We start from the raw sequence: 56,724 nt of genomic DNA, 5'->3' as shown, positions 1-56,724 counted from the left end.
GTAGCCGGGGTGCGCGGCCTGGGCGGTCACCGGGAGGTCGGCGGCGCGGAGCCGGCGCTCGAGCTCGTGGATGAACATCAGGTCGGCGAGCTTGGACTCGCCGTAGCTGCCCCACTTGGAGTAGCGGCGGGTCTGGGTGCGGGGGTCGTCGAGCGGGACCCGGCGGGCGATCCGGTGGGCGTGCGAGCCGACCGAGACGATCCTGCCGTTGCCGGACGCGACCACCTGCGGGAGCAGCAGCCCGGTCAGCAGGAACGGGCCCAGGTGGTTGGTGCCGAGCTGCATCTCGAAGCCGTCGACCGTGCGGGCGTACGGCAGCGCCATCACGCCGGCGTTGTTGATCAGCAGGTCCAGCGGGCCCAGCTCGGCCGCCTCGGCGGCTCCGCGTCGTACCGAGGTCAGGTCGGCGAGGTCGACCCGGACGCTGTGCAGCACGGCGTCGGGGAGCTCGTCCTGGAGGTCGCGGGCCGTCCTGGCGAGCTTCTCGGGGGAGCGGGCGACCAGCACGACCTCCGCGCCGGCGCGGGCGAGCTCGAGCGCGGTGGAGGTGCCGAGCCCGGCGGTGACGCCGGTGACCAGCGCCCGCTTGCCGGACAGGTCCGGCAGGTCGGCCAGGGTCCAGGGGGTGGACGACCTCACGGGGTCACGCTGAAGTTCGCGAGCACGGCCCGCCCGAGCTCGGCGTCGCCGTCGTACGCCGGCGCGGTGGCCTCGACCGGACGGCGGCCGCCCGCGAGCACGACGAAGTCCTCGGCGGAGACGGTGATCCGGACGGTGGCGTCGTCCAGCGGGTCGACCGGCTGGGCACGGCCGTCGTCGCCGACCCGAGCGGACCACGTCGTCCCGGCCTCGGGGACGTCGAGGCGCACGCTGGTGCCGGCCGGGGCGCCGACGCGCTTGCCGAGCACCATCGGCAGGGCGCCGCCGAACCGGGAGATCGCGTGCTGCGCCGGCACGGTGCCGTAGCCGCCGGGCACGCCGACCGCGCGACGGATGTCCTGCTCGTGCATCCACACGTCCAGCGGCCGGTTGCTCAGCAGCGTGTTGTTGTCCCAGGGGATGCCGCCGGGAGTCCGCGGCGGCGCTCCGGCGCCGTCGGTCGGGGGATCGGCGAGCAGCTCGGCGTGCCGGGTAGCGGCCGCCTGCTCGATCTCGTCCGCGAGCTCGGTCATCGTCCGGTCGCGCCGGGCCAGCACGCCCTGCTCGGTGTAGAAGCCGGTGAGGCTCTTGATGTGCGGCGCCTCGGCGACTTCGATCGTCTCCTCGGCTGCGCCGGCGAGGACGCCCTCGAGGTGCGCGGTGTGCGCCACGTTGTCCTTGACGTCCCAGCCGTCGAGGTCGGTCGGCAGGTTCCACTGGTCCTCGGGGACGTCACGGACCAGGGTCAGGAACTCGGCGATCGCGGCGCGCCAGGTCTCGACGAGCTCGGCCAGACGGGGTGCATCGTTCATGGCAGCAGCCTAGGGGGTGCCCGGAGGGGGTCGTCCGCGAAACCGGATGCGCATCCTTGCGGACCTGGCTACGTTCGTGGCATGGCCCCGCAGTACCGACGTTTCGTCGCCCTGGGCGACTCGCAGACCGAGGGCTGCAACGACCCCGACCCGGCCGGCGGGTGGCGCGGCTGGGCGGACCGATTCGCGGAGCGGCTGGCGGCCACGACCAGCCCGGAGCTGACCTACGCCAACCTCGCCGTCGGCGGCTGCCGGTCCCGGCACGTGCGCCAGATCCAGCTCCCGGCGGCGCTGGCGCTGGAACCCGACCTGGCCTCGGTGGTGGTCGGGATGAACGACCTGCTCCGCCACGACTACGACCTGGAAGCGACGGTCGCCGAGGTCGAGGAGACCTTCGCGGCGTTGCGGGCGACCGGGTGCCGGGTACTCACGATGACCTTCCCGGACGTCGCCCTGATGCTGCCGGTGATGCGCTGGTTGCGCCCGCGGGAGGAGCAGCTGAACGGGCGGCTCGTCGAGGCGGCTGCCCGGCACGGGGTCGAGGTGCTCGACCTGTTCAGCCTGCGACTCAGCGCCGACCCGGCGATGTGGAGCCACGACCGGATCCACGGCAGTTCCGTCGGGCACGCCCGGATCGCGGCCGGGATGTGCGAGCTGCTCGGGCTGCCGGACAGCGACCACGCCTGGGCGGTGCCGGCCTCTGCGCCGATGACCGGCCTGACGGTGGCGCGGCGCGATGCCTGGTGGGTGGCGACCTTCGTGGCCCCGTTCCTGGCCCGTCAGGTGCGCGGCGCCGGGAGCGACAAGGGTGCCAAGCGGCCGCAGCTGCTGCCGGTGCGGTCACCCGAAAACGACGAGGGGTCTCGACAGGCTCGACCCGCGGAGGTCGAGCCTGTCGAGACCCGGTGACTGCTCCCGCGGAGGTCGAGCCTGTCGAGACCCGGTGACCTAGCTCAGAAGCTGGCCTCGTCGAGCTCCATCAGCGACAGGTCGGTCGCCTCGGCGATGGCCACCTCGGCGGTGAGCTTCGGCAGGTTGGTGCGGGCGAAGAACTGCGCCGCCGCGACCTTGCCCTCGTAGAACGCCTTGTCGGCCTCCGACACGTCGCCGGCCAGCTTCTCCAGGGCGACCTCGGCCCCGCGGAGCAGGAGCCAGGCGCAGACGACGTCACCGATGACCATCAGCAGGCGGCTGGTGTTGAGGCCGACCTTGTAGATGTTCTTGATGTTGCCGCCCTCGGCGGACTCGTCGGCACTCATCAGCGTGTTGATCAGGATGCCGGTGAGGGCACCGGCGTCCTCGAGCGCCTTGGCGAGCAGCTCGCGCTCCACCTTGAGGCGACCGTTGCCGGCCTCGCTCTTGATGAAGGCGTCGATCTCGTTGTTGATGTGCGTCAGCGCCTTGGCCTGGTCCTTGACGATCTTCCGGAAGAAGAAGTCCTGGCCCTGGATCGCGGTGGTGCCTTCGTACAGGGTGTCGATCTTGGCGTCGCGGACGTACTGCTCGATCGGGTACTCCTGCAGGAAGCCGGAGCCGCCGAGGGTCTGCAGCGACTCGGTGCCGAGCAGCACCCAGGAGCGCTCCGAGCCGTAGCCCTTGACGATCGGGAGCAGCAGGTCGTTGACCTTCTCGGCGAGCTCGTCGCGCTCGCCGTTGTGCTCGGCGATCTGGATCTTGTCCTGGTACGACGCGGTGTAGAGCACCAGCGCGCGCATCGCCTCGGAGAACGACTTCTGGGTCATCAGCGAGCGGCGGACGTCGGGGTGGTGGGTGATGGTGACCCGCGGGGCGTCCTTGGCCTGGTTGGTCAGGTCGCCGCCCTGGACGCGCTCCTTGGCGTACTCCAGCGCGTTCAGGTAGCCGGTCGACAGGGTGGCGATCGCCTTGGTGCCGACCATCATCCGGGCGTTCTCGATGACCTGGAACATCTGCGCGATGCCGTTGTGCACCTCGCCGACGAGCCAGCCCTGGGCAGCCTCGCCGCCGCCGACCTGCGGGTCGCCGAAGGTGACCTCGCAGGTGTTGGAGACCTTGATGCCCATCTTGTGCTCGACGTTGGTGACGTAGGCGCCGTTGCGCTCACCGGTCAGCTCGCCGGTCTCGTGGTCGAAGTGGTGCTCCGGCACGATGAAGAGGCTCAGGCCCTTGGTGCCCGGGCCGCCGATGCCTTCGATGCCCTGCGGGCGGGCGAGCACGAGGTGGATCACGTTCTCGGTCATGTCGTTGGTGGCCGAGGTGATGAAGCGCTTGACGCCGGTGATGTTCCAGGAGCCGTCGTCGTTCAGGGTCGCCTTGGAGCGGCCGGCGCCGACGTCGGAGCCCGCGTCGGCCTCGGTGAGGACCATGGTGGCGCCCCACTGCTTCTCGACCATCAGGCGGGCGATCTGCTTGTCGCGCTCGGTGCCGTTGCGGTGCACGACGCCAGCGAAGCTCGGGCCGGCGGCGTACATCCAGATCGGGGCGTTGGAGCCCAGGATCAGCTCGCCCATGGCCCAGTTGATCGAGGACGGGGCGGGGGTGCCGCCGAGGTCCTCGTTGATCTGGAGGCGCCAGAACTCCGAGTCCATGTACGCCTGGTAGCTCTTCTTGAACGACTCGGGCAGCGGCGCCGAGTTGGTCTTCGGGTCGAAGACCGGCGGGTTGCGGTCGCTGTCCTCGTACGACGCGGCGAGGTCCTCGCGGGCCATCCGGTCGATCTCGGCCAGGATCGAACGAGCGGTGTCGCTGTCGACCGCCTCGAACGGGCCGGTCCCGAGGATCTCGTCCCGGTTCAGAACCTCGAAGAGGTTGAACTCGATGTCCCGCATGTTGCTCTTGTAGTGGCTCACAACCCACCCTTTTCATTCATCAGATGTGCTGACCGCAGGTTTGCTACCGGCCAGTAACAACAAGTATGCGTCGCGTTGCACGCTCGTGCAAGCGGAACCACGACTCGTGTGATGAAGGCCAAATCCGCATCCCTGCGGGGGATCTGGGTCCCGAGGGCGGGTTCCGGCACTGCCCGGGCGCGGATCGTGCCCGAAGTCCGGCGACGTGCTCGGCGCGGTCTGCGGGCGGAGCGGGCCGGGGGAGCGCTCAGCCGAGACCGGCGAGGAACTCTTGGACGCAGGCGTTGATCCGGGCCGGGTCCTCGAGCGTGCTGACGTGGCCGACGCCGGCGAGGATGTCGAGCCGGGATCCGCTGATCGCGGCGGCGATCGCCTCGGCCTTGGCCACCGGGGTCGCGACGTCCTCGGAGCCGACGATGACCAGGGTGGGCGCGGTGATCCCGCGGATCTCATCCCCGAGCGCGGCCCGGTCGGTGACGCCCCGGATCGCCTTCTTCACGCCCTTGCGCTGCTGGGTGGCGAGCTCGGCGGTCCAGGTGTCCACGGTGGCCTTGCCGGCGTCGGTGTCCATGAACGCCGGGGTGAACATGATCGGCGCGACCTGCCCGAGCAGCGGCTTCATCCCGAGCACGCCGTAGATGGTGGCGAGCAGCCGGTACTTCGAGACCTTCTCCGGATCCTCCGGCCCGGCGCTGGTGTCGATCAGGGTGAGCGAGCGGATCAGGTCCGGGCGGCGGGCACCGAGCCGGAGCCCGACGAACCCGCCCATCGAGAGCCCCAGGTAGTGCACCGGGCCGACGTCGAGGTGCTCGATCAGCGCGGCCGCGTCGTCGTACAGGGTGTCCATGTCGTAGCCGGACTCGGTCGGCGGCGTCGCACCCTGCCCCCGCCAGTCGATCGCCACGCACCGGTACGACGACCGCAGCGCCTCGATCTGGTGCCGCCACATCGTGGTGCTGAACAGCAGACCGTGTCCCATCACCAGCGTCGGCGCGTCCGGCCGCCCCGCCGGCGCCCCGCTGTCGGTGATGTTCAGCCGGATCCCGTTCACGTCCACGAGGGTCATGCCCGGAACCTAACACTGTTGAATCGGCCCTTGTTGTCGGTCGAATGGGCCCAATAGTCGGTCGAGTGGGCCCCTCTAGTCGCCGAGACGCTCGCTGACCCAGTCGACGAGCGACCGGGCAGCGGTCCAGTCCTTCCGTACGGCGTCCAGCAGGTCGGCGGTGTGGATGATCGGCGCGAAGCCGTAGTCCTTGCCGACCGTGAGCGACCGGTGCCGGAGCAGCTCGATGCGCGGGTGATCGGCGTCGTACCCGCGCGGCGAGGTCTTCAACCGGTCGCCGCCGACGGTGAAGCCGGCCTTCGTGAGCTTGGCCAGGATCCGTTCGAGCTGCTTGCCGGTGGCCTCGTTGTCGATCGAGGTCCGGATCCGGGCCAGGTCGGAGGAGCTGGCGTCGTAGAACCCCGCCCCGGTGCGGACCCCGCGCGCCGCGATCTCGACGTACCAGCCGCACGCCGGTCCGGCGCCGACGAACGCCCCCTGGTTGGTCTTGTACGGCGTCTTGTCCTTGGCGAACCGGACGTCGCGGAAGGGGCGGAAGACCTTGGCGGCTCCGAACTCGGGCGCCAACGCATCAGTGAGCGCGGTCATCGGTGCCTTGACCGAGTCAAGGTACGTCGGCTTGTGGGCTTCCCAGAAGGACTTGGTGTTGTCGATCTCGAGGTCGTCGTAGAAGTCGAGCGCCGCCTCGGGGAAGCCGGTGAAGTCGGTCATGGCACTGAGCCTAGGTCCGGTACGACGTCTGCCACGATGGCGAGGTGACCAACTACCACCGCATGTACCGACTGGGGTTCACTCCTTGGGAGCGTTACAGGGCTGCGGCGGCCGAGAGCATCAGTGACCTGCTGGACCGTGAGGAACGCTCGCGCACTCGTCCTTGGGGCCGGGCGCTCGACCTAGGCTGCGGGCGCGGTCAGTACACCCCGGAGCTGGCTCGGCGAGGCTGGCAGGCCGTGGGCGTCGACTACGTGCCGGACGCGATCGCCGCTGCTCAGCGGCAGGCGCCGGAAGGCGTGACCTACGTGGTCGGAGACGTCACCGATCTGTCCGCCTCGAATCTCGGAACGTTCGACTTCTTCCTCGATGTCGGGTGCTTCCAAGGCTTCGACGCGGCGCAGCGCCTTGCCGAAGGGCGAGGAGTCTCCGCTCTGGCCAACCCGGGGGCGACGCTTCTCATGCTCGAGTTCGGGCCGACGAGAATGCGTCGGCTGGTCGGTGGGGTCTCGCAGGCCGAGGTTCAGGATGCGTTCCCTGGCTGGGAGCTTGTTGACGTCACGCCGGCGGAGACCGCCGGGCTCGGATGGCCGATGAACCGGACCGCGCCGCAGTGGTTCAGGTTGCGGAAAGTCTGAGCCGGTGTCGCGGACCCCAATCGCCTTGACAGCGAGCGGCCCGAGGCCGGACGGTTCCGGTGTGCTCATCCGACCCGAACGCCCCGAGGACATCGAAGCCATCAGTGCGGTGATCGCTGCCGCGTTCCGGGAGGCCGAGCACAGTGCGCCTCCGCTGGAGCCGGGTGGCGATCCCGGTGAGGTGCCGCTGGTGGCGTGGCTGCGCGAGGACGCCGGCTGGATCCCCGAGCTGTCGCTGGTGGCGGTCGACGGCGACGCCGTGATCGGTCACGTGCTCGCCACGCGGGCGTTCGTGGGAGAGGTCCCGGTGCTGGGTCTCGGTCCGTTGAGCGTCCTCCCGGCACGGCAGTCGGGTGGCGTCGGCGCCTCGCTGATGAACGCGGTGCTGGGGGTGGCGGAGGAGATGTCCGAGCCGCTGGTGGGCCTGCTCGGCGACCCTGCGTACTACGGACGTTTCGGTTTCCTGCCCGCGTCGGCTGCCGGGGTCGAGGCACCGGACCCGGACTGGGGCGACTACTTCCAGATCAAGACCCTGTCGAGCTATCGCGGGTCGCGCGGACTGTTCCGGTACGCCGAGCCGTTCAGCAGGTTGTGACCGGTCAGTCGGGGGAGTTGGTCAGGTAGACGAGAGTGGTCGTCGTACCGTCCGGGTAGTCGGTCCAGACGGCGAACAGGTCGAACTGCGGCGGGAGCGGTCGCTGGCCCTGGTAGAGGCTGAGGTAGCAGTTCTTCAGGTACGGCTTCTCCTCCGGCGTGGCGAGCTCCGGGTCGTACGGTTCGCACTCGAGGTCCTGGCGGAGCTTCAGCTCGCTCTTGCCGAACTCGGCGAACTCGCTCTCCGTGACCCCGCGGTAGGAGCCGGCGAAGTCGGTGGTGTCCCGCTTCGTGTCGTTGCCGAAGTCGTCGATGATGTCCCCGTAGGTCACCGACTGGTCGACACGGTCCCAGGTCGCGGGGATGTGGGAGTCGGCCCAGGCCGTCATGGTCTTCGCGCCGCCCACCCAGCGTCCGTCGCTGTCGACCTCCGTGGAGGAGCAGGCGGACAGGGCCAGGGCGCCGGCGAGTGCGAGCGCGGCGAACGTGCGGTTCGAGGTCATGCCTCCACCGTCCCGTGATCCCGGCGCCGGGGCATCAGTACCCGTACTCAACTCGTGGGGCCGCTCGTGCCAGGTGCACAGCCTCGTCGACCGGAGCGACCGTCCACAGAGCCGGATCGGTCGCGCGCGCCGGGGCTGGCGGACGCAGCAGCATCACGGCTTCCTGTTCCTCGACGAAAGCCGATCCATGTTGCCGCCACGAGCACGCCCAGCACGCCTGTCCCTGATCGCCCTCCTGCTCGCGCTGATCGGCCTCGCCTGGGGCCTCCCGAGCATGTCCGCGGACGCGGCCCGAGCAGGTGCAGTGCCTCGTTCGCTCTGCGCCAAGTACGACCGCGGCGTCCAGGACGGCTTCTGCCTGCGGGACGGCCGCGGCGGGCTGTACTGGCTCGGGACGCTGCGCGGGTACGACGGCGTCGAGATGTACTGCATCGACTACCTGTTCGCGACCAACTGGGGAGTCGCGCACAAGCGGATCACCCTGTCCGGCACCCTGCCGACGAGCCTGGGTGGCAGCGTCGCCGCCGCGACCACCGCTGCCCTGACCTACGTCGTCACCCGCAACCCGGCGTCGGCCGTCAACGACACCACCGCGGCCGCGATCGGGCTCATCATCCGGCAGGTGATGGGCGACGTCCGCAAGACCGGCGGTCCGGGCATCCCCGGCGGGCTCACCGTGAGCCGGGACGTGCGCGGGGTGTCGTTCGTGAATCCCGCCATCGTCAGTCGGGCCCGAGCTCTCTGGGCCGAGGCCCGGGTGCGTCGAGGTCCCTGGTCGGTGCAGGTGAAGGTCGCGGCCGGACCGGACGGCCGGTTCCTGCCGGGCGAACAGGTCCGGGCGACGGTGCGCGGCACCAACGGTTCGCGCCGGCCCCAGGACATGACCGCTGCGCTGTCGTACGCCGGCTTCACCGGCCCCGGCTCGGTCCGGCTCGGCTCCGACGGCGTCGCCACGGTGACGCTGAAGGCACCGTCGACGCCCCGGGCGGCGAGCGTCACGGCGCGGGTGGCGAACGCCCCGAGCACGCTCCCGGTGCTGATCCGGCCGAACCGCTGGCACCCGAACCCGCGCCCGGGCAACCCGAGCTCGATCAGCCAGCGCGGGCTCGTCGGCCGGCAGAGCGCGGTCGTCGCCGCCGACCGGGCCGTGGTCGAGGTGCACTACGGGCCCTCCGTGATCACCCAGACCTCGGCGGCGGTGGCCTCCCCGGGGACGGTCCTGACCGACCTGGTCACCCTGAAGGGCGCGGACCCGGCGTACGTCGGCCCGGTGACCGCCGTGCTCTACGGCCCGTTCCCGACCCGTCCCACCGCGACCTCCTGCACCGGAGCACCCGTCGCCGGCACGGTGACGATGCCGGTGCGCGGCGACGGTTCCTACCGCACGCCCGGGATCAAGGTGGGCGCCGTCGGCTACTACACCTGGGTCGAGACCCTTCCTGCCATCCGGAGCCAGGACGCGCTGCGGACCCCCTGCGGGGTCGCCTCCGAGACGACGGTCGTCCGGACGACGCCCCAGGTCTCCACCCAGACCTCACGGTCGACGGTGGAGGTGGGAGCCGAGATCGCGGACCGGGTGCGTATCCGCGGGACCGCTCCGGGCTACGCCGCAACGGTGACCGCCCGGCTCTACGGCCCGTACGCCAGTCGGGAGGCGATGACGTGCACCGGGGCGCCGTACCGGGAGGTGACGTTCGCGGTCCGGGGCGACGGCGACTACCTGACGCCCTCGGTCCGGCTCGGCGCCGCCGGGTACTTCACCTGGGTCGAGTCGCTGCCCGGCTCCGGCCTGACCAACGCCATGACGACCAGGTGCGGTGAGGTCACCGAGACGACCCTGGCCCGCCGGACCCCGCCAGTGCCGAAGCAGCCGTACGTCCCGGCCGGGGGCTCGCGGCGGGGCGACCTCCGATGAGGTGGCCGGCGCTGGTCGCGGTGCTCGCCCTGCTGGCCGGCTGCGGGGCCGGGCCGACGCAGGAGCCCGCGACTACGGCTGCGGACCCGGCCCGTCCGGTGGCGGCCGGTGCGACCCCGCGGTGGACCTCGCCCGGGCCGCCTTCCGGGTCGCCTTCCCGGCCGCTCTCCGGAACGGTCGGCGATCCGCAGCCGATCGCCCGCATCGTCCCGCGGGCGGGGGACCGGATGACGATCGGCTCGCTCGGGGTCCGAGCTCGGATCAGGTCGGTGCGATTCGTCGGCGCCCGCCTGCAGATCCCGCCCTCGGTCGCCGAGGTCGGGTTGTGGCGCGACGGAGCCGGCCTGACCGACGCGGTCGGGACGACGGTCCTGGTGGGCCACGTGTCCGACGACCGGGACCGGCCGGGCGTGCTGGCGCGACTCGGCAGGATCCGGACCGGAGCGGAGATCCGGATCCGGTTCCGAGGACGGGAGCACCGGTTCCAGGTGCAGCGGGTGCGGAACTACCCGAAGTCGGGACTGCCGCGGAGCGTGTTCCGCCAGACCGGCCGGCACCGCCTGGTGCTGATCACCTGCTCGCGCAGGGTCGTGCGCCCGGGAGGCGGCTTCCACTACACGGAGAACCTGGTGGTGACGGCGAGCCCCGGCTGAGGCGGGCTGGCCCGAGAGCGGGATTCGTGGAGCGGATGACGAGATTCGAACTCGCGACATCGACCTTGGGAAGGTCGCGCTCTACCAGCTGAGCTACATCCGCACGTCGACGGCGAACCGGCGACGAAGAGAGATCGTAGCCGACGCGGGTACGGGAATCACCGGGCAGTCCCGGGGTTCCTGTGAACGCACTTGGGTTCTCTTGGCAGACTGTCCCGGACTCCACCGCGAGTCGTCCGCCGTACTTCCTTGGGAAACGAGTCACTCTGATGTTCCGTTCACGTACTTCTCGCCGCCTTCTTCCGGTCGCGGCGCTGGCCCTGGCCCTGGCCCTGGTCCTCGCCGGCTGCGGCAGCGACTCGAAAGACAGCTCGGACAAGGCTGAGGTCAAGCAGCCGACCGACCTGGTGCTGAAGGTCATCAAGGAGGGTGACGGCGCGACGGTCGGCACCGGCGACTCGGTCACCGTCGACTACCAGGGCACGAACTGGGACACCGGCAAGGTCTTCGACGAGAGCTACGGCAAGCAGCCGGCCACCTTCTCGACCGACCAGGTCGTCCCCGGCTTCGGTGCGGCGCTCGTCGGCCAGAAGGTCGGCTCGCAGGTGATGGTCAGCATTCCGCCGAAGTACGGGTACGGCGAGACCGGCAACGCCCAGGCCGGGATCAAGGGCACCGACTCGCTGCTCTTCATCGTCGAGATCAAGAGCACCAAGGCCGCGACGCTGACCAACGACTGCAACTTCAAGTCCGGCTCGTCCAGCGACGCGATCAAGGCGGCCGGCGCCTTCGGCAAGGTCCCGAACGCGACGTTCAAGAAGCCGTTGAACGCGCCCGGCACGCAGCGGACGATCATGACCGCCGGCAAGGGTGCCGTGACCAAGGCCGGTGACAGCCTCGACGTGGTGCTCAGCATCTACAACGGTCGTACCGGCAAGCAGATCGACAGCCAGCAGGTCACCCTGAAGGTCGGCGACGCGGCGCTCCCGAAGCAGTACCAGGCCGGGATCTCGTGCGTGAAGATCGGCTCGCGGGTCGCGACGGCGTTCCCCGCCAAGGCGCTGTTCGGCAAGACCGGCAACGCGCAGGCGGGCATCAAGGCGAAGGACTCGCTGGTCCTGGTCACCGACGTCCTCAACATCGCCAAGCCGCTCACCCCGGGTGAGTGGAAGGACGCTCCGAGCGTGAAGTTCGACGGCTCCAACCCGCCGAAGGTCGAGCTGAACAAGTAGCCCTCCCGGCACGCTGTCCACGTCCCGCCGTACACCGAACTGAGGCCCTGATGGTGCGCACCCCGACCTCGCGACGGATGGTTCCGATCGCATCGCTCGTCGTCCTGGCCCTCTCGGTGGCCGGGTGCGGCGGTGACGACAAGAAGGACGGTCCGGCCGCGACGGGCGATCCGGTCAGCAACGGCTGCGGCTACAAGTCCGGAGCCGCCAGCGACGCGGTCGAGGTCAAGGGCGACTTCGGCAAGGAGGTCACCGCGACCTTCTCCAGGCCGCTCAAGGCCTCGTCGCTGCAGCGCTCGGTGGTCACCAAGGGTGACGGCGCGACGCCGCCGAAGAACGCCGTCCTGAACGTCTCGCTGAGCATGTTCAGCGGGAAGGACGGCAAGTCGGTCGTCGCCGGCACCCAGAAGTTCACGGTCGGCGACGCCGAGATCTCCAAGAGCCTCCAGGCGTCGTTCGAGTGCGTCCCGATCGGCTCACGGGTGGTCACGGCGGTGCAGGCGAAGGACATCTTCGGCGACGCCGGGAACCCGCAGGCCGACCTCGCCGGTTCCGACACCGTGGTGATCGTGACCGACGTGGTCGAGAAGTACACGCCGCCGAAGCCGACCGAGTGGACGGACGCGCCGGACGTCACCTTCGACGGGCGCAAGTCGCCGGTCGTGACGCTGCCCGGTGGGGAGCCGCCCGCGGACCTGCAGGTGCAGGTGATCAAGAAGGGCACCGGCGCCAAGGTCGCGGCGGGCGACACCGTCACGCTGAACTACAAGGGCATGAACTGGGAGACCGGCAAGGTCTTCGACGAGTCCTACGGCAAGGGCAAGGTGCCGATCAGCTTCCCGGCGAACCAGTTCGTCCCCGGGTTCACCGCCGCCATCGTCGGCCAGCGCGCCGGGGCGCGCCTGATCGTCAGCATCCCGCCCAAGCTCGGGTACGGCGAGACCGGCGACAACCCGCTCGCCGGTCAGACGATGGTCTTCGTGATCGAGATCCAGGCGACCAAGACCGTCGGCTAGGCCCTGAGGCCGGGCCTCAGCTCTCGGACGGGGTGATCGGCGCCAGCGTCGGCCGCTTCACCGAGACCGAGTCGCCGGAGGAACGGCCGGTGAGCCGGCGGTGGATCCACGGTCCGAGGAAGTCCCGGGTCCAGGCGGCGTTCGACTCCAGACGCTCGCGCCGCGACAGCGACGGCAGCGTCGGCCGGGGGAGCTGTGCGACGTCGTGGGCGACGCCGAGCGCCTCGAGCACCGCGAACGCGATGTACTGGTGGCCGTAGGCGTTCAGGTGCATCCGGTCGGTGTCGAAGACCTCGGCGTGGTCCCCGTCGCGCATCCGCCACATGTCGACCAGGGTCGTCCCGTGCCGGTCGCTGATCTCCCGGACGTGCTCGTTGAAGATCGCCATCCGGCCGCGCAGCGCCGCGTAGATCCCGCTGCTGCCGGGGTCGAAGATCGTGAACAGCACCACCCGGGCGCCGGTCCCGGCCAGGCGCGAGACCCCGTCGTCGTACGTCGCTGCCAGCGCGTCCAGGTCGACGCGGGGCCGGAGCACGTCATTGGCTCCGGCGTGGATCGACACCAGGTCGGGCGCGAGCGCGATCGCCGGCTCGATCTGGTCGGCGATGATCGGCTCGAGCTTGCGGCCCCGGATCGCCAGGTTGGCGTACCCGAATCCCTCCGCGCCGGGCTGCGTCGCCAATACCTCGGCGACCCGGTCGGCCCACCCGCGGAGACCGTTGGGACGCCCGGGTGCGGGATCGCCGACACCCTCGGTGAACGAGTCGCCCAGAGCGACGTAACGATGGAACGGCATGGAGTCACCCTACGAGGCGCGGTAGCGTGCTCGCGTGCTGCTCTCAGACCGCGACATCCTCGCCGAAATCGAATCCCGACGGATCCAGGTGGAACCGTACGACGAGGCGATGATCCAGCCCTCCAGCATCGACTTCCGGCTGGACCGCTTCTTCCGGGTGTTCGAGAACCACCGCTACCCGCACATCGATCCGGCGGCGGACCAGTCCGACCTGACCCGCGAGGTCGAGCCCGACGGGGACGAGCCGTTCATCCTGCACCCGGGCGAGTTCGTGCTGGGGTCGACGTACGAGGTGGTCAGCCTGCCGGACGACATCGCCGCCCGGGTCGAGGGGAAGTCCTCGCTGGGCCGGCTGGGCCTGCTGACCCACGCCACCGCCGGCTTCGTCGACCCCGGCTTCAGCGGTCACGTGACCCTCGAGCTGGCCAACGTCGCGACGCTGCCGATCAAGCTCTACCCGGGCATGAAGATCGGTCAGCTCTGCTTCTTCCGGCTGTCCTCGCCGGCGGCGCACCCGTACGGCTCGGAGAAGTACGGCTCCCGGTACCAGGGTCAGCGAGGACCGACACCGTCGAAGTCCTACGCGAACTTCCACCGAACCAAGATCTGATCAAGGACGCGGCAGCGGCCTTGATCAGACGGTCATCGAGCGGCGAGCACCGAAGCGAGGGTCGAGCTCGGCGACCCGCGTAGTCGAGAGGTGGTGCGGTGCGCGCAGTCCGGTCCGCCAACGACCGTGAAACGGGCGTATCACCGGCGCTGCTCCGGGATCCTCGGGGTGGTGCGCCGGACCCGGGCGGTGATCACCACGTTGGCCGGCTCGTCCTTCTCGGTGCTGGTCCACATGTCGCCTCCCCTCAGACCTGCTGCAGGTGGACGTCGCCGCTGACGGTGCTGGCCCGCAGCTCGACGTAGTCCTGGCCCTCAGCGGGCTTGCCGACGCTGTCGAGGCGGTTCGCGACCGAACCGGTGACGGTGCTGATGTCGGTCCAGACCGGGGTGCCGCTCGAGATCCCGACCCGGACGTCGCCGGAGACGTTCTTCGCGGTCACCTTGCCGCGCAGGGCGTGACCGACGGTGACGTCGCCGGAGGCGGTGGTCAGCGAGAGGTCCGCCTCGGCGCGGTTGACCTGGAGGTCGCCCGAGCCGGTCTTCATCACCACGGTGTCGTGGACCAGGTCGAGGACCACGTCGCCGGAGCCGGTGGAGATGCCGGTGGTGCCGTGCACGTCACCGAGCTGGACGTCGCCGGACCCGCTCTTGATCCGGACCGCGCCGGCGAGCTCACCCGCCTTGACGTCACCCGAGCCGGTCTCGATCACCACCGGCCCGTCGGCGCGCTCGACCTCGACGTCGCCGGAGCCGGTCTTGATCTTGACCGAGCCGAGGGTGCCGGAGGAGGTGGTGTCCGCCGAACCCGTCTTGGTGACGAGCGCGCTGCCGTTCGGGACCGTGATCCGGACCCGGTGCGCGTCCCCGTGGCCGAAGAACCGGCCGCGCGGTGCGACGACCGCGAGCTGCTTGCCGTTCTGCTCGACGACGAACTCCTCGGCGCGGGATCCGTCGATCTCGACGACCGCCTCGGTGACGTCGGCGCAGATCGTGGCCAGCTGCCCGGACCCGAGTTCGACGTACAGGTTCACCGGCTCGGGGGTGGTGAAGGTCTTCCTCATGACTCCTCCTCGTGGTGTCGGCACCGGCTCAGACCCAGCCGGTCATGCGCTTGCTCCCGCGGCCCTTGCCGCCCGGGCCGAAGCCGTCGAGCGGGAAGCTGGAGAGGTCGATGTCGATGTTGATGCCGCTCTCGCGGGTGGCGGTGCGCAGCACGTTGACGATCCAGGTGTTCAGGGAGCTGCCGTGCTTGGCCGCCAGCTCCTCGGCCCGGGACTTGACGCCCTCGGGGAGACGCAACGTGATCCGGGCGGTGGCGGCGTCGCTCTCGTCGTCCTCGGCCGCGCTCGGTGCGATCGGCTCCTCGGCCGGCGCGGGGTGGGCGACGACGAACTCGAGCTCGCGGCCCGAGAGCCGTACGTCGACCGAGCCGGCGCGCATCTCGGTGGTGATCTCGGCGGCGGCCTGGGAGAGCGCCTCCATCAGGGCCAGGCGCATGCTGGGGTCGAGGGCCAGGGCGAGCCGTTCGGCGGCGGCCTGGATGTGCTCGTCGCCGGCAGCAGCGGACTGGGCGAGGTGTTCGCGCAGCCGGTCGACGTACGGGGTGATGTCCATGTGCACCACAGTGACATCACTGTGGTGTCATGTCAACATCTTTCTGATGTCACGCCTGGCGGTGGACTACTTCACCACCGGGATCGTCAGCATCGACGGGTACTGGGCCGAGTTGTGGATCTTGATCACCGTGAGGGTGCTCAGCAGGTCCGGGAGGATCGGCGACAGGTGCGGTACGTCGAACGCCTGGACGGCGATCCGCAGCCGGTGGCCGGGCAGGATCTTGCCGCCGGTCGGGAAGATCTCGACGTCGACCGGGGCGATCGCGCCCCTGGCCAGCTTCGCCTTCGCCGCCTTGGTGAACGGGTGGTACGGCTGGATCAGCTGCCCGTCCAGGTAGCGCGACCTGCTCTTGTCCAGGGCCCGGTGCGAGATCACCTGCCAGCCGCCGGTGTACCGGGAGACCGTCCCGTCGGGTGCCTCGTCCTCGACGGCGACCGACAGCATCCCGTCGCCGCTGTTGCTCGAGACGTACAGCCGCGCGTTGATCGGACCCTGCAGCGCGACGGCCTTGGTGACCGGGGCGGTCCGGAAGACGACGCCGGACTTGTCGTTGAGCTTGTTGTTGGTGAAGCAGGGGTTCTTGCCCGGGAAGCTGCCGAGCAGGCCTGCCGTCCACTGGTCGGTGGAGCGGGTGCAGAGGCCGGAGACCGGAACCGGGTAGACCGACGAGGTGCCCGCGGTGACGGCGCCGGTGGTCAGCGCGCCGGCGGTCGAGGCCGTCCGGGAGGTGCCGGAGAGCCGGTAGCTGACCGCCTTCCGGTTGCCCAGCCACGACGACGCCGACCTCCATGCGCCGGTGCCCTGCTCGTAGTACGTGATCGGCGGGATGTCGCGATCCAGCGACGGGTCCGCGACCCCCTTCACGTAGTGGTCGAACCAGCGCAGCTTGAGCTCGTCGAGCGAGCCCAGCCCGGCCTTGCCGACCTCGCCACCGCCGGAGGCCTGCAGGTGGTTCCAAGGCCCGATGATCATCTTGGCCGGGACGCCGCGCTTGGCCAGGTTCTCGAAGAGCAACGGCGTGCCGCGCTGGAACAGGTCGTACTCGCCGGAGACGAAGAACGTCGGCACCTGGATCCTGCTGGCCACGTTGATCGGCGAGCGCTGCTTGTAGAAGTCGCCGTCGAACGCCGCCTCGCCGCCGGTGAACGCCTTGAGGATCAGCGGGACGGTGAAGTTGCCCGCGCCGGCGAGGTGCTGGACCAGTGTGCTCAGCGGGCTCAGGTCCGTGGGCGGAGTGGTCGGCGGGATCAGCCCGGTGCCGGTGACCAGGCCCAGCCAGAGCGGGATGAAGCCGACGTCGAGCTGGCCGCCGGAAGCGACGACGTCGCGGTACACGTCGGCGGCGGGGACCTGCGGGAAGATCGCCTTCAAGCCCGCCGGGCGACCGGCCGCGGCGAACATCTGCGCGATGCCCATGTACGACGGCCCGGCCATCGCGGTGCTGCCGTTGCTCCACGGCTGCTGGTGCGCCCACTCCATGACCAGGGCGCCGTCGCGGTTCTCCCGGGTGCAGAACGCGCACCACTGGCCGTCGGAGGTGCCGGTGCCGCGGGCGTCGACGGTGAGCTGCGCGTACCCGCGCTGGACCAGGTACTCCGGGGCGCCGCCGGCCAGGCCGCCGGCGTACTGCTGGACGCCCTTGTTGTACGCCGTGATGGTCACGATGACCGGGAACTTCTTCGCGATCGCCTTGCCGGCGGCGTCGGCGGGGAGGATCAGGTCGCCGCGGAGAAGGACGCCGTCGTCCATCTTGATCGGCAGGTTCGGGATGGTCACCGTCTTCGGGTACTGCACCCCGCGTGCCTTCCAGGCGCCCGTCCTCGCGGCCGCCTTCCCGGGCCGGGAGGTCGAGCCCTTCGCCGCGCCGCGGCGTGCCTTCGCGTCCGCCGCGGTCCTGTCGGTCTTGGCGGGAGTCCTCGTCTCGGTCGTCGCCCGGGGCGCACCCGCGCTCGCGGGCGAGTCGCTCCCGCCGTGCTTGGCCACGGCGACGGCGGCGATCGAGCCGCCGGTCAGCGCCAGGGTGGCGACGGCTGCGGTCGTCAGCTTGGTGAGCGCGTGCATCTGAGGGTTTCCTCCCGTTGTGTCGGGAGTTCAACGAGTTCTCCCGGCCGCAAGTTACGGCACGGTAACAACTGCCGGGGGTGCCGGACGGGAGTCTCAAAACCCGAAGGGCCGCCCCTGCCGGGTGGCAGGAACGGCCCTCGTGGTGTTCGGTCGATCAGAGGTCGAACAGCGATCCGCCCTCGGGGATCTTGGTGTCGGTCTTCGGCTGGTGCGCCTCGCCCGAGCTGGCCGGGGGCGCCGGCTTCTCCTCGGGCTCGGGCTCCGCCTCGGGCTCCTCTGCTTCCGCAGCCGGCTCGGCGACGGGGGTCGTGGCCGGCTCGGCGGGGGCGATGTCGAAGAGCGACCCGGAACCGAGGTCGGCCTGGGGTGCAGCCGCTGCCTTGGGTGCGGGCGTCTCGACAGGCTCGACGTTCGGTGCGGCCTCGGTGGGGGCTACGTCGAAGAGTGATCCGCCCGAGCCGAGGTCGGCCTTGGGTGCGGTCTCTGCCTTGGGTGCGGGCGTCTCGACAGGCTCGACGTCCGGAGCGGCCGGGGCCGGAGTGTCGAAGAGCGATCCGCCGGCGGCCGGAGCGGCTGGGGCCGGAGTGTCGAACAACGATCCGCCCGAGGCCGGAGCGGCAGGCTCCGCCGGGGTGTCGAAGAGCGATCCGCCGGCAGCCGGAGCGGCGGGTGCGGCCGGGGCCGAGTCGAAGAGCGATCCACCGGCGGCCGGAGCAGCCGCGGGAGCCTCAGCCGGCTCGGCAGGCGCAGCCGGAGCGGCGGGAGCCTTCTTCGCGGCCGGGGCCTTCTCCTTCTTGCCCTCGCCCTTGACCGACGCGAGCAGCAGCTGGGCGACGTCGAGGACCTCGACGTTCTCACCGGCGCGGCCGGCGTCCTGCTCGCTGGTGAGGCCGTCCTCGAGCATCGTGCGGCAGAACGGGCAGCCGACGGCGATCTGGTCGGCGCCGGTCTCGACGGCCTCGGCGGTGCGGTTCACGTTGATCCGCTCGCCGATGGTCTCCTCCATCCACATCCGGGCGCCACCGGCGCCGCAGCAGAAGGAGCGCTCGGCGCTGCGCGGCATCTCGACGACCTCGGAGCCCGGGATCACCTGGAGCAGCTCGCGCGGCGGCGAGTAGACCTGGTTGTGACGGCCCAGGAAGCAGGGGTCGTGGTAGGTGATCTTGCGGGTCGGGCCGGGGGCCGCGACCGGGGTCAGCTTCTTCTCGCGCACCAGACGGTTGAGCAGCTGGGTGTGGTGCACGACCTCGAGCTCGATGCCGAACTGCTTGTACTCGTTCTTCAACGTGTTGAAGCAGTGCGCGCAGGTCGAGACGACCTTCTTGACCTTGTGCTCGTTGAACGTCTCGATGTTCTGCTGCGCGAGCGCCTGGAAGACGAACTCGTTGCCGGCCCGGCGAGCGGAGTCACCGGTGCAGGTCTCGCCGTTGCCCAGGACGGCGAAGGAGACGCCCGCCATGTCGAGCAGCTCGGCCACCGCGCGGGTGGTCTTCTTGGCCCGGTCCTCGTAGGCGCCGGCGCAGCCGACCCAGAACAGCCAGTCGACCTCGGTCAGGTCCTGGACGTCCTCGCCGACGACCTTCACGTCGAAGTCGAGTCCCTGCGCCCACTCCATCCGGGCGTTCGGGTTCATGTTCCAGGGGTTGCCCTTGTTCTCCAGGCCCTTGAAAAGTCCGTTGAGCTCGGCCGGGAAGTTCGCCTCGACCAGCACCTGGTAGCGGCGCATGTCGATGATGTGGTCGACGTGCTCGATGTCGACCGGGCACTGGTTCACGCAGGCGCCGCAGTTGGTGCAGGACCAGAGCACGTCGTTGTCGATGATCGCGCCGCCCTCGGGGTGCCACGCGTACTCACCCTCGGAGACGCCGACCAGCGGGCGCTCGGCCTCGGCCAGGACCTCGGCGGGCAGCTCGCTGCGCTTGTCCTCGGGCGTCATCAGGAACGGCGCCTTGGCGAACGCGTGGTCGCGCGCGTTCATGATCAGCATCTTCGGCGAGAGCGGCTTCTCGGTGTTCCAGGCCGGGCACTGGGACTGGCAGCGGCCGCACTCGGTGCAGCTGGCCATGTCGAGCAGGCCCTTCCACGAGAAGTCCTCGATCGAGCCGATGCCCAGGACGGTTTCCTCGTCGAGGTCCTCGACGTCGTCGAGGGTGATCGCCTTGCCGTCGGAGATCATCTCCTTGACCGCGCCGAGCGCGACCGGGCCGTCGGGGCGCTTGAACATGATGTTGATCGGCGCCACGAAGATGTGCAGGTGCTTGGAGTTCAGCACGATGATCAGGAAGACCAGCATGATCCCGATGTGCAGCAGCAGGCCGACGCCCTCGAGGATCTCCAGGCCGTTGTCGCCGTGGTGCAGGCCCATCGAGTTGATCACGTTGCCGATGGCGTGCGAGAAGAACGCCGAGCTGCTGCTGTAGGGCAGGTTGTCCGCCGCGGCGGCCGCGCCGCGGAACAGGAACATCGTCCAGATGACGTTGAAGATCATGATCAGGACGACCCAGGCGCCGCCGGTGTGCGACCCCTTGAACCGGGACTTGCGGCCGAGCTTCGCCGGCTGGTTCTTGTAGCGGATGATCGCGAAGGTCAGCAGGCCGACCAGGCAGAGCACGCCGATCAGGTCCTGGGCGAAGCCGAGGATCCACCAGTCGCCGACGAGCGGGATCTTCCAGTGCGCGTTGGTCGACAGCAGGATGCCGTACGCCTCGACGTACACGGTGCCGAGGATCAGGAACGCGTACATCACGAAGGAGTGCGCGATGCCGGGGATCGACCACTTGAGCAGCTTCTTCTGACCGAGGACCTCGACCAGCTGGTTCTTCAGCGCCTTGCTCACCCGGGAGGTGACACCGACGATGCGGTCCGGGGCCGGCTTGCCCCCCGTGATCAGCCGCACCAGGAAGATCACCCGCTTCAGGGCGAGCGGCAGGATCACGATGTTCAGGATCAGGCCCAGGATGAGCGTGAGCTTGGTGTCCAAGGGGAGTCACTCCAACCTTCCGGCGCTCGGCCGGTCACAACATTGAGGAAGCGTGCGTGTAGTCGGGCACAGACTATTGCCCCGCACGGATGCACCGCACCCGCAGGTCGTGTGAGAAACGCTACTCTCGGGTAACTTCGCCGTCTCGGAAATGCTCCGGGCCGGCGGTCAGCCCTTGATCGCGGAGACCCGGCCGCTCTTGGTGAACGTGATCGTGAGCGCGCCCTTGGTGGTGCAGTAGGTGAACTTCTGGGCGAGGCGGCGGTGCGGCTGGCCGACCGTCGAGACCACCTTCCACCAGCCGGCGCCACGGCGCACGTGGCTCTTGATCCACCGCTTGGAGCGCTTCACCGACGGGTTGGTGCAGGCGTCGGGCTTCACGCCGTACGCGCGCTCCCAGGTCTGCAGGTAGGCCTCCGGGCCGCGGTACATGTCCTTGACGATGTTGGGTCCGGCGATCTTCCGGAGGTCCTCGATCCAGTCGGCGTATAGGCCGTAGTGCGCGACGCCGTCCTTGTTGATGTCGTAGACGCGCTGGCCGCTGACCTGCTGGTAGACCTTCACGCCGCCGAGCGCGGTGAACGGGTACTTCACCGGGTTCTTGGAGGCGCCCGGGCGCGGGTCGCCCTGCGCGCCGAGGCCGTTGATGTCGGCGCCGAAGCCGAAGCCCCAGTAGGTCCGCGGGTTCGCCCAGGTCAGGTGCCGCTTCCACTTGGCCACGAAGCCGGTGCTGTCGCCGGCGTACGGCGTGATGAAGCCCTTCTCCTGGTAGATCCGCGGGTACGCGTCCGGGGTGGACCAGGAGTGGCTGGAGACGACGCCCGGGTAGTTGATCTTGTCGATCAGGTTCAGCGACTGCTTCCGTGCCTTGACGCTCATGTGGTCCGGGTCGAAGAGCATGTGCCGCTTCGCCATCGACTTGATCGTGTAGGCACCGAGCCCGCTCAGTCCCAGGGTGTTGCAGTGGTGCTTGGCCGGGTAGATCGGGACGGCCGGCAGGGTGTCCGCGATCTTCTTGGGGAGCACCTTGAGGATCGCTCCGAAGAGGCCGTCCTGCGCCGGGATCGGGATCGAGTTGGACTGGTCGTTGTCGTGGACCTCGGGGTCGTTCGGGGCGCAGGTGGTCATCCGCCACGGCGACCCGGTCTCCAGGATGTTGGCCGCGTTGACCAGGTAGCCCGTCGTCCCGGAGTCGCCGGCGACGCCGGCCAGCGCGTTGTCGAACTTGTTGACGAGCTCCATCTGGGTGACGCCCATCTTGCGGACCGCGGTGAGCTGCTTGTCGATCGACGCCTCGGTGCAGGTCGCGCGGCCCAGGCGGGTGTGGCAGCCGAAGAGGACCGAGGTCTCGATCCCCATCACGACCGCGAGCTTGCCCTGGTTCATCACCTGGCGGGCCTGGACCGGGGTGGTGACGATCCGGTACCAGCCCTTGCCGGGGCCGCCGTGCTGGGCGTCGATGTAGGCCTCCATCAACCGCATGTCCTTGGCCTGCAGCCGCAGCGAGGCCATGTCGTCGCAGGAGTTGCGCTTGATCGGGTAGAGCATGCAGAGCTGGTTGTTCTCGACGAGCAGGTTGACCAGCAGTCGCTGCCCGGCGAGCCAGGAGCGCTCCATCCACTTGTAGTACGTGCCCTCGTGGGCGAGTGCGTCCGGGGCCGGCCAGCTCTTGAACGTCGGCCAGCCGACCGGGTCGGCGTTGACCTCGCCGGAGAGGAACGACTCGACGACGCCGCTGCCGACCGAGTTCACGTTCTCGCAGCCCTTGAGCGCCACGGTCACGCCCCACGGCGACCACGGCCGTCCGCAGTGCAGCTCGCCGCCGAGGAACTCGAACGCCATCCCGTGGGTGTGCGCGTCGACGGTGCCGCGGGTCTCCTGGAAGCTGGTGACACCGGCAGCCGGGTTGCCGACGACGTTGGTACTGATCTCGGGGAACGCCGTGCACCCGCCACGCTTGTACGGCGTGAGGTCGGAGCTGGCGTTGGGGCTGGTGAGGAAGACGGCGCGGCCGTTCGGGCCGGCGGAGAGGTAGCCGTTGTCGGCCAGGAACAGCCGGAACCGCTGCGCGCCGACCTGGGTGACGGTCCAGTCGACGGCCGGCCCGGGCTTGGTGCCGAAGGTCGCCCGGGACTTGTTGCCGCCGAGGTAGGTGCCGGACTTGGTGTACAGCAGGTAGCGGCCGAGCGCGGTCGGCTTGAAGTAGAAGGGCGCGGCCGCGTTCACGTCGGCACCGGTGAAGGTCGGGCCGAAGCCGGTGAGCCACCGGCCGCTGCTCGCGGACTTCAGGCCGTAGCAGGCGTTGAAGAGGTTGTACCGGTTGCTCGGGATCGTCGGCTGGGGCGGGTTGATCGCCACGTTCCGCAGCGGCACCGCCTTCTCGTTGCGCTGCTGGGCGGCGGAGCCGGCGTGCCGGGCCGCCTGCAGCGGCGTGGTCGGGTCGGCGGTGTCGGCGTCGGTCGTCGGAGCCGAGCGGGAGACCGAGTTCTTGGTCTTCGGGTCGTTGTCGTCGTGCGGCGGCGCGCCCGGGTCGTGCGAGTGGGTGCCGTCGGCGTTCATCACGGTGTCGGACTTCTTCGCGGCCGTGTTGGCCGTCGTGGCGGCGTACGACTTCTTCAGCTCGTCGGCCTGGCTCGGTCCGCTGTCGTTGCCGGCACGGTTGTAGACCAAGGTGGCCGCGAGGACGGCGATGGAGACGCACACCACGAGGGCGAGCCGGAAGTTTCCGCGCATGAAGACCTATCCCTTTACTGCCCCCGGTGAGTACTGCTGTGATGCCCAACGACGACGCGACGGTCCGAGTCACGGCCCGAGTCGAGGGAACTTACCGCTCAGTAGGTTAGGGCGGATCGATCGGCTGCGGAAGGTTTTCGGCGCGTCGGTCAGTGGCCGCTGACGCGCCGGCTCAAGGTCTGCGCGGTGGCCCGGACGGCGGCGGCGATCGCGGCGACGTCGGCGCTGCCGTCGACCGGGTAGGTCACGGCGAGGCCGGCCAGCGGCAGGCCGTTGTGATCGAGCACCGGTACGGCGATCGACGCCAGCCCGGGGGACACCTCGCCGTCCTCGACGGCGTACCCGCGCTGCCGGGTCTCGACCAGGATCGTCCGCAGGGCTGCCGGGGTCGTCGGGCCGACGCCGGTCCGGGCGACGAACGCGTCCTTGCCCGGGTAGAGCGCACGGACCTGGGCGGCGGGCAGCTCGGCCAGGATCGCGCGGCCGCTGGCGGTGAGGTGGGCGGGCAGCCGGACGCCGACGTCGGTGATCAGCGGCGGCCGGCCGGGAGCGCGCTCCTCGATCACGTAGAGAACGTCGCGGCCGTGCGGGACCGCCAGGTGGGCGGACTCGCCGACCCGGTCGGCCAGGGTCGCCAGCGGGCGCCGGGCGAGGCGTTGCAGCGGAGCCTGGCGGGCGTAGCCGCTGCCGACCTCGAAGGCGGCGACCCCGAGGCCGTACCGCCGCTCGTCGGCGAGATGGGTGACGAAGCCTTCCTCGGCCATCGCGGTCATCAGGTGGTAGGCCGTGGAACGCGGCAGCTCGCAGGCCCGCATCACCCGCTCGAGCGGGACCGGGTCGGGTTGGCTGGCGAGGAACTTCAGGACGCGCATCGCCTTCGTCGCGGCCGGCACCTGGCTCATGGGCCGAGCCTACGGCCTCGGATCCGAGACCCGGGTGATGTCGGAGCGAGGTGCGACGCTGGTGCGATGGAAGCGGAGTCGTACGAATTCGAGGCTGAGCTCTGGCAGTGGCAGAGCGACAGCGCGCCGGCGTCCTGGTACTTCGTGACCATGCCGGAGGACGCGTCGGCGGACCTGCGGATGGAGGCCGGGCCGCCGCGGGGTTTCGGCAGCGTCCGGGTCGAGGCGAGAATCGGTGCGACGGCCTGGCGCACCTCCGTGTTTCCGCAGAAGGAGTCCGGCTGCTTCGTGCTCCCGGTGAAGAAGGCCGTCCGTCTCGCCGAGGGGCTCGAGGACGGCGAGCCCTGCCTGGTGACGTTGCGAACGAGCGCGGAGTAGCGGCTCAGTCCTCGACGCGGATCCCCATCCCGGTGGCCATCGCCGGCGCGAGCGCCATCAGCTGGTCGGTGGAGATGGTCGCGCCGCGCAGATGGTCGAGACCGACGATCTCGGTCAGGTCGGCTCCGCGCAGGTCGACGTTGGTGAGGGTGGAACCGGTCAGGTGCAGGGCCCCGATCCGCGAGCCGCTCAGCGCGACCCGGTCCGCGACGGCCTCCATCAGGTCGAGGTCCTCGATGGTGCAGTCGACGAACGCGACGTTGGTCAGCTCGGTTGCACGCAGATTGACGTAGCCCAGCTTGCAGCGGGTGAACCGGACGCTGTTCAGCTTCGACCCGAAGAGCTCGGCGGCCCCGAACCTGCTGTCTCGAACCTCGACGTCGCGCATCCGGGCTCGGCCGCCGGAGGTGGTGGTGAAGTCGCCGCGCTCCACGATCGTCTCGGCGACCTTGGCGCCGCGGATCTCCCAGCGATCGGCGACGACCCCGCGGAACAGCGAGGACTCCAGGCCGGTGCGGGCATCGACCCGCCACTCGTCCACGGTGATCTCGTCGAACTGGAGGCCGTCGATGACGGTGCCGTCGGAGAGCTCGCTGGCGTCTGCAGGTCGGAGGTCGCCCAGGATGATCTGGTCGAAGGCGGGGGCGATCGTCGTACGGCGTGCGGGTCGGGGCATGAGACGTCCTGGAGATCTGGTCGGTCGGGGCGGGACGTTTCTACCGCAAGGGCCCGTCACAACTCGACGGACGACAAGGGCCCACTGGCCGGACAACAAGGGCCCACTCGACGGACGACAAGGGCCCACTCGACGGGGTCGGCTAGGTGTCGAGGTCCGCTTCGTCGCGGGGGACCAGGGGGGCGGCGAGGAGGGGGAAGAGGCCGGTCAGTCCGAAGGCGACGCCGTACCCCCAGAGCGGGATCAGGAGGCCGATCAGCGGGGGGACCGCGGTGGCGGTCAGGTACTGGCCGGTGTTCTGCAGGCCGAGCGCGCGACCCGACCAGAACGGGCCGGCACGCTCGGCGACCGCGGTGAAGGCGAGGCCGTTGTCGGCGACGGTGATCATGGTGGCGAGCATGATCAGCGGGACGGCGACCGACCAGTCCAGCCGGATGGTGACGCCGACGGCGAGCATGGTGAGCCCGGCGGCGACTGCCACCCAGCGCAGCGGCCGGGTGCGGGAGCCGACGACGTCGGAGAGGTGTCCGGCGCCGATCCGGCCGACGGCGCCGAGGACCTGGGCCGCCGCGACCAGCGCTCCGGCCGCTCCGGGGCTCCAGTCCCGTCCGACCTGCAGCCAGACCAGCATGAAGGTCCAGACCGTGAACTGCGGGATGACCAGCAGGATCGAGACCGCGTGGATCCGGGTCAGGTAGGTGCTGTTGCGGTACGGGTTCTCCGCGGCGACGTCCGCCGGGCGCGGTGGTCGCGCCGGGTCGAGCACCCAGGCCCAGCAGGCCAGCGCGGTGACCGCGGCGAAGGCGGCCGGTACGGCGAGCGCGGCGCCGATACCGTGCAGGTCGGCCATGACCGGGATCGCGATCGCCGCCAGCCCGACACCGATCGGTTGTGCCATCTGCCGGATGCCCATCGCGGTGCCGCGGCGTCGCGGCGGGAACCAGCCGACCACGACCCGCCCGCTGGCCGACGAGGTCCCCGCGGAGGCCGCTCCGGCCAGGAACAGGAACACCCCCAGCAGGACGGTGCTCTCGTGGAACCAGGCGGCCGCCGCCAGGGCGAGGGCCGAGGACGCCAGGCTGCTGACCAGGACGAACCGCTCGCCGCTCGCATCGACCACCGCGCCCCAGAGCACCAGGGTGCAGGTGCTGCCGGCGATGGCGGCGGCGGCGATCAGTCCTGCCGTGGCCAGGCTGAGCCCGCCATGGTGCAGCGCCGGGATCAGGAAGGCCGGCCCGTTGACCGCGGCCGAGCTGGCGGACTGCCCGAGCGTGGACAGCCCGAGCATCAGCCAGGGGCGCGGGCGCTGGGGAGTCACCCTCGGAACGCTAGGCGTGCCGAGACCGGCGAGAGCCGAAATCTTGGCCCGTGGCCGGTGAGATGCGTCTCCCGACGCGTCTCGGATGTGAGACGGGTCCGGGCGTTCGGGTGGTTCTCGATCCGGCTGCGCCGACCTTGAATGGAGGCATGACTTCCGCTGCTCCCGCCGTCCAGGTCGGCGTCGGCCCGATCTCCTTCGAGGACCTGATCAAGGTCGCTCGCGACGGTGCACCCGTGGCCCTGACCGAGGACGCCCGGCTGGCGATCGAGCGCGCCCGCGAGGTGGTCGACCGGCTCGCCGGGGGTGAGACGCCGACGTACGGGATCTCGACGGGGTTCGGCGCCCTGGCCACCCGGCACATCCCGACCGAGATGCGCGCGCAGCTGCAGAAGTCGCTGGTCCGTTCGCACGCCGCCGGCTCGGGTCCCGAGGTCGAGCGCGAGGTGGTCCGGGCGCTGATGCTGCTCCGGCTCTCCACGCTGGCGACCGGGCGCACCGGGGTCCGGGTCGGGACGGCCGAGCTGATCGCGGCGCTGCTGTCGGCCGGGATCACCCCGGTCGTGCACGAGTACGGCTCGCTCGGCTGCTCCGGAGACCTGGCGCCGCTCGCGCACTGCGCGCTGGCCCTGATGGGCGAGGGGATGGTGCGGGATGCGGCCGGGGCGCTGGTGCCGGCCGCCGACGCGCTGGCCGCCGCCGGGCTCGCACCGGTCGAGCTGGTCGCCAAGGAAGGCCTGGCCCTGATCAACGGCACCGACGGGATGCTCGGGATGCTGGTGATGGCGCTGACCGACCTCGACCTGCTGCTCCGGACCGCCGACATCGCGGCGGCGATGTCGGTCGAGGGCCAGCTCGGCACCGACCGGGTCTTCGCGCCGGAGCTGCAGGCGATCCGGCCGCATCCCGGTCAGGCCGCCTCGGCGGCGAACCTGGTCGCGCTGCTGCGCGACTCCGGCGTCGTCGCCTCGCACCGAGGGCCCCAAGAGGATGGGACCCAGTGCAACCGGGTCCAGGACGCCTACTCGCTGCGCTGCTCGCCGCAGGTGCACGGCGCCGCCCGCGACACCCTCGACCACGCCCGCGTCGTCGCCGGTCGCGAGCTCGCCTCGGCCGTCGACAACCCGGTCGTGCTCGCCGAGGAGGGTCGGGTCGAGTCGAACGGCAACTTCCACGGAGCGCCGGTCGCCTACGTGCTCGACTTCGCCGCGATCGTGGCCGCCGACGTCGCGTCGATCAGCGAGCGTCGTACCGACCGGTTCCTGGACAAGGCCCGCAGCCACGGGCTGCCACCGTTCCTGGCCGACGACCCGGGCGTCGACAGCGGCCACATGATCGCCCAGTACACCCAGGCCGCGATCGTCTCGGAGCTCAAGCGGCTGGCCGCTCCGGCGTCGGTCGACTCGATCCCGTCGAGCGCGATGCAGGAGGACCACGTCTCGATGGGGTGGTCCGCCGCGCGCAAGCTGCGCCGGTCGGTCGACGGGCTCACCCGGGTGCTCGCGATCGAGGTGCTCACCGCCGCGCGCGCCCTCGACCTGCGGGCGCCGCTGCAGCCGTCGCCGGCGACCGGGGCCGTGATCGCGCTGCTGCGCGACGCCGGCATCGCCGGGCCGGGTCCCGACCGGCACCTCTCCCCGGAGATCGAGGCCTGCGTCGAACTCGTCCGCAGCGGGGCCGTCCTGGCCGCCGCCCAGTCCGTGATCGGAGAACTCCAGTGAGCACCTCGACAGGCTCGACGTCCGGAAGGGCGCCCGTACGTGCCGCACGCGGTACCGATCTCACCGCGAGGTCGTGGCAGACCGAGGCGCCGCTGCGGATGCTGATGAACAACCTCGACCCGGAGAACGCCGAGCGGCCCGAGGACCTGGTCGTGTACGGCGGCACCGGCAAGGCCGCCCGCAGCTGGGAGGCGTACGACGCCATCGTCCGCTCGCTGACCACGCTCGCCGACGACGAGACCCTGCTCGTGCAGAGCGGCAAGCCGGTCGGCGTGATGCGCACCCACGCCTGGGCGCCGCGGGTGCTGATCGCGAACTCCAACCTGGTCGGCGACTGGGCCAACTGGGAGGAGTTCCGCCGGCTCGAGGACCTCGGCCTGACCATGTACGGACAGATGACCGCCGGCTCCTGGATCTACATCGGCACCCAGGGCATCCTGCAGGGCACCTTCGAGACCTTCGCGGCCGTGGCGGACAAGAGGTTCGGAGGGACGTTGGCGGGCACCATCACCCTGACCGCCGGGCTCGGCGGGATGGGCGGCGCGCAGCCGCTCGCGGTCACCATGAACGACGGCGTCGCGATCTGCGTCGACGTCGACCAGTCCCGGATCACCCGCCGGATCGAGCACCGCTACCTCGACGTCCAGGCCGACTCGCTGGAGCACGCGGTCGAGCTGGCTCTGGCCGCGCGCGACGAGAAGCGTGCCCTCTCGATCGGCCTGCTGGGCAACGCGGCCGAGATCTTCCCGGCCCTGCTGCAACGCCACCAGGACCGGGTCGAGGCCGGCCACGGCCCGTTGATCGACATCGTCACCGACCAGACCTCGGCGCACGACCCGCTCTCCTACCTCCCGGCCGGCGTGGCGTTCGGGGACTGGCGCGACGCCGCGGACCGCGACCCGGAGGGCTTCACCAAGGAGGCGCAGGCGTCGATGGCAGCCCACGTCCGCGCGATGGTCGAGTTCGGTGACGCCGGCGCCGAGGTCTTCGACTACGGCAATTCGATCCGCGACGAGGCCCGCAAGGGCGGCTACGACCGGGCGTTCGCGTTCCCCGGGTTCGTGCCGGCGTACATCCGGCCGTTGTTCTGCGAGGGCAAGGGCCCGTTCCGCTGGGCGGCCCTCTCCGGCGACCCCGAGGACATCCGCAAGACCGACGAGGCGATCCTCGAGCTCTTCCCGGACAACGAGCGCCTGCACAAGTGGATCCGGATGGCGCAGGAGAGGGTGCACTTCCAGGGCCTCCCGGCCCGGATCTGCTGGCTCGGGTACGGCGAGCGCCACCTGGCCGGGCTCAAGTTCAACGAGATGGTGGCGTCCGGCGAGCTGTCCGCGCCGATCGTGATCGGTCGCGACCACCTGGACTGCGGATCGGTGGCATCGCCGTACCGGGAGACCGAGGCGATGCTCGACGGGTCCGACGCGATCGCCGACTGGGCGATCCTCAACGCCCTGGTCAACACCGCCTCCGGTGCCACCTGGGTCTCCTTCCACCACGGGGGTGGTGTCGGGATGGGCCGATCGCTGCACGCCGGCCAGGTCTGCGTCGCCGACGGCACCGCGCTGGCGGCCGAGAAGATCGAGCGGGTGCTGACCAACGACCCCGGGATGGGCGTGATCCGGCACGTGGATGCCGGCTACGAGCGGGCGGCCGAGGTGGCGGCGGCGAGGAGCGTCCGGATCCCGATGGCGGAGGGGTAGCGCGCGAGCGCCCTGCTCGTGGTGGAATGCCGTCATGAGCGACCCGACCCCGCCCGAGGGCCAGCCCGTCCCGCCGCAGCAGCCGACGTATCCGGCGCAGCCGCCGGCCTACCCGACGCCGTCGGCGCCGCCGGCGTACGAGCAGGGCGCCTACGGCCAGCCCTACGCGCAGCCCAACTACGCCCAGCAGCAGTACGGCGCGTGGTCGCCCCCGACGCCGGGTCCGGACAAGCGCCCCGGGACCGTTACCGCGGCCGCGGTGATCACCTGGATCTCGTGCGCGCTGTCCCTCGGATTCGCGGCGCTGATGTTCGTGTTCGCCGCGGTGATGGACCAGGCCTTCTTCGACGACATCGAGCGCGAGCTGGAGAAGGACGGCACCGACGTCGACATGAGCGACCTCGACGTGAACGACCTCCGGACCGGACTGATCGTGATCGGCATCATCCTGCTCGTCTGGTCGCTCTCCGCGATCGTCGCCGCGGTGTTCGCCTACCGGCGGAGCAACGGCGGCCGGATCACGCTGGTGGTCTCGGCGTCGGTGGCGATCATCCCGCTCGCGCTCGGCACGATCACCGTCCTGCTCCCGGGTCTGTTCCTGATCGCGGCGATCACCACGATCGTGCTGCTCTTCACCGGCGGTGCGAACGAGTGGTACAAGAGCAAGAACCAGCTCGCGCCCGTCCAGCCGGGGACGCCTCCGGGTGGGCCGACGTACTACTGATCAGCGGGTCGGGTCAGACCGGGTCGTCGGCGGTGATCGGCGACGCGTACCAGATCGTCCTGTTCTGCCAGTTCCCCGGACCGAGCCGGGGCGGCGAGCAGACGATCAGCGCCAGCTGCGGCGGGCCGTCCTTGACGTAGTACTCGTACGACCCGTCAGCCGCCTTGATCACGGTGCGCTTGGTGACCCGGTAGCAGAGTTCCGCCCCGTGCTTGCCCTTCACGATGATCTTGCCGCCGACCTGGAGGTGCTCGAGCAGGCGGTTGCCCAGCGCGGTCCCGTCGGGCCAGGTGTGCGCGTTGAACAGGGCGTTGCCGCGCGGGCTGCCCGGCGGCAGCGTCGGCTCGTCCCAGGCGAACTGGGTCTTGCCGGCTGCCGAGATCGGCGGCGCCTGCGGGACGTTGTTGCTGTCCCGCGGCAGGGCGAGCACCTCGGCGTTCTTGGCGACGTTGCGGACCGTGATGCTCTTCGGGGTGAACGGCCGGGTCGCCGGCTCGCCGCACTCCTTGGCCTTCAGCACCGTGCCCGGGACCACCGCGAGCGGGACGTTCGGCTCGGTCTTCGGCGTGGCCGACTGCTGCGGCCAGAGCACCCAGGCCAGGGCGCCGACGGTGGCGGCGATGAGCACCGTCAACGAGCCGCGGCGTACGGCGTTCTCGATGCGCTCCCTGCTGATCACGCCTCCCAGCCTAGATCGGCCCCGGGCCTCCGCGGACCAGTTGGGTCCGGTTCGTGGCATCTCGGATGTGAGACGAGGTCGCGGCCCGGCGGATTGACCCGGCCGAACCGGGGCGGTCGACTGGGCAGGTGCTACGAACTCGCCCAGCTGCCGCGATGAACGACGTCGTCCATCGGCTTGCGCACCCGGCGGCTCGGCGACCCCGCGGAGCCGGTGTCCTCGACCCGGTGGCCGAGCGTGATCACGCCGATCGGGTCGAAGTCGGCGGCGATGGAGAACGCGTCGCGGACCGCCGTCATCCGGTCGCCCGGGATGCCGAAGAAGCAGGCGCCGAGGCCCTCGTCGACGCAGGTCTGCAGGATCAGCAGCGCGGCCATCGCGGTGTCGAGGTGCCAGTACGGCACCGGCCAGGGGTCTTCAGTCGATGCCCGGTCGAGGCGGCCCAGGGCCTTGTCCTTCTCGGCGTACCGGCTCAGGTAGGCGGACCTGCTCGAGCAGGGCACGATCACCACCGGCGCGCGCATCATCCCGGTCAGCCACGGGTCCGGGGAGGCCAGCGCCTCCGCGTCGGTGGTGGTCGCCCACCAGCGCCGCACGTCCGCCGGGGTGTCGAGCACCAGGAAGCCCCAGCCCTGGGTGAAGCCGGCGCTCGGCGCGTGGGTGGCGTTGCGCAGGGCGCGGTCGACGATCGCGCGGTCGACCGGTCGGTCGGCGTAGTTGCGCACCATCCGGCGGCGGTCGATCACCTCTTGGAGTTGCATAGGGTCGAGCATGCCTGAGTCGTTCGAGCAGATGTGGGCCGCCCTCGCCCCGGTCGGCCGGTCCGGAGTCGGCGGCGGCTACTTCCGGCAACCGTTCGCGTCGGCGGAACGCGAGTGCCATGCCTGGTTCGTCGAGCAGTGCGCCGCCCGCGGCCTCCGGGTCCAGAGCGACGGCAACGGCAACACCGTCGGCTGGTGGGAGCACGCCGGTGCGTCCGGCCCCGCGGTCCTGACCGGTTCGCACCTGGACTCGGTCCTCGACGGCGGCGCGTACGACGGCCCGCTCGGCGTGGTCTCCGCCCTGGCCGCGATCGACCTGCTGCGGGAACGCGGCATCCACCCGACCCGGCCGATCGGCGTCGCCGCGTTCGCCGAGGAGGAGGGCTCCCGGTTCGGCCTGGCCTGCCTGGGATCGCGGCTCGCGGTCGGGTCGGTCTCGGCCGACCAGGCCCGGGCGCTGCGCGACCGCGACGGGGTCCGGCTCGAGGACGCGATGAGCGCGCAGGGGCTGGAGCCGGTGCTCGGTCGCAGCGACTGGCTCGGCGACGTCGGCTGCTACCTGGAGCTGCACGTCGAGCAGGGGCGCGACCTGGTCGACCGCGACGTCGCGGTCGGCCTGGCGTCCTCGATCTGGCCGCACGGCCGGTACCGCTTCGACTTCGACGGCGAGGCGAACCATGCCGGCAGCACCGCGATGGCGGACCGGCACGACCCGATGCTGACCTTCGCGATGACCGCGCTCGCGGCGAACAAGCAGGCCAGGCTGAGCGCGTCGGCGGCCGGGGCGCGCGCGACCTTCGGACGCCTCGACGTCGGCCCGAACTCGACCAACGCGGTGCCCTCGTCGGTGACCGCCTGGCTCGACGCCCGCTGCGAGACGGAGGAGGAGCTGGCCGGACTGGTCGCCGCGATCGAGCGCCAGGGGCTGGACCGGGCCGCACGTGACGGGACCACGCTCGCCGTGACGGCCGAGTCGGTCTCGCCGGCGGTGCTCTTCGACACGGACCTGACCCGGCGGCTCGCGGCGCTCGGAACGGACCGTCCGGTGATCGCGACCGCCGCCGGCCACGACGCCGGCGTGCTGGCCGTCGCCGGGATCCCGTCGGCGATGCTCTTCGTCCGCAACCCCACCGGTGTCTCGCACTCGCCCGCAGAGTTCGCGGAGACGGCGGACTGCCTGGCCGGGGTGGAGGCCCTGGCGGACGCGCTGGCGGAGCTGGCGTCGTGACGTCGTACCGGTTGGAGCACGCGCTGGTCGACGGGGTGGTGGAGCCGGACGTCGGCATCGAGGTGACCGACGGCGTGATCACCGGGCTCCGGACGTCGAGCTTGTCGAGACGCGGTGACGGACCCGCGGAGCTCACTCCAGGCCTCACCATCCCGGCCCTCGCCAACTGCCACTCGCACGCCTTCCACCGGGCCCTGCGCGGCCACGTCCAGGCCGAACGGGGGACCTTCTGGACCTGGCGCGAGCAGATGTACGCGGTCGCCGCCGAGCTGACCCCGGACAGCTACTTCGCGCTCGCCCGGGACACCTACGCCGAGATGGTCGCTTCCGGGATCGGCGCCGTCGGCGAGTTCCACTACCTGCACCACCAGCCCGACGGCACCCCGTACGACGACCCGAACGAGATGGGGCGGGCGCTGCTCGCCGCCGCCGACGACGCCGGGATCCGGATCCGGCTGCTCGACGGCTGCTACCTGGCCGCCGGCATCGGCCGCCCCGCCGAGGGAGTCCAGCGCCGGTTCAGCGACGGCGGCGCGCACCGGTGGGCCGAGCGGGTCGCGGCCCTGGACGACGACCGGGTCGGCGTCGCGATCCACTCGGTGCGCGCGGTCCCGCGGGACCAGCTCGCGGTCGTCGCCGAGGCCGCCGCCGGCCGCCCGTTGCACGTGCACCTCTCCGAGCAGGTCGCCGAGAACGAGGCCTGCCTGGCGGCGTACGGGCTGACCCCGACGCAGCTGCTCGCCGAGGAGGGTGTCCTCGGCCCGATGACCAGCGTCGTGCACGCGACCCACCTGACGCCGACCGACATCGGGCTGCTCGGCCAGGCCGGTGGGTTCGCGTGCTTCTGCCCGACGACCGAGCGCGACCTCGCCGACGGGATCGGGCCGGCGCGGGCCTTGCGCAATGCCGGGGTCCGGCTCACGCTCGGATCGGACAGTCACGCGGTGATCGATCTCTTCGAGGAGATGAGGGGGGTGGAGATGCACGAACGTCTGGCCACTCAGGAGCGCGGGCACTTCAGCGCGGCCGAGCTGTTCGCCTCGGCGGCCGTCGACGGCCATGCCTCGCTGGGGTTCGACGACGGCGGCCGGATCGCGGTCGGCCACCGTGCCGACCTGCGCACCCTCGACCTGGACTCCTGGCGGCTGCGCGGCACGGGGGCCAGCACCGAGGCGGTCGTGTTCGCGGCGACCGGCGCCGACGTCCGGGTGCTCCGATGACCAGTGTGCTGGTGACCGGCATCGGCGAGCTGGTCACCAACGATCCGCAGGTCGGCGACGGGTCGGCGCTCGGGCTGGTGACCGATGCGGCGCTGGTGGTCGAGGGCGGCCGGGTCGCGTGGGTCGGTCGCCGGGTCGACGCCCCTGCCGCCGACGCCCGCACCGACCTCGGCGGTCGCGCGGTCGTTCCCGGGTTCGTGGACTCGCACGCGCACCTGGTCTTCGCCGGCGACCGCGGGCCTGAGTTCGCGGCCCGGATGGCCGGGGAGCCCTACGCCGCCGGCGGCATCCGTACGACGGTCGCCGCCACCCGCGCCGCCACCGACGAGCAGCTCACCGCCGGAGTGGCCCGGCTGGTCGCGGAGATGCGCCGGCAGGGCACCACCACCGTCGAGATCAAGAGCGGCTACGGCCTGACCGTGCTGGACGAGGCCCGGTCGCTGGCGATCGCCCGCGGGTTCACCGAGGAGACCACCTTCCTCGGCGCACACGTGGTGCCGCCGGAGTTCGCCGAGGACCCGGCCGGCTACGTCGACCTGGTCACCGGGCCGATGCTGGCGGCGGCCGCCGAGCACGCCCGCTGGATCGACGTGTTCTGCGAGACCGGTGCCTTCGACGTCGACCAGGCCCGGGCGATCCTGGCCGCCGGTCGCGAGGCCGGCCTGGCCGGGCGGCTGCACGCCAGCCAGCTCGGCCCCGGGCCGGGAATCGAGCTGGCCTGCGAGCTGGGTCTGGCCGCGGTCGACCACTGCACCTTCCTGACCGACGCCGACGTCGCGGCGCTGGCGGCGTCCGGCACGGTCGCGACCCTGCTTCCCGGTGTCGAGTTCAGCACCCGGTCGCCGTACCCGGACGCGCGGGCACTGCTGGACGCGGGTGCGGTCGTGGCGCTGGCGAGCGACTGCAACCCGGGATCGAGCTTCACCTCGTCGCTGCCGTTCTGCGTCGCGGTGGCGGTGCGCGAGATGGGGATGACGCCGGCCGAGGCGCTCTGGGCCGCGACCCGCGGCGGGGCGCGCGCCCTCGGTCGCGACGACGTCGGCCGGCTCTCCGTCGGCGCGCGGGCGCACTACGCGGTCCTGGACGCGCCGTCGTACCTGCACCTGGCCTACCGGCCGGGCGTGCCGCTGGTGATCGACACCGTCAGCTGAGCTTCCCGGCCCAGCTGCCGTTGCCGCTGAAGGTGGCCAGGGTCTCCTTGCTGTCGAAGGAGATCCGCAGCGTCCCGGAGGCGGTCCGGCAGTCGGCGGAGGCGATCGTCAGGGTGGTCTTCTCGGTGCCGCTGTCCCGGACCGGTGCCTGGGTCTTCTCGGGCAGGACCAGTCCGGCGGAGCCGTCCAGGCGCCAGGTGCCGGCGAGGGCGGGCTTCTTCGCGGAGCCGGCCACCGATCCGCGGATGCTGCCGGCGACCTTGATGAACGCCTCGGTGCCCTGGGACTTCGCGGAGCCCTCGGAATTCCAGCCGAGGTTCCAGGCACCGCCGGTGACCTTGCCGTTGGCGACGGTCAGGCGCAGGGTGCCGGTCGCGGGGGAGTCGGTGAACTGACTGGTGCCGCCGACGCCGTGCAGCGCCACCGCGAGCGGGCCCGACCAGGTGCCGTCGGGGATCGCGGTGGCCGCCGGGCACCCGGGGCTCCCGGTGGAAGGAGCATCGGTCGGCGTCGCCGGCGGGCTGGTGCCCTCGGTCGCTCCGGGGGTGCTGCCGGTGCTCGTGGTCGCCGTCGGCCCGGTGGTCGTGGTGACCGGGTCCGGGAACGTGAAGCCCGGGTCCTCCTTGCCGCACCCGGTGAGGCCGATCGCGGCGACGACCGCGAGGACGGTGGCCGGGACGGGTCGTAGGTAGGGCATGGGCCTCAGCCTGTCGGCACGGCCGCGCCGGGTCAATGTGAGGTAGCCAGCACCCGGGTCCCGCAGATCTAGGGCACCCGCCCGATGTCCGGGCCTACCTCAGGCAACGAGTCTCTAGTCATCGAGAAACCGGGGCAGACGCCCGGAGAGGAGCACCATCATGTTGTACGACACCACGTTCATCCGGGCCGAGAACGAGTACCACCGCGAGCAGCTGCGCCGCTCCTACCGGCCGTTGCTCAACGGCCGGGTGGCGGCAGCGCTGACCCGCAACCGGATCAAGAGCACCGATTCGGGCACCGCAGCCTGAGATGACGCTGGCGGAGCCGAGCGTCGGTCGGCTAACCGAGGCGACGTTGTCGGTCGAAACCGTCATCATGGGGGGCGTGCCCCTTCCCGACCTGCCTGCAGACGTCCGCGAGCTGATCGGTCGCCAGGCCGAGCTCGACGAGCTCGCCTCGGCGATCGGGGTCCGGGGCGACGGCTCGCACCGGGCGGTTCTGCTCGGCGGCGACGCCGGCGTGGGCAAGACCCGGTTGCTGACCGAGCTGCGCGACGTCGCGTTCGGAACGGGCTGGCAGGTCGTCGCCGGGCACTGCCTGGACTTCGGCGACAGCGCGCTGCCCTACCTGCCGTTCTCCGAGGTGATCGGCCGGCTCGCCAACGAGGTGCCCAACCTCCTCGACGAGGTCGCCGGCCAGCGCCCGGTGCTGCGCGCCCTGCAACCCGGCCGCCGGACGATGCAGGGTTCCGAGCAGGACACCTCGGCGGCGGTCGGCCGCGGCGATCTCTTCGACGCGGTGCATGGACTTCTCGACGCGGTCGCCGAGGAGTCCCCGCTGCTGCTCGTCCTCGAGGACGTGCACTGGGCGGACACCTCGACCCGGGACCTGATCCGGTTCCTGCTCTCGCGCCCGTTCGAGCACCAGGTGGCGATCGTCGCGTCGTACCGGTCCGACGACCTGCACCGCCGGCACCCGCTGCGCCAGGCCTCGGCCGAGTGGGGCCGGATCCCCGGGGTCGCGCGGATGCAGCTCGACCCGCTCGGTCCGCGCGACGTGCGCTCGCTGGTCAAGCAGCTGCACCCGGCACCGCTGCGGGAGAGCGAGATGGCCGGCATCCTCGCCCGGGCCGAGGGCAACGCGTTCTTCGTCGAGGAGCTGGTGGGCGCGACCTCGGCGCACGGCGGGCCGGTGCCCGAGGACCTGGCCGACCTGCTCCTGGTCCGGCTCGACCGGCTCAGCGAGTCGGCCCAGCTCGTGGTGCGGGCGGCCTCCGTCTCGGGTCGCCGGGTCTCGCACGGGCTGCTGACCGAGGTGGCGCCGGTGACGGCCGACGCCCTCGAGTCCGCGCTGCGCGAGGCGGTCGAGCTCAACGTCCTGGTGCCGACCAGCAACGACTTCTACCGGTTCCGGCACGCCCTCCTCGCCGAGGCGGTGTACGGCGACCTGCTGCCCGGCGAGCGGGTCCGGATGCATGCCGCCTACGTGGGCGCCCTCGCCTCCGGACGAGCCAGCGGTACGGCGGCAGAGCTGGCCCGGCACGCCCGCGCCGCCCACGACCTCGCCACCGCGGTCGATGCCAGCATCCGGGCCGGCGACGAGGCGATGTCGGTCGGCGGGCCCGACGAGGCAGCCGATCACTTCTCGACCGCGATCGAGCTGCTCGCCGACCCGGCGTCGCGCACCGACGTCGCCGTCGACCTCGGCTACCTGGGTCACCGGGTCTCCGACGCGCTGATCGCCTCCGGGCGTCCCGGTCGGGCGCTCTCGGTGGTCCGCGAGATGCTGGAGGGCCTGGCCGACGACTGGCCCGCGGAGCAGCGCGGCCGGCTGCTGATCGCGATGGCGACCGCGGTGATGGTCGAGGAGACCCGGCTCAACCCGCTGGAGTTCACCGAGGAAGCGCTGCGGCTGATCCCCGACGAGCCGTCCCGGCTGCGCGCGACGGTGCTGGCGGCGCACGCCCGGGCGCACGCGCTCAACGACAACGTCGACCAGGCTCGCGAGGTCGGTGCCGAGGCGCTGACCCTGGCCGAGACCCAGGACCTGCCGCGGCTGGCCACCGAGGTGATCACCACCCTCGCCGCCCTGGGGGCGAAGGGTTCCGAGGACGTCCGCTCCGGTCTCGAGGAAGCGGTCCGCCGGGCCGAGGAGACCGGGGCCGCCGGTGCGCAGCTCCGCTCGCTCTTCCTGCTCGGCCGGTGGCACCAGGACCGGGCCTCGTTCCCGGCGGCGGTGGAGAAGTTCGAGCGTGCCTACGCGGTGGCGGTCGGGATCGGCCAGCCGTGGGCGCCGTTCGCCTTCGACTCCCGGTTGCTGCTGGCCCAGATCGCCACCATCACCGGTGACCTCGACGACGCCGTCCGGCTCTCCGACGTGAGCGGACAGGCGCCGCCCGCCGTACCGGAGACGCTGCTGGCGGCGATCGACCTGACCGTGAGGGCGACGCGGGGCGACGAGAAGGCAGCAGCCCTGCTGCCGCAGCTCCGCTCGCACTGGTCGAAGGACGGGCTGATCCCGATCACCGTCGGTCCGGCGGCGATCGAGCTGCACGCGCTGAAGGGCGATGTCGACGCGGTGATCGCCGAGCACGACGCCGTGGTGGAGACGATGACCGCGCTGTGGCGGGAGTTCTTCCATGCCCGGGTCCGCCTCGGGGCGGTCACGCTCGGTGCGCTCGCCTGCTGCGTCCCCGGCCTCGTCGGTGCCGAGCGCGAGCGGGTCGCGGAGGTGGCCGACCGGGTCATCGAGGGCAGTCGCCGGACGTTGGCGCTGCAGGCCGAGGAGACCACCCACTGGGGTCCCGAGGGCGTCGCGTGGGCGGCCCGGCTGACCGCGGAGCACCTCCGGCTCCGCTGGCTGCTCGGGATCGATCCTCCGGACGAGGCCGAGCTGATCGAGTCCTGGCGCACCGCGCTGGACCGGTTCACCGACTACGGCCACCGCTGGGAGATCGCGCGCTGCCAGGCCCGGTTGGCGGCGGTGCTGCAGGCCGGCGGTGACCAGGCCCAGGCGCGTTCGTTCGCCGACCCGGCTCGTGCCGAGGCCACCCGCCTCGGAGCCGCTCCGTTGCTCGCGGAGCTGCGCGGACTCGGTGCCGCGCCGCGGCAGCGCGCGGTCCAGTCCAACGAGGCGCTGACCGCCCGCGAGTCGGAGATCCTGGCGCTGGTCGCCCAGGGTCGTTCCAACGGCGAGATCGGCAAGCAGCTCTTCATCGCGACCAAGACGGTCAGCGTGCACGTGTCGAACATCCTCGCCAAGCTCGGTGCCAGCACCCGCACCGAGGCGGCCGCCATCGCGCAGCGCAACAAGCTTCTCTGAGGCCGGATCGGCGCCTGAGGCAGCCTGTGGATTGACGTTTGACGGGAACTTTACGGCATTAGAACATCGGATCTGTTACCAGAAATGCCCATAACAGCCGATGTGCTCCGATTCATCGGCGCCGATGAAGGGAAGTTCTCTCGCTCCTGCGAATCCTCGCCCGCATCCTCCGAGCGGATGCGGGCGAGGTCTCCCTCGGCGCCCGGGCGGGGTGTTCGCGGAGCGCGACCTGCTCCCTGGCATGACGGCCGGGCCCGCCGCCCGGCCCCCTGATCGCGCGTCCCCGGGGCCCACCCTCTCCGGTCCCGGGGGCGCGTCCTCCCTGCTCGGATCTCCTACCTGGGGAGGTACTCCTGTGCGGACCTCGCTCCTAGGATGGCCGGGAAGGGACGTGACCCATGACTGTTGACATCGACCCGCGCACCGAGGCTCGCTTCGAGAAGATGCGCCCGCTCGGCCAGGGGCTGGCGGCGAAGGTGACCGGGGACCAGATCCCCGACGGGCCGCGCTACTCCGGCCTCCTGCAGAGCATCATGCTGATGCGCTTCCGGCACCAGTGGGTCCCGCGACTGCGCCGCAAGTACGGCGACGTCTTCTCGATCAAGATCCTTCCCGAGGGCCGCTGGATGGTCTTCTTCCACAAGCCCGAGCACGTCCGCGAGATCTTCGCCGGCGACCCGGAGGTGTTCCACGCGGGCAAGGGCAACGCGATCCTCGGCCCCGTGATGGGGGAGCACTCGCTGCTCCTGGTCGACTCCAGCCAGCACAAGCGGGCCCGCAAGCTGCTGATGCCGGCGTTCAACGGGCACGCACTGCGTTCCTACGAGTCGATGATCGAGGGGCTCACGAAGACCGAGGTCGGCTCGTGGCGCGAGGGGCAGGCGTTCGAGTCCCTGGAACGGATGAACGCGCTCACCCTCGAGGTGATCCTGCAGGTCGTCTTCGGCGTCACCGACGAGGCTCGGCTCGCGGAGATGCGGCCGCTGGTCAACAAGACCGTCAACGTCAGCCCGGCGGTGTTCCTCGGGTGGGGCTTCCCGAAGATGCAGAAGCTCGGCCCGTGGCGGCGGGCGTTCGAGAACCAGGCCGCGCTCGACAAGGTGATCTACGCCGAGATCGCCGAGCGGCGTCGTGCCGAGGACCTCGAGCACCGCACCGACGTGCTCTCCCGGCTGCTGATGGTTCGTGACGAGGAAGATCCGGCCGACACCGGGTTGAGCGACGAGGAGCTCCGCGACCAGCTCGTCACCCTGCTGCTCGCCGGGCACGAGACCACCGCGACGGCGCTCGCCTGGGCGCTGCACGAGCTCGGCCAGAACCCGGACGTCGAGCAGCGCGCCCGCGAGGCGGCGACTGCGGGCGACAACGACTACCTGGAGGCGGTCCTCAAGGAGTCGATGCGGCTGCACCCGGTGATCCCGATGGTGGTTCGTCACCTGATGGAGCCGGCCACGATCGGCGGCATCGACCTGCCGGCTGGTGCCAACGTGGCGGCGTCGATCATCCTCGCCCACGAGTCCGAGGAGAGCCACCCGGACCACCTCGCCTTCCGTCCGGAGCGGTTCGCCGACGGGGCGGTCGCGACGAACACCTGGATCCCGTTCGGTGGTGGCGTCCGGCGCTGCATCGGTGCCGGGTTCTCGATCATGGAGGGCGTCGCCGTCCTCCGCGAGGTGCTGTCGGCGTACGACGTGAGCCTGCCTCCGGGGACCAAGGAGGAGGCGAAGGTCCGCAACATCACGTCCGTGCCCAAGAACGGGGCCAAGATCATCGTCACCCGGCGCTAGGCGAGACTGGTCCGGTGAAGTTCGAACGCAAGCACGCCCTCGTCCTGCTCGCCGTCGCCGTCTGGAACGTGCTGACCTACGCCAGGTTCACCAAGGCGCTGATCGACACGACCGAGGACCGCGCGACCGGCTACTACGTCGCGCACTCGTTCCTGATCGTGGTGAACGTGCTCATCGCCGTCGTCCTGGGGCGCTGGGGTTGGCAGGCGCTCAAGGCGTCCCGTGCCACGGATGCCGACGCCGGCTGACCTCTGGGAGACTTCCCTCATGGAGTTGACGCACGAGCAGGCGCACGAGCTCGCCCGGGAGAAGGGCAGCAACCCGGTCGCGTACTTCCTGGTCCGACTGATCCTGGTCCCGGTGCTGCGGATCTTCTTCGGCCTCCAGGCGAAGGGTGTCGAGAACATCCCGAAGACCGGACCGGTCGTGATCGCCCCGAACCACAAGAGTTTCTGGGACTCGTTCTTCCTGGCGGCGGTGGTCAAGCGCCGGCTGCACTTCATGGGCAAGGCCGAGCTGTTCCGGGGCTGGCGCGGACGGCTCTTCCTGGCGCTGGGTGCGTTCCCGGTCCTGCGCGGCGCCTCCGACCAGGAGGCGCTGGAGACCTCGCGCGCGATCCTGCTGCGCGGCGACGTGCTGGCGCTGTTCCCGGAGGGCACCCGGGTCTCCGACCCGGAGCGCCTCGGCAACCCCAAGCGCGGCGCGACCCGGCTGGCGATCGAGACCGGCGCGGTGATCATCCCGACCGCGATGACCGGTACCGAGAAGCGCAAGTGGCCGCTGCCGCGCAAGGTCCGGATCGTGTTCGGGGAGCCGATCCCGGTCACCGACCTGCAGGCCTCGCCCGAGCACGCCGGGATGCTCCTCGACCAGACGCTCTGGCCGACCGTCTCCGAGGAGTACGCGAAGCTCCGGAACACCCCGGGTCTGATCGCCGGAGGGCTCGCCGCGGCCGGCATCGGCTACGCGCTCTGGCGTCGCCGCAACCGTTAGCCGGTCCTACCTGGTCGATCCGGACCGGAATCCACAGATGTGTCTAGCCCCCTTGACTTGTATCTGTCTATCTCACTAGCCTATTCTGATGGTGAGTGATGGCCACCGGGCCATCTCGCCGGGAGTGGTGCGCAAGGCCCGCAAAGCGATCGATGAGTGCAAAGGATGACGGCCATGAGGACGTTCGAGGTGAAGGTCCGCCGCGACGGGAAGTGGTGGATGATCGAGATTCCCGAGATCGACGGGCTCACCCAGGCGCGTCGACTCAGCGATGTCGAGGACATGGCGAGGTCGTACATCGCCGTGGACCAGGATCTGGTGCCGTCGCAGATCCAGCTCATGAATCCGCAGGTGGAGGTCGAGGGCAGCGACCTCGCCGCCACGATGGCGGAGATCCTCAACCTGCGTGCTGAGGCGAAGGAGGCCGAGGAGCGAGCGGCCGCCTTGATGGTGCGGACGGCGAAGGCGCTCGCCAAGGCGGACGTTCCGCTCCGAGACATCGGTTCGGTGCTCGCGGTCTCGCACCAGCGCGTCCATCAGCTGCTCTCGGCCGAGGCGAAGAGGTAGCCGTGCTGCTCCCACCCCAGGTCGCCCACGGTGTTGCCGACGGCTCGATGAGTGTCGCCTTCCGGCGGTGGAAGAAACAGGCGGTGAAGCCCGGGTCGGAGTTCAAGACGATCGCCGGGGTGATCCGGGTGGTGTCGGTCCGGGCGGTGCGTCCCGAGAAGATCACCAAGGCGGACGCGGTCCGGGCCGGGCACGTCGACCCGGACTCGGTGCGCAAGCGGCTGGCCGGGGACGAGGACTGGACGACGTACCGGATCGAGCTCGAGTACGCCGGAGCGGACCCGCGGATCGCGCTGCGGGAGAGCGCCGAACTGACCGACGAGGACGTGGCCGCGATCGACGCCAAGCTGGACCGGCTCGACCGCGCCAGCAGCCACGGCGCCTGGACGATGCGCACCCTGGACCTGATCCGCCAGCACCCGCAGCGGCGGGCTCCCGACCTCGCCGAGATCGAGGGCCGGGAGACTGCGCCGTTCAAGATCGACGTCCGCAAGCTGAAGGGGATGGGTCTGACGATCAGCCACCCGGTCGGCTACGAGCTCTCGCCGCGCGGTCTCGCCTACCTGGAGCGGACCCGCCGCTAGCCGACCCGGGCAGATCAGCCCCCAGTCTGACGACCGGTGCCGCCCCGACGGCTACGGTCGGGCCATGGATCAGACGGGGCAGCGCTGGCGGCTGGGCCCGCGCGGCCAGGTCTGGTTCGACCGCGCGCTGGTCGCGGCGATCCTGGTCCCGGTCGCCACCTTCCCGTTCCTGCTCGGCACCAGCTGGACTGTGCTCGGCGTGCTGCAGGCGGTGCCGCTGCTCTGGCGGCGGACCCACCCGGTGGCGGCCTTCGCGGCGGTGGCGGCGGCGTCCGCGGTGCAGCCGCTCTTCCTGGACACCCCGATGTGGACCCAGGTCGCGTTCCCGATCGCGACCTACTCGGTCGCCCGGTACGCCGGCACCTGGTCGAGCCTCGGCGCACTCGCGGTCGGCTTCGCCGGTGCGGTGGTGGCGACGATGGTCTGGATCAACGGGTACGACGGCGAGGTCACCCCGAGCACGTTCGCGCCGTACTTCGTCACCATCGCCACCATCGAGGTCGCCGCCTGGGCGCTCGGCACCCTAGGCCGCACCCGGCAGGCGTACGTCGACACGCTGGTCGAGCGCGGCGAGCGGATCGCGAGGGAGGCGGCCCAGGAGGTCGAGCTCGCCGCCCAGGCCGAGCGCGCCCGGATCGCGCGCGAGATGCACGACGTGGTCGCGCACGGGCTCTCGGTGATCGTCGTCCAGGCCGACGGTGCCCGCTATGCCGCGCAGCAGCAACCGGAGCTGGCCGTCGACACCCTGGAGCGGATCGCCGGCACCGGCCGCGAGGCCCTCGACGAGATGCGCAGGCTGCTCGGCCTGCTCCGCGACGGAGACACCGGAACCCGCCCGCAACCGCGGCTCGACGACCTCGCGCTGCTGATCGAGGACGCCCGGGGAGCCGGTGGCGACGTGCGTTCGAGCCTGCCCGCGCTGGGAACCGAGGTCGCGCCGGGGACGGCCCTGACGGCGTACCGGGTGGTGCAGGAGGCGCTCTCCAACGTGCGCAAGCACGCCGGGCCGACGGCGACCACCCTGATCGACGTGCAGGTCCTCCCGGGGCGCGAGGTCGTGGTCGAGGTGCTGGACGACGGTCGCGGCGCCGCGGTGGCCGACGACGGCCACGGCCTCGGCCTGGTCGGGATGCGGGAACGGGTGCTGGCGCACGGCGGCGAGCTGGAGACCGGCCCCCGGCCTGGGGGAGGCTACCGGGTCTGCGCGAGGATTCCGGGGTGAGCACCGATCCGATCCGCGTCTTCCTCGTCGACGACCAGGACATGGTGCGCGCCGGGTTCCGGATGCTGGTGGAGTCGCAGCCGGACCTGGTCGTCGTCGGTGAGGCGGGTGACGGTGCCGCGGCGGTCCAGCAGCTCGCCGTGACCGCGACCGACGTGGTGCTGATGGACGTCCGGATGCCGCGGATGGACGGTGTCGAGGCGACCCGGCTGCTCTCCGCGCAGGGACCGACGCCCCGGGTGATCGTGCTGACCACGTTCGACCTCGACGAGTACGCCTTCGCCGCGATCAAGGCCGGCGCCGCCGCGTTCCTGCTCAAGGACGCGACCCCGCCGGAGCTGCTGAACGCGATCCGCTCGGTGCACGCCGGCGACGCGGTGGTCGCCCCGAGCACCACCCGTCGCCTGCTCGAGCACTTCGCCGCCGCGCTCCCCGACGGCACTCCGGAGGCGGAGGCCGAACCGCGGCTGCGGCTGCTCACCGAACGCGAGCGCGAGGTGCTGGTCCTGGTCGGTCGCGGGCTCTCCAACACCGAGATCGCCGCCGACCTGGTCGTCGCCGAGGCGACCGTGAAGACGCACATCAGCCGGCTGCTGGCAAAGACCGATTCCCGCGACCGGGTGCAGCTGGTGGTGCTGGCCTACGGCGCCGGCCTGGTCGGCTGACCGTCATCCCCAGGTCGTACGCCGGCCGCGCGGGTCCACCTCCGGGCTGACTCCGGTTCGCCCCGCGGGCCGACGATCGGGCGCCGGATCTCGCGAAGACTCGACGGCATGACCCAGACCCAGCAGCTCACCCCCGACCTGACCACCGGTACGGCGGCCCGCACCCGCGGCCTGGCCCGCAGCTACGGCACCGGCGCCACCGAGGTGCACGCCCTCCGCGGTATCGACCTCGACCTGCCCGCGGGCCGGCTGACCGCGATCATGGGGCCCTCCGGCTCCGGCAAGTCCACGCTGATGCACTGCCTCGCCGGGCTCGACCAGCCGACGGCCGGCTCGGTGACGGTGGCCGGCGAGGCGCTGGAGCAGCTCGACGACGACGCGTTGACGCTCTTCCGGCGGGAGCGGCTCGGCTTCGTCTTCCAGGGCTTCAACCTGCTGCCGATGCTGACCGCCGCCGAGAACATCCGGCTCCCGCTCGAGCTGGCCGGCCGGTCGGTCGACCGGGCCCGGTTCGACGCGCTGGTCGGCACTCTCGGCCTGGCCGACCGGCTCGGGCACCGCCCCAGCGAGCTCTCCGGCGGCCAGCAGCAACGCGTCGCGATCGCCAGGGCGCTGGTGCACGCGCCGGCGGTGGTCTTCGCCGACGAGCCGACCGGCAACCTGGACAGCAAGGCCTCGGCGGAGGTGCTCGACCACCTGCGCCGCTCGGTGCGGGAGCAGGGCCAGACAGTCGTGATGGTGACTCACGAGCTGGACGCCGCGGCGTACGCGGACGACGTGGTGGTGCTGGTCGACGGTGCCGTCCGCGAGCACCTGGTCGCCCCGTCGCGGGACGCTCTCGTCCAGGCGCTGGGAGGCGGCCGATGAGGACGGTGCTGCTGGCCTCGTTGCGGGTGCACACCCGGCGCTACCTGGCGGCGGCGCTCGCGATCGCCGTCGGCGTCGCGTTCATCGTGGTCACGAACGCGCTCGCCTCGGCCGCGCGGGACGGCATCGTCGCCGGGGTGGACCTGCCCTACCGGGACGCCGACGCGGTGGTCTCCGACATCGACGGCAGCCAGGCTGCCGCCCTGGTCGACCGGGCCCGGGAGCGTGGCGACTCCGCGGCGGTCCTCGGCTGGACCATGCAGCAGGTCAGCGGCGACGGGATCGTCGCGGACCAGGTCGACGTCGGCGCCGTCGCCGACGACTCCCGGATGCGGTGGCAGCGTCTCGTCGACGGGCGGATGCCCCGGGCCGACGGCGAGGCCGTCGTCGACGTCAACGCCGCCAAGTCGTTGCAGGCCGCGGTCGGCGACGTGATCCGGGTGGGCTCGGGAGCGCGGGCCGCGGAGGTCGAGGTCGTCGGCACCGTGGACAGCCCGTCCGCCAGCGTCTCCTCGTCGGTCTACCTGACCTGGGACGCGGTCTCCGCGATCACGCCGCGCTTCTTCGTCGACTCGGTCGCCTATGCGGCGGCCGGGAACACCGGCGGGCTGGTCCCGGCGTTGCGCGCCGCGACCGACGGCACCGTGCAGTCGGTGGACGACTTCGTCGACGACCGGACCCAGGAGCTGGCCCAGGGCGTCGACGTGCTCGGCTACCTGCTGCTGCTCTTCGCCGGGATCGCGCTGTTCGTCTCGGTGCTGGTCATCGCGAACACGTTCTCGATCCTCTTCGCGCAGCGCACCCGCGACTTCGCGTTGCTGCGCTGCGTCGGCAGCACCCGCGGCCAGCTCCTGCGGTCGGTGCGCCGGGAGGCGCTGGTCCTCGGCGCGCTCGCCTCGGCGCTCGGACTGGCCGTCGGGGCGGCGCTCGGCTACGGCGTGGTCGCTTTGGTGGCGGCCCTGATCCCGCGAGCCCCGCTCGGCGCCGTCTCGCTGGACCCGCGGTGGCTGCTGTCGGCGTACGGGCTGGGGGTGCTGGTCACCCTGGTCGCGTCCTGGCTGCCGACCCGTCGGGTGTCCCAGGTCAGCCCGTTGGTCGCGCTGCGCACCGAGGAGGTCGCCGAGGTATCGGCCGCCGCCGGTCGGATGCGGCTGGTCCTGGCGGCCGGTTCCCTGGCGGCCGGCCTGGCCGGAATGGGAGTTGCGGTCGCGTCCGAGAGTGCACCGGCGATGGTGCTCGGCGGCGGACTCTCGTTCATCGGCGTGCTGCTGCTCGGACCCCTCGTGGTGCCGGCGCTGGTCCGGCTGATCGGCGGCGCGGCCGGTCGCTTCGGCGGACCCGCCATGCGGCTGGCGACCGGGAACGCCGTCCGTCAGCCGCGTCGTACCGCGGCGACCACGGCGTCGCTGCTGATCGGGGTCACCCTCACCACGGCCGTGCTCACCGGTCTCGCCGGCGCCCGGACCTCGCTCGACGACGAGATGAAGTCCGAGCACCCGGTCGACGTGACCCTGACCGGCAGCACGGCGACGCCGCTCCCCGGCGACCTGCTCGCCGACGTCCGCGGGGCCGACGGCGTCCAGGACGCGGCCGCCGTCCCGGGGGTGCTGGCGAAGGTCTCGAACGGGGTCGGCTCGCTGACCCTGCTCGCCCCGCCTGGTGATGCGCGCGTCGTGGAGCGCGCCGCCCTGCCGCGTCCCGGCCCGCGCGAGCTGGTGCTCCCGTACGACGTGGCGCCGGATGCCGGTCGGGTGACGGTGCTGGTCGGTGATCGCAAGGTCCGGCTGAAGGTGCGCACGTCGGAGGGGTTCGGCACTGCCGGGCTGGTCGCCCCGGAGACGCTCCGTGCACTCGGGTCGGACGGGACCCGGGCGGTCTGGGTGCGTGCCGACGACGACGCCGACCCGGAGGATCTCGGCGGTGACCTGGACGCCCTGGCCGGCCCGGTCGCGGCGGACGTGGAGAGCGGTCTGCAGCAGCGGGCCTACGTCACCCGGCAGCTGACCATCCTGACCGGGGCCGTCGTCGGCCTGCTCGGCGTCGCCGTGGTGATCGCGCTGGTCGGGATCGGGAACACGCTCGGGCTCTCGGTCCTCGAACGCCGCCGCGAGCATGCCCTGCTCCGGGCCCTCGGCCTGACCCGGCGGCAGCTGCGGGCGACGCTCGCCGCCGAGGCCGTGCTGCTCTCGGTGGTGGCGACCGTGCTCGGCACCGTGCTGGGCGTCGGCTACGCCTGGGTCGGCGACCTGACCCTGATCCGCCCGGCGGTCGGCGGCGGCCTGCGGATCCCGTGGGACCAGCTCGCGATCGTGGTCCTGGTCGCGGGCGTGGCCGGACTGGCCGCCTGCGTGCTGCCGGCGCGGCGGGCCGCCCGGACGGCGCCTGCGGAGGGGCTGGCGGCGGACTGAGCGGAGGTCGGGGACTATCCAGATTTGGAGGGTGCGGGAGGGAAACCGTGACTAGGGTGGCGACACGGTCCTCTCCCCTCCCGGAGCAACGTGGGCCCCGTCTCTCGGAGGTCACCTGTGTCCCCAGTTACCCTGCCCAGTCCCGCGCCGCGCGCTCCCCGTGTCGTCAGCGCGCTCGTCGCGCTGCTGGTGGCGCTGACCGGCCTGGTCGCGCTGGCCCAGCCCGCGTCGGCAGCCGGCGCCACCGTCACCGGCCGGTTCGTGACCGAGGACGGCCAGCCGGTCGACGCGATCAAGGCGTCCCTGGTCCAGGGAGGCAGCAACGTCGACAGCGACACCTCCGGCATCGACGGGACCTTCACGTTCACCGGGGTCACGGCCGGGTCCTACACCGTCAATCCTCTCGACCCGTTCGGCAACTACCTGGCTGGAACCGTCGCGGTGACCGTGGTGGACGGAGAGACCAAGAACCTCGGCGACATCGAGCTCAACTACTTCGACGACATCTCGCCGCTGACCCCGCTGACGGGCATCGTGCGCGACACCGCCGGGAAGCCGGTGCGCGGCATCCGGGTGGTGGCGTTCGCCCCGGCGCCGACGCAGCCCGGGTTCGACGGACCCATGAACGCCACGACCGACCGGACCGGGCGGTACCAGTTCCTTCCGCAGGCGGGCGGTGGACCTGGTCCGGGCACCTACAAGCTGTACTTCAGGGACGATGAGATCGTCGAGGAGACGTTCCGCTACGGCGTTCGCTACTCCGGCGACCAACCCACCTGGGCGCGGGCCACGACGGTCACCGTCGACAACACGCTCCGGACCGTCCCGGACGTGACCGTGACCCAGGTGGGGGGCATCTCCGGCACGCTCACCGGCACGGTGCCCATGACCGCCGGCTCCGTGACCGTGTACGACGCCGACGGCGATCAGGTCGGCGCCCCCAAGGCGACCGGTCCCGGCGGGGCCTACTCGTTCACGACCCTGCGTCCCGGCAGCTATGTCCTGCGCTTCTCCTCGCCCGACGGCGGCGGGAGCACCTTCGTCCGGACCTTCTGGCCCGGCGCGGCCTCGATCGCGGACGCCACGCCGGTGGTCGTGAAGAGCGGCCAGTTCAGGACCGGCGTCAACCAGGTGCTCAGCACCCAGCTCACCGCCTTCCGCAAACCGACCATCTCCGGCCGACCGGTGGTGGGCTCCACCCTGACCGCATCGCCCGGGTCGTGGAGCCTGACCACGACGACCGAGTACTCCTACGCGTGGCTGCGCGGGGCAGCCGTGGTCGGCACCGCGAAGACGTACCGTCCGGTCGCGGCCGACGCCGGCAAGACCCTGAGCGTGCGGGTCACTGCGCGGTCGTTCGACCGGTCGGGCATCGCCACCTCGTCGCCGACGGCGACGGTGAAGTGGGTGTCCGCCGTGTCCGGCAGGGCAGCGTACGTGCGCGCGAAGAAGCGGTTGCTGCTGACGGTCCGGGTCACGGGGCTCTCGAACCCCGGCGGGACGGTCACCGTGAAGGAGGGCGCCCGCACCGTCAAGGCACGCGTCGCCGTCCGCAACGGCACGGCCGTGATCACCGTGCTCAAGCCGAAGCCGGGCCGGCACACGTACACGCTCCTCTACTCGGGGACCTCGACCGTGCTGGCGGCCACCGGGCGGGTCGCGGTCAAGATCCCCAAGCGCTGAGGTGACTACCGGCTGATCGTGGACTCGACGTCGATCCCGCCGAGCTTGGCGGGATTGCGGACGGCGAAGATCCTGGCGATCCGGCCGTTCTCGACGAGGAAGCTGATCGCCGTGTCGAAGCCGTCGTCGACGCCGACGATCCGCGCTCCCGGTGCGCCGTTGAGCTGGACCGGCAGCACCTGGGCGCCCGCCCCGAACTTCGGGAAGGAGCGCAGCAGGTTCGCGACCTTCTTCGCGCCCAGCACCGGGTTGACCACCGCCTGAGCGATGCCGCCGCCGTCCGCGACCAGCACCACGTCGGGCGCGAGCACGTCCAGCAGGCCCTGGAGGTCGCCCCCGGTCACAGCGGCCAGGAACAGTTCCACGACCTGCTGCTGCTCGTCGCGACTGACCTCGACCCGCGGCCGGCGGGCGGCGACGTGCTCGCGCGCCCGGTGCCCGATCTGCCGTACGGCGGCCTGCGACTTCTCCACGGCCCGGGCGATCTCGTCGTACGGGAGATCGAAGACCTCGCGCAGGACGAAGACGGCGCGCTCGGTCGGGGTCAGCGTCTCGAGCACGGTCAGCATCGCGAACGAGACGCTCTCGGCGAGCTCGACGTCCTCGGCGACATCCGGTGCGGTGAGCAGCGGTTCGGGGAGCCACTCGCCGACGTAGTCCTCGCGCCGCCGGGCGTTGGACCGCAGCCGGTCCAACGCCTTGCGGGTCACCATCCGGACCAGGTAGGCGCGCGGGTCGCGCACCTCGGCCCGGGCGTCCGCGCCGATCCCGTCCCAGCGCAGCCAGGTCTCCTGGACGACGTCCTCCGCGTCCGCGGCCGAGCCGAGCATCTCGTAGGAGACCGTGAAGAGCAGCCCGCGATGGGCGACGAACGGATCTCCGGGGGCGGTGTCGGGCACGGTCACCCTCACGACCTTACGGCGGTGGGCTGCGCGAGCGGCTTGAGTCCGCACGCAGCGGCGAAGCCGTCGGACTCGATGCCCAGCGCGACGTTCGGCCGGGTGGTGAAGTTGGCGAAGGCGATCACCGCGGTCAGCTCGATCAGGGCCGCGTCGCCGAGCTGGGTGCGCAGCGAGGCCACCATCTCGTCGGTGACGGTCGGCTCGGTCACGGTCATCGCCTCCGAGTACGCGAGCACCTCGCGCTCGAGCGGCGAGAACAGCTCCGACTCGTGCCAGCGCGGGATCTCGCGGGCCTTGGCCATGTCCAGCTTCTTGTTGTTGGCCTCGAAGTAGTTGAAGTCCAGGCACCAGGTGCAGCCGACCTGGGAGGCGACCGCCATGTGCGCGAACGACTTCAGCTGCTCGTCGCAGGCGTCCCACTTCTGGACCTTGCCGCCGACGCCGGCCATGCCCATGAGCACCTTCTGGTTGTGCCAGTAGACGCCGAGCGACGTCGGCACCTGGCCCAGGTTCTTCCGCGCGAACCGCTTGATCAGGGCGCCCTTGAAGCCGGTGATCTCGGCCACGGGGATGCGGGTCGTTCCAGTCATGTCGTCCTCCTGTGTCGTGGGTACGACATGAAGACGCCGCCCGCGGCGAGGTTGTGACAGGAAGCGCGGAATTACCTGTCGAACGCGTCCAGGACCTGCTTCTCGGTGAGGCCGTAGTCCTTGAGGTCGTAGGAGTGCTTCGGCGCCGCCTTGCCCTCCTTGGCCTCGCGGTCGATCGCCTCGACGGCGGCCTGCGCCTCCGGCGTCCAGTCGAGCCCGAACTGCTCGTAGACCCGGCGGGTCACGCCGACCTGGTCCTTGACCAGGTCGCCGAACGCGATGTCGATGAACTGGTCCTGGTCGTACTTGGCCCGGGCGTCGTGGAAGGTATGGAACGCCCGCGACCACAGGTCCAGCTGGGTGTGCCCGATGACGCCGCCGACGTAGGTGTCGGACTGGCCGACGGTGGTCTCCGCCGACAATGAGCAGGACGACGCGATGCAGGTGATCGGCTCACGGTGGGTGTAGACGACCAGCGCGTCCGGGTAGGCCGTCATCAGCGCGTCGAGCCCGCTCATGTGCGACGGGTTCTTCAACACCCAGCGCTTGTCCTGGTCGTTGAGCCCGACCAGCTGCAGGTTCTGCTTGTGCCGGGCGTAGGCGTCGGTCCAGTCCTGGTTCTTCAGCCACTCGGTGTAGCGCGGCAGGTTGGCCAGCGCCTCGTACGAGTTCGACTTGCCGGTCTGGCGCAGCAGCCGCCAGCACTCCTCGACCGTGGTCGCGTCCATGTAGTGGATGCCCATGAACTCGGGGTTCTCGACGTGGTGTGCGGCGAAACCCTGCTGCATCGCGTTGAAGATCGGGTCGGACTCCCAGGTCTCCCGCGGCGGTCGCGGCTGCGGGTACTGGGTCAGCCACATCTCCAGGCCCTGGCTGGCCGGGTCTGCGTGCAGCAGCCGGTGCAGGATCGTGGTGCCGGTGCGGGGGAGTCCGGTCAGGAAGATCGGCCGTTCGATCTTCACGTCCGCGTGCTCCGGGTGTGCGGCGAACTGCGCCTGGGTGAGCAGCACGCCGACCAGGGCGCTCTTCACCTCCGAGCGCTGGAAGTAGTTGCCGCGCGGGGTCAGGCCGGCTTCGGGGGAGGCCAGGTCGTCGACGAGGACCCGGAGCCCTTCCTCGTGGATCCCGTCACCGAAGTCCGACATGCCCGTGGTCCGGACGGCGGCCGCCGCGATGTCCTCGTAGCTGCCGACGTCCGGGCGCTCCCGGGTCATGATGTTGTCGTTCATATCTGCTTCTTCCCTAGCGGCATCTCGACAGGCTCGATGTCCGGTGCAAGTGTCGAGACGCCTGGTGCGAGCGTCCGGACGTCGAGCCTGTCGAGACGTGGTGAGGTGCGCTCAGTCGTGGAACTCGCCGCAGTCGACGGTCAGCATCTGACCGGTGACGGCGGAGGCGAGGTCGCTCGCGAGGAACAGCGTCGCCCGGGCGACCTCCTCGGAGGAGGCCAGGCGCTGGAGGTCGGTCGGGGCCGCCTTCTCGGCGTACACCTGCTCGTGGGTCTTGTTCTCGACCGCGCCGAGGAAGTCGAAGTAGCCGCGGTTGACGTCCTCGTAGATGTACGACGGCGCCACGCTGTTCACCCGGATCCCGCGCGGGCCGAGCTCGGTGGCCAGCGAGGAGGCCAGGTGCTCCAACGCGCCCTTGCTGAGCTTGTAGCCGGCGTACTCGGGCTGGCTGGAGAACGAGACGCACGAGTTGAGCATGATGATCGAGCCCTTGGACTCGGCCAGCGCGTCGGCGAAGAGGGCCGAGAGCCGCAGCGGCGCGAAGACGTTCGTCTCGTTGACCTTGGCCAGCGCCTCCGGCTTGATCTGGGTGATCGGGTCCATCGGCGGGATCGTGAAGGCGTTGTTGATCACGCAGTCGACCCGGCCGAACGCCTCCAGGGTCTTGTCGCGCAGGTTGGCGCGGGAGTCCTCGTCGCGGACGTCGGTGACGACCTTGGCGACCTTGACGCCGTACCCCTCGCAGAGCGTAGCGATCTCGTCGAGGCGGGCCTCGGTACGGCTGGCGATGACCAGGTCGGCGCCCATCTTGGCGGCTTCCTCGGCCAGCGACTTGCCGAGGCCGGGGCCGATGCCCGAGATCACGATGACCTTGCCCTTCAGCAGGGGCGCGGGGGTGTAGCGCTCCTCGATCGAGGTGTCGTGGGCTTCGGCGTAACCGAGTTCGGTGCTCAAGAGATCATCCTTCGGGCAATGCCGACCTGGCGGTCGGCGATTCGGGTGGAGTACTGCTCAGGTGTGACCTGGTTGGTCGCGTAGTACGGGAGGTGCTGCTCGACCTCGTCGAAGGCGACCAGCTCGACCGTCGGGCCGTCGGCCTCGGTGAGCTCGTGCTCGATGCGCTGCCAGCGCAGCATCATCACGCCCTTCGGGTGATCGGTGGTGTCGAGCCAGTTGGCGATGCCGGGGTTCCTGGTGCTCACGACGTACCGGAACTTGCCGTCCGGGTCGGCCTGCGACTGCGCCTTCGTCAGCGACGACTGGTAGTGCTCGTAGTCGGTGGAGACGTACCACTTCGAGCCGATCTGGATCGCGTAGTAGTCGCAGTGCGGCACCGGCACGGTGATGACCAGAGCCTGGTCGTCGGTCAGGTCGTAGTGCCCCAGCGAGGAGAACTGCGAGGCGAGCCCGCCCGGCGTCGACTTCGGCACCGTGAGCGTGTTGACCGGCTCCTTGTAGGTGAACCACTCGGGGAACGCGAACCAGGTCTTGATCTTGCCGAGCAGCATCTTGGCGGCGACGCCGTACCGCTTGGCGACGTTGTCCATCGCGAACGGCTCCCGCGGGATGCCGGCGGTGTCGAGCCGCTGCAGCCGAAGGGTTCCGCGGGTCTCGGTGTTCCAGTCGTTGAACACCTCGCGGATGATCAGCGTGGCGCCCTTCTTCAGGCCGAGCTCGGGGCCGAACCTCCAGGAGAACGAGCCGTCCGCCGCGATGTCCAGCTCCCGGTCGTCGAACGCGGCGACGCTGGTCGGCGCACCCTCGGGGGAGTAGTTGCCGTCCATGATCTGGAAGGACAGGTCGGCCGCGGTGCCGCGGACGCCGGAGAGCTCGTACGACGCCCCTTCGGTCAGGTAGGCGTTGAAGTAGATCGCGTCCGGGTTGTCGAGCCCCTGGCGGGCGTACTGGTGCGTGGGGTTGACCAGGACCGGGTGCACCAGGTCGTAGTCGAACGCCATCTGGAGCGAGCTGCGGATCGAGCCTGCCAGGTAGTCGTACCCCTCGGCGCGCTCCTGCTCGCTGATCTCGAACGGCGGGTTCGCGATCAGTGCCTCGGCCTCGGCGACGGCGTCGCTGAAGACCTTCGTGATTTCGACGGGCTCAATCTCCGAGGTCACAGCGAGACCTTGCTGATGATGTCCTCGGCGTACCGGTTGATGTTGTCGATCTTGGTCTGCAGCGGCTCGGTGTCCGGTCCCATGATGTAGGGCACCCGGAAGCCGACGATCGCGTCGGTGACGCCCTTGTCCTCGAGGCGCTTCACGCCGTCCAGGGTGTAGGCGTCGTACGAGATCACGTGGATCTCGAAGTCGTCGCGGGTGTCGCCCTCCTCCTTGCGGATCTCGGCGAGCCGGACCAGCAGGCGGTCGAGCTCCTCGCCGTCGCCGCCGGCGTGCATCCAGCCGTCGCCCTTGAGGACCGCCCGGCGCAGCGCGGCGTCCGCGTGGCCGCCGACCAGGACCGGAATCTTCTCGGTCGGCGCGGGGCACTGCTTGAGGGACTGGATGTCGTAGAACTCGCCGTGGTACTCGAAGAACTCGCCGGTGGTCAGGCCGCGCAGGACGTCGATGCACTCGTCGAGGCGCTTGCCGCGCCGCTCCCAGGGCACGCCCAGGGCGTCGAAGTCCTCGGGCCACGGCGAGATGCCGACGCCGAGACCGAGCCGGTTGTTCGAGAGGAACGCCAGGGACGAGGCCTGCTTGGCGGTGAGCACCGGCGGCCGGATCGGCATCTTGAGCACGAACGGCGTCAGGCGCAGCGTCTCGGTCACCGCGAAGATGTGAGCGCAGAGGATCATCGTCTCGATGAACTCCTTGCCCTCCAGGAAGTGCCGGTCGCCGGTGTCGGTGTAGGGGTACTTCGAGTCGGACTCCTCCGGGAAGATCAACGAGTCCGGGATGGTCATCGACGTGTAGCCGGCGGCCTCGCAGGCCTGCGCCATCGGAGCCCAGTACTCGGTCTTGGTCATACCTTCGGCAAAGGAGAATCGCATGCGCCGATACTAGAACGTGTTCCAGTTTCGGGACTAGAGTGATTCGGTAGCCAAGTGCACCTTTTTTCTGAAGGCGCCTCTATCCGCACGCTCAGGAGGACCCGATGGACCTGCAGGACATCCTCGACCGGACCGCGATCCGCGACGCCATCACCGACTACACCTTCGGGATCGACCTCGCCGAGTGGGACCGCCTCGACCGGGTCTTCACCCCGGACGCGGCGATCAACTACGTCGAGTCCGGCGGCATCGAGGCCGGCTTCGCCGAGATCAAGCCCTGGCTGATCGAGAACCTCGCGGTGGCGCCGAGCCGGGTGCACATGATCGGGCAGATCGACTACGAGGCCT

The 56,724-nt window shown here is 70.9% G+C and carries 52 protein-coding genes and 1 tRNA gene (2 of these 53 running past the window's edge); 28 read left to right on the top strand and 25 right to left on the bottom strand.

Features of this window, described 5'->3' with window-relative positions; genetic code table 11:
• Window positions 1-639 carry the 5' portion of an oxidoreductase gene (locus tag EFK50_RS19495; RefSeq protein WP_221177489.1) on the bottom strand. 282 nt of this gene lie to the left of the window's left edge, so only the first 639 of its 921 coding nucleotides appear in the window; its start codon is at window positions 637-639; its stop codon lies off the left edge, out of view.
• Window positions 636-1,451 (bottom strand): maleylpyruvate isomerase family mycothiol-dependent enzyme, encoded by an 816-nt coding sequence (locus EFK50_RS22555; RefSeq protein WP_123229257.1) that lies wholly within the window; start codon window positions 1,449-1,451, stop codon window positions 636-638. Before EFK50_RS22555 ends, EFK50_RS19495 begins: the two co-directional genes overlap by 4 nt.
• 81 nt (window positions 1,452-1,532) lie before the next feature.
• Between EFK50_RS22555 and EFK50_RS19485 the strand changes: the two genes are divergently transcribed.
• On the top strand, window positions 1,533-2,360 hold the full coding sequence (locus EFK50_RS19485; RefSeq protein WP_123229256.1) for an SGNH/GDSL hydrolase family protein: 828 nt from the start codon (window positions 1,533-1,535) through the stop codon (window positions 2,358-2,360).
• Between the two features lie 44 nt (window positions 2,361-2,404).
• Here EFK50_RS19485 and EFK50_RS19480 read toward each other — a convergent pair whose 3' ends face one another.
• From EFK50_RS19480 to EFK50_RS19470, 3 genes are all read right to left on the bottom strand, one after another.
• On the bottom strand, window positions 2,405-4,279 hold the full coding sequence (locus EFK50_RS19480; RefSeq protein ID WP_123229255.1) for an acyl-CoA dehydrogenase: 1,875 nt from the start codon (window positions 4,277-4,279) through the stop codon (window positions 2,405-2,407).
• A 247-nt stretch (window positions 4,280-4,526) separates the two neighbouring features.
• Window positions 4,527-5,345: an alpha/beta fold hydrolase gene (locus tag EFK50_RS19475; RefSeq protein WP_123229254.1), complete on the bottom strand. Its 819-nt coding sequence runs from the start codon at window positions 5,343-5,345 to the stop codon at window positions 4,527-4,529.
• A gap of 75 nt (window positions 5,346-5,420) precedes the next feature.
• A complete protein-coding gene (locus EFK50_RS19470; RefSeq protein ID WP_123229253.1) occupies window positions 5,421-6,056 on the bottom strand; it encodes a DUF2461 domain-containing protein in 636 nt (211 codons plus the stop codon).
• 44 nt (window positions 6,057-6,100) lie between these two features.
• On the opposite strand from EFK50_RS19470, the gene EFK50_RS19465 reads away from it, so the two are divergent.
• Together EFK50_RS19465 and EFK50_RS19460 are read left to right on the top strand one after the other, a co-directional pair.
• The gene (locus EFK50_RS19465; protein WP_221177488.1) at window positions 6,101-6,694 is read left to right on the top strand and encodes a class I SAM-dependent methyltransferase; all 594 of its coding nucleotides are present in this window, start codon (window positions 6,101-6,103) and stop codon (window positions 6,692-6,694) included.
• Window positions 6,695-6,755: 61 nt separating this feature from the next.
• Window positions 6,756-7,289, top strand: a complete 534-nt coding sequence (locus tag EFK50_RS19460) for a GNAT family N-acetyltransferase (RefSeq protein ID WP_123229252.1) — start codon at window positions 6,756-6,758, stop codon at window positions 7,287-7,289.
• Between the two features lie 4 nt (window positions 7,290-7,293).
• Here EFK50_RS19460 and EFK50_RS19455 read toward each other — a convergent pair whose 3' ends face one another.
• Window positions 7,294-7,791, bottom strand: a complete 498-nt coding sequence (locus EFK50_RS19455) for a hypothetical protein (RefSeq protein ID WP_123229251.1) — start codon at window positions 7,789-7,791, stop codon at window positions 7,294-7,296.
• A gap of 187 nt (window positions 7,792-7,978) precedes the next feature.
• Here EFK50_RS19455 and EFK50_RS19450 point away from each other — a divergent pair, with 187 nt between their 5' ends.
• The gene (locus EFK50_RS19450; protein ID WP_123229250.1) at window positions 7,979-9,706 is read left to right on the top strand and encodes a hypothetical protein; all 1,728 of its coding nucleotides are present in this window, start codon (window positions 7,979-7,981) and stop codon (window positions 9,704-9,706) included.
• Window positions 9,703-10,359: a class F sortase gene (locus EFK50_RS19445; protein WP_123229249.1), complete on the top strand. Its 657-nt coding sequence runs from the start codon at window positions 9,703-9,705 to the stop codon at window positions 10,357-10,359. Before EFK50_RS19450 ends, EFK50_RS19445 begins: the two co-directional genes overlap by 4 nt.
• Before the next feature lie 27 nt (window positions 10,360-10,386).
• On the opposite strand, the gene EFK50_RS19440 is transcribed toward EFK50_RS19445, so the two are convergent.
• Window positions 10,387-10,462, bottom strand: a tRNA-Gly gene (locus tag EFK50_RS19440).
• A 166-nt stretch (window positions 10,463-10,628) separates the two neighbouring features.
• On the opposite strand from EFK50_RS19440, the gene EFK50_RS19435 reads away from it, so the two are divergent.
• Together EFK50_RS19435 and EFK50_RS19430 are read left to right on the top strand one after the other, a co-directional pair.
• Window positions 10,629-11,591 carry an FKBP-type peptidyl-prolyl cis-trans isomerase gene (locus EFK50_RS19435; protein WP_123229248.1) on the top strand — a complete coding sequence of 321 codons (963 nt, stop codon included), beginning with the start codon at window positions 10,629-10,631 and terminating at the stop codon, window positions 11,589-11,591.
• A 50-nt stretch (window positions 11,592-11,641) separates the two neighbouring features.
• Window positions 11,642-12,607, top strand: coding sequence for an FKBP-type peptidyl-prolyl cis-trans isomerase (locus EFK50_RS19430; RefSeq protein WP_123229247.1), 966 nt, complete (start codon window positions 11,642-11,644; stop codon window positions 12,605-12,607).
• A 16-nt stretch (window positions 12,608-12,623) separates the two neighbouring features.
• On the opposite strand, the gene EFK50_RS19425 is transcribed toward EFK50_RS19430, so the two are convergent.
• Window positions 12,624-13,403 (bottom strand): SGNH/GDSL hydrolase family protein, encoded by a 780-nt coding sequence (locus EFK50_RS19425; protein ID WP_123229246.1) that lies wholly within the window; start codon window positions 13,401-13,403, stop codon window positions 12,624-12,626.
• Window positions 13,404-13,437: 34 nt separating this feature from the next.
• Here EFK50_RS19425 and dcd point away from each other — a divergent pair, with 34 nt between their 5' ends.
• On the top strand, window positions 13,438-14,013 hold the full coding sequence (dcd, locus tag EFK50_RS19420) for a dCTP deaminase (protein ID WP_123229245.1): 576 nt from the start codon (window positions 13,438-13,440) through the stop codon (window positions 14,011-14,013).
• A gap of 247 nt (window positions 14,014-14,260) precedes the next feature.
• Here dcd and EFK50_RS19415 read toward each other — a convergent pair whose 3' ends face one another.
• The 6 genes from EFK50_RS19415 to EFK50_RS19390 all read right to left on the bottom strand — a co-directional run bounded on the left by EFK50_RS19415 (window position 14,261) and on the right by EFK50_RS19390 (window position 24,311).
• Complete coding sequence (locus EFK50_RS19415; protein ID WP_123229244.1) at window positions 14,261-15,076, bottom strand: DUF4097 family beta strand repeat-containing protein; 816 nt, start codon at window positions 15,074-15,076, stop codon at window positions 14,261-14,263.
• A gap of 28 nt (window positions 15,077-15,104) precedes the next feature.
• Complete coding sequence (locus tag EFK50_RS19410) at window positions 15,105-15,629, bottom strand: toxin-antitoxin system HicB family antitoxin (protein WP_123229243.1); 525 nt, start codon at window positions 15,627-15,629, stop codon at window positions 15,105-15,107.
• 66 nt (window positions 15,630-15,695) lie between these two features.
• A complete protein-coding gene (locus EFK50_RS19405) occupies window positions 15,696-17,693 on the bottom strand; it encodes a CocE/NonD family hydrolase (protein ID WP_123229242.1) in 1,998 nt (665 codons plus the stop codon).
• A gap of 157 nt (window positions 17,694-17,850) precedes the next feature.
• Window positions 17,851-20,676, bottom strand: coding sequence for a heterodisulfide reductase-related iron-sulfur binding cluster (locus EFK50_RS19400; RefSeq protein WP_123229241.1), 2,826 nt, complete (start codon window positions 20,674-20,676; stop codon window positions 17,851-17,853).
• Between the two features lie 168 nt (window positions 20,677-20,844).
• The gene (locus EFK50_RS19395; protein WP_123229240.1) at window positions 20,845-23,409 is read right to left on the bottom strand and encodes a hypothetical protein; all 2,565 of its coding nucleotides are present in this window, start codon (window positions 23,407-23,409) and stop codon (window positions 20,845-20,847) included.
• Window positions 23,410-23,558: 149 nt separating this feature from the next.
• A complete protein-coding gene (locus EFK50_RS19390; protein WP_123229239.1) occupies window positions 23,559-24,311 on the bottom strand; it encodes an IclR family transcriptional regulator in 753 nt (250 codons plus the stop codon).
• Window positions 24,312-24,377: 66 nt separating this feature from the next.
• On the opposite strand from EFK50_RS19390, the gene EFK50_RS19385 reads away from it, so the two are divergent.
• Window positions 24,378-24,689, top strand: a complete 312-nt coding sequence (locus EFK50_RS19385) for a DUF1905 domain-containing protein (protein WP_123229238.1) — start codon at window positions 24,378-24,380, stop codon at window positions 24,687-24,689.
• 4 nt (window positions 24,690-24,693) lie between these two features.
• Here EFK50_RS19385 and EFK50_RS19380 read toward each other — a convergent pair whose 3' ends face one another.
• On the bottom strand, window positions 24,694-25,365 hold the full coding sequence (locus EFK50_RS19380) for a pentapeptide repeat-containing protein (protein WP_123229237.1): 672 nt from the start codon (window positions 25,363-25,365) through the stop codon (window positions 24,694-24,696).
• Between the two features lie 142 nt (window positions 25,366-25,507).
• Window positions 25,508-26,683: an MFS transporter gene (locus EFK50_RS19375; protein WP_246004245.1), complete on the bottom strand. Its 1,176-nt coding sequence runs from the start codon at window positions 26,681-26,683 to the stop codon at window positions 25,508-25,510.
• A 149-nt stretch (window positions 26,684-26,832) separates the two neighbouring features.
• Between EFK50_RS19375 and hutH the strand changes: the two genes are divergently transcribed.
• Genes hutH through EFK50_RS19360 form a run of 3 tightly spaced genes read left to right on the top strand, consistent with a single transcriptional unit; the run spans window position 26,833 to window position 30,828 of the window.
• Window positions 26,833-28,404 carry a histidine ammonia-lyase gene (hutH, locus tag EFK50_RS19370; RefSeq protein WP_123229235.1) on the top strand — a complete coding sequence of 524 codons (1,572 nt, stop codon included), beginning with the start codon at window positions 26,833-26,835 and terminating at the stop codon, window positions 28,402-28,404.
• On the top strand, window positions 28,401-30,104 hold the full coding sequence (hutU, locus tag EFK50_RS19365; protein WP_123229234.1) for a urocanate hydratase: 1,704 nt from the start codon (window positions 28,401-28,403) through the stop codon (window positions 30,102-30,104). Before hutH ends, hutU begins: the two co-directional genes overlap by 4 nt.
• Window positions 30,105-30,138: 34 nt before the next feature.
• The gene (locus EFK50_RS19360; RefSeq protein ID WP_123229233.1) at window positions 30,139-30,828 is read left to right on the top strand and encodes a DUF4064 domain-containing protein; all 690 of its coding nucleotides are present in this window, start codon (window positions 30,139-30,141) and stop codon (window positions 30,826-30,828) included.
• Window positions 30,829-30,841: 13 nt separating this feature from the next.
• Here the strand turns inward: EFK50_RS19360 and EFK50_RS19355 are convergent, their stop codons facing one another.
• A complete protein-coding gene (locus EFK50_RS19355; protein WP_183407924.1) occupies window positions 30,842-31,507 on the bottom strand; it encodes a class F sortase in 666 nt (221 codons plus the stop codon).
• Window positions 31,508-31,638: 131 nt separating this feature from the next.
• The gene (locus EFK50_RS19350) at window positions 31,639-32,268 is read right to left on the bottom strand and encodes a nitroreductase family protein (protein WP_123229231.1); all 630 of its coding nucleotides are present in this window, start codon (window positions 32,266-32,268) and stop codon (window positions 31,639-31,641) included.
• A gap of 10 nt (window positions 32,269-32,278) precedes the next feature.
• Between EFK50_RS19350 and EFK50_RS19345 the strand changes: the two genes are divergently transcribed.
• The 3 genes from EFK50_RS19345 to hutI are packed head-to-tail and all read left to right on the top strand — an operon-like array spanning window position 32,279 to window position 35,867.
• Window positions 32,279-33,496, top strand: a complete 1,218-nt coding sequence (locus tag EFK50_RS19345; protein WP_123229230.1) for an allantoate amidohydrolase — start codon at window positions 32,279-32,281, stop codon at window positions 33,494-33,496.
• Window positions 33,493-34,716, top strand: coding sequence for a formimidoylglutamate deiminase (locus tag EFK50_RS19340; protein ID WP_123229229.1), 1,224 nt, complete (start codon window positions 33,493-33,495; stop codon window positions 34,714-34,716). The genes EFK50_RS19345 and EFK50_RS19340 overlap by 4 nt, the downstream gene beginning before the upstream one ends.
• Window positions 34,713-35,867: an imidazolonepropionase gene (gene hutI, locus EFK50_RS19335; RefSeq protein WP_123229228.1), complete on the top strand. Its 1,155-nt coding sequence runs from the start codon at window positions 34,713-34,715 to the stop codon at window positions 35,865-35,867. The genes EFK50_RS19340 and hutI overlap by 4 nt, the downstream gene beginning before the upstream one ends.
• On the opposite strand, the gene EFK50_RS19330 is transcribed toward hutI, so the two are convergent.
• Window positions 35,860-36,564, bottom strand: a complete 705-nt coding sequence (locus tag EFK50_RS19330; protein WP_123229227.1) for a hypothetical protein — start codon at window positions 36,562-36,564, stop codon at window positions 35,860-35,862. The two genes, hutI and EFK50_RS19330, sit on opposite strands and share 8 nt — an antisense overlap.
• A gap of 160 nt (window positions 36,565-36,724) precedes the next feature.
• On the opposite strand from EFK50_RS19330, the gene EFK50_RS22360 reads away from it, so the two are divergent.
• The 12 genes from EFK50_RS22360 to EFK50_RS19275 all read left to right on the top strand — a co-directional run bounded on the left by EFK50_RS22360 (window position 36,725) and on the right by EFK50_RS19275 (window position 50,663).
• Entirely contained in the window at window positions 36,725-36,874 is a 150-nt protein-coding gene (locus EFK50_RS22360) for a hypothetical protein (protein WP_183407923.1), read from the top strand.
• 76 nt (window positions 36,875-36,950) lie between these two features.
• Window positions 36,951-39,887, top strand: coding sequence for a helix-turn-helix transcriptional regulator (locus EFK50_RS19325; RefSeq protein ID WP_183407922.1), 2,937 nt, complete (start codon window positions 36,951-36,953; stop codon window positions 39,885-39,887).
• A 398-nt stretch (window positions 39,888-40,285) separates the two neighbouring features.
• Window positions 40,286-41,674, top strand: a complete 1,389-nt coding sequence (locus EFK50_RS19320; protein ID WP_246004244.1) for a cytochrome P450 — start codon at window positions 40,286-40,288, stop codon at window positions 41,672-41,674.
• A gap of 14 nt (window positions 41,675-41,688) precedes the next feature.
• Window positions 41,689-41,922, top strand: coding sequence for an SCO4848 family membrane protein (locus EFK50_RS19315; RefSeq protein WP_123229225.1), 234 nt, complete (start codon window positions 41,689-41,691; stop codon window positions 41,920-41,922).
• A gap of 19 nt (window positions 41,923-41,941) precedes the next feature.
• Window positions 41,942-42,667, top strand: a complete 726-nt coding sequence (locus EFK50_RS19310; RefSeq protein WP_183407921.1) for a lysophospholipid acyltransferase family protein — start codon at window positions 41,942-41,944, stop codon at window positions 42,665-42,667.
• 174 nt (window positions 42,668-42,841) lie between these two features.
• Entirely contained in the window at window positions 42,842-43,234 is a 393-nt protein-coding gene (locus EFK50_RS19305) for a HicB family toxin-antitoxin system (protein ID WP_123229223.1), read from the top strand.
• 2 nt (window positions 43,235-43,236) lie between these two features.
• Window positions 43,237-43,818, top strand: a complete 582-nt coding sequence (locus EFK50_RS19300; protein ID WP_123229222.1) for a hypothetical protein — start codon at window positions 43,237-43,239, stop codon at window positions 43,816-43,818.
• 64 nt (window positions 43,819-43,882) lie between these two features.
• The gene (locus EFK50_RS19295) at window positions 43,883-45,040 is read left to right on the top strand and encodes a sensor histidine kinase (RefSeq protein ID WP_123229221.1); all 1,158 of its coding nucleotides are present in this window, start codon (window positions 43,883-43,885) and stop codon (window positions 45,038-45,040) included.
• Window positions 45,037-45,705 carry a response regulator gene (locus EFK50_RS19290; protein WP_123229220.1) on the top strand — a complete coding sequence of 223 codons (669 nt, stop codon included), beginning with the start codon at window positions 45,037-45,039 and terminating at the stop codon, window positions 45,703-45,705. Before EFK50_RS19295 ends, EFK50_RS19290 begins: the two co-directional genes overlap by 4 nt.
• Window positions 45,706-45,813: 108 nt before the next feature.
• Window positions 45,814-46,572 (top strand): ABC transporter ATP-binding protein, encoded by a 759-nt coding sequence (locus tag EFK50_RS19285; protein WP_123229219.1) that lies wholly within the window; start codon window positions 45,814-45,816, stop codon window positions 46,570-46,572.
• Complete coding sequence (locus EFK50_RS19280) at window positions 46,569-48,980, top strand: ABC transporter permease (protein ID WP_123229218.1); 2,412 nt, start codon at window positions 46,569-46,571, stop codon at window positions 48,978-48,980. Before EFK50_RS19285 ends, EFK50_RS19280 begins: the two co-directional genes overlap by 4 nt.
• A gap of 117 nt (window positions 48,981-49,097) precedes the next feature.
• The gene (locus EFK50_RS19275) at window positions 49,098-50,663 is read left to right on the top strand and encodes an Ig-like domain repeat protein (protein WP_148046238.1); all 1,566 of its coding nucleotides are present in this window, start codon (window positions 49,098-49,100) and stop codon (window positions 50,661-50,663) included.
• A gap of 5 nt (window positions 50,664-50,668) precedes the next feature.
• On the opposite strand, the gene EFK50_RS19270 is transcribed toward EFK50_RS19275, so the two are convergent.
• From EFK50_RS19270 to EFK50_RS19245, 6 genes are all read right to left on the bottom strand, one after another.
• Window positions 50,669-51,562: an RNA polymerase sigma-70 factor gene (locus EFK50_RS19270; protein WP_425454396.1), complete on the bottom strand. Its 894-nt coding sequence runs from the start codon at window positions 51,560-51,562 to the stop codon at window positions 50,669-50,671.
• A gap of 8 nt (window positions 51,563-51,570) precedes the next feature.
• On the bottom strand, window positions 51,571-52,155 hold the full coding sequence (locus EFK50_RS19265) for a carboxymuconolactone decarboxylase family protein (RefSeq protein WP_123229216.1): 585 nt from the start codon (window positions 52,153-52,155) through the stop codon (window positions 51,571-51,573).
• Between the two features lie 71 nt (window positions 52,156-52,226).
• Window positions 52,227-53,384: a sulfotransferase family protein gene (locus EFK50_RS19260; protein WP_123229215.1), complete on the bottom strand. Its 1,158-nt coding sequence runs from the start codon at window positions 53,382-53,384 to the stop codon at window positions 52,227-52,229.
• Between the two features lie 111 nt (window positions 53,385-53,495).
• Window positions 53,496-54,338 (bottom strand): SDR family oxidoreductase, encoded by an 843-nt coding sequence (locus EFK50_RS19255; RefSeq protein ID WP_123229214.1) that lies wholly within the window; start codon window positions 54,336-54,338, stop codon window positions 53,496-53,498.
• A complete protein-coding gene (locus EFK50_RS19250; protein ID WP_221177487.1) occupies window positions 54,335-55,501 on the bottom strand; it encodes a hypothetical protein in 1,167 nt (388 codons plus the stop codon). Before EFK50_RS19250 ends, EFK50_RS19255 begins: the two co-directional genes overlap by 4 nt.
• A complete protein-coding gene (locus EFK50_RS19245; RefSeq protein ID WP_123229213.1) occupies window positions 55,498-56,376 on the bottom strand; it encodes a TIGR03619 family F420-dependent LLM class oxidoreductase in 879 nt (292 codons plus the stop codon). The genes EFK50_RS19250 and EFK50_RS19245 overlap by 4 nt, the downstream gene beginning before the upstream one ends.
• Window positions 56,377-56,480: 104 nt before the next feature.
• Here EFK50_RS19245 and EFK50_RS19240 point away from each other — a divergent pair, with 104 nt between their 5' ends.
• Window positions 56,481-56,724 carry the 5' portion of a nuclear transport factor 2 family protein gene (locus tag EFK50_RS19240; RefSeq protein WP_123229212.1) on the top strand. Its footprint extends 194 nt past the window's final position, so the window shows 244 of its 438 coding nt (coding positions 1-244); it begins with the start codon at window positions 56,481-56,483; its stop codon lies beyond the right edge, outside the window.

Origin of the sequence: Nocardioides marmoriginsengisoli (genome assembly GCF_003725695.1) — a bacterium.
In the GTDB taxonomy this organism is placed as follows: domain Bacteria; phylum Actinomycetota; class Actinomycetes; order Propionibacteriales; family Nocardioidaceae; genus Marmoricola; species Marmoricola marmoriginsengisoli.
Note: the sequence above shows the minus strand (reverse complement) of the source record. Positions and strands in the feature narration are given on the sequence as shown.

Coding starts and splice junctions, on each gene's coding strand:
- EFK50_RS19320 (WP_246004244.1), top strand. CDS start 40,286: ATGACTGTTGACATCGACCCGCGCACCGAGGCTCGCTTCGAGAAGATG.
- EFK50_RS19390 (WP_123229239.1), bottom strand. CDS start 24,311: ATGAGCCAGGTGCCGGCCGCGACGAAGGCGATGCGCGTCCTGAAGTTC.
- EFK50_RS19310 (WP_183407921.1), top strand. CDS start 41,942: ATGGAGTTGACGCACGAGCAGGCGCACGAGCTCGCCCGGGAGAAGGGC.
- EFK50_RS19395 (WP_123229240.1), bottom strand. CDS start 23,409: ATGCGCGGAAACTTCCGGCTCGCCCTCGTGGTGTGCGTCTCCATCGCC.
- EFK50_RS19410 (WP_123229243.1), bottom strand. CDS start 15,629: ATGGACATCACCCCGTACGTCGACCGGCTGCGCGAACACCTCGCCCAG.
- EFK50_RS19260 (WP_123229215.1), bottom strand. CDS start 53,384: ATGAACGACAACATCATGACCCGGGAGCGCCCGGACGTCGGCAGCTAC.
- EFK50_RS19405 (WP_123229242.1), bottom strand. CDS start 17,693: ATGCACGCGCTCACCAAGCTGACGACCGCAGCCGTCGCCACCCTGGCG.
- EFK50_RS19330 (WP_123229227.1), bottom strand. CDS start 36,564: ATGCCCTACCTACGACCCGTCCCGGCCACCGTCCTCGCGGTCGTCGCC.
- EFK50_RS19360 (WP_123229233.1), top strand. CDS start 30,139: ATGAGCGACCCGACCCCGCCCGAGGGCCAGCCCGTCCCGCCGCAGCAG.
- EFK50_RS19445 (WP_123229249.1), top strand. CDS start 9,703: ATGAGGTGGCCGGCGCTGGTCGCGGTGCTCGCCCTGCTGGCCGGCTGC.
- hutH (WP_123229235.1), top strand. CDS start 26,833: ATGACTTCCGCTGCTCCCGCCGTCCAGGTCGGCGTCGGCCCGATCTCC.
- EFK50_RS22555 (WP_123229257.1), bottom strand. CDS start 1,451: ATGAACGATGCACCCCGTCTGGCCGAGCTCGTCGAGACCTGGCGCGCC.
- EFK50_RS19415 (WP_123229244.1), bottom strand. CDS start 15,076: ATGAGGAAGACCTTCACCACCCCCGAGCCGGTGAACCTGTACGTCGAA.
- EFK50_RS19350 (WP_123229231.1), bottom strand. CDS start 32,268: ATGCAACTCCAAGAGGTGATCGACCGCCGCCGGATGGTGCGCAACTAC.
- EFK50_RS19385 (WP_123229238.1), top strand. CDS start 24,378: ATGGAAGCGGAGTCGTACGAATTCGAGGCTGAGCTCTGGCAGTGGCAG.
- EFK50_RS19265 (WP_123229216.1), bottom strand. CDS start 52,155: ATGACTGGAACGACCCGCATCCCCGTGGCCGAGATCACCGGCTTCAAG.
- EFK50_RS19245 (WP_123229213.1), bottom strand. CDS start 56,376: ATGCGATTCTCCTTTGCCGAAGGTATGACCAAGACCGAGTACTGGGCT.
- EFK50_RS19475 (WP_123229254.1), bottom strand. CDS start 5,345: ATGACCCTCGTGGACGTGAACGGGATCCGGCTGAACATCACCGACAGC.
- EFK50_RS19425 (WP_123229246.1), bottom strand. CDS start 13,403: ATGCCGTTCCATCGTTACGTCGCTCTGGGCGACTCGTTCACCGAGGGT.
- EFK50_RS19435 (WP_123229248.1), top strand. CDS start 10,629: ATGTTCCGTTCACGTACTTCTCGCCGCCTTCTTCCGGTCGCGGCGCTG.
- EFK50_RS22360 (WP_183407923.1), top strand. CDS start 36,725: ATGTTGTACGACACCACGTTCATCCGGGCCGAGAACGAGTACCACCGC.
- EFK50_RS19305 (WP_123229223.1), top strand. CDS start 42,842: ATGAGGACGTTCGAGGTGAAGGTCCGCCGCGACGGGAAGTGGTGGATG.
- EFK50_RS19295 (WP_123229221.1), top strand. CDS start 43,883: ATGGATCAGACGGGGCAGCGCTGGCGGCTGGGCCCGCGCGGCCAGGTC.
- hutI (WP_123229228.1), top strand. CDS start 34,713: ATGACCAGTGTGCTGGTGACCGGCATCGGCGAGCTGGTCACCAACGAT.
- EFK50_RS19285 (WP_123229219.1), top strand. CDS start 45,814: ATGACCCAGACCCAGCAGCTCACCCCCGACCTGACCACCGGTACGGCG.
- EFK50_RS19470 (WP_123229253.1), bottom strand. CDS start 6,056: ATGACCGACTTCACCGGCTTCCCCGAGGCGGCGCTCGACTTCTACGAC.
- EFK50_RS19455 (WP_123229251.1), bottom strand. CDS start 7,791: ATGACCTCGAACCGCACGTTCGCCGCGCTCGCACTCGCCGGCGCCCTG.
- EFK50_RS19345 (WP_123229230.1), top strand. CDS start 32,279: ATGCCTGAGTCGTTCGAGCAGATGTGGGCCGCCCTCGCCCCGGTCGGC.
- EFK50_RS19485 (WP_123229256.1), top strand. CDS start 1,533: ATGGCCCCGCAGTACCGACGTTTCGTCGCCCTGGGCGACTCGCAGACC.
- EFK50_RS19450 (WP_123229250.1), top strand. CDS start 7,979: ATGTTGCCGCCACGAGCACGCCCAGCACGCCTGTCCCTGATCGCCCTC.
- EFK50_RS19280 (WP_123229218.1), top strand. CDS start 46,569: ATGAGGACGGTGCTGCTGGCCTCGTTGCGGGTGCACACCCGGCGCTAC.
- EFK50_RS19380 (WP_123229237.1), bottom strand. CDS start 25,365: ATGCCCCGACCCGCACGCCGTACGACGATCGCCCCCGCCTTCGACCAG.
- EFK50_RS19430 (WP_123229247.1), top strand. CDS start 11,642: ATGGTGCGCACCCCGACCTCGCGACGGATGGTTCCGATCGCATCGCTC.